Here is a 54763-nt window from a genome sequence, read left to right on the forward strand (position 1 = left end):
CTTCTGGCCGCCAGCGCCGCGGGTGTTGTCGACCTCAAGGTCGATGCGGATGAGTTGCGCGCCCTTCTCAAGGCGCAGGAAGGGCAGTTGCGCATGGCGATCCAGCAATCGGCACTTGCCGGGGCGGCCTTTACCTATCAGGAGTTTTCCGACGCGGAACTGACCGACTATGCCAAGGCGCTGGAACAGCCGTTGATGATGCGCGTTTATGAGCTGCTGAATGCGGTGCAGTATGAAATCATGGCCAACCGGTTCGAAATTCTGGCCACGCGCATGGCTGACCTGCACCCGGGGCAGGACATCTGACATGGTGCTGTTCCCCCGCCGGTTTTTTGCCGTGATCGCCGTCCTGATCGCCGTGTCGGCCCCGGCCGCCATGGCGCAGGCTCCGGCGCAACGATTGGGGCAGGTCTTGCTGCTGGACGAAGTTGCCGCAACGTTGCGCATCGAAGGTCTGACCTATGGCGATGAGCTGGATCGCGATATCCTGGGCGGGTCGGGCGGATCCTATTTCAGGACGCGCGTCAGTCAGATTTACGACCCTTCGGTGATATCGGGCGCGGTGATCAAGGCCATTTCCGACGGAATGACCGCGGCTGAGATCGATCAGACGATACGGTTTTTTGAAACCGACGCGGGCCAGCGGATATTGCAGCTGGAATTGTCCGCACGCCGGGCCATGGCCGATCCGGCCGTGGATGACATGGCGCAAGAGGCATTCGAGGCCGCCGTCAAGGACGCGGATGCCCGGTTGGAGCCGATCCGGCGCTTTGTCGAACTCAACGATCTGGTCGAATATAACGTGGCCGGCGCCCTTGCGTCGAATTACCAGTTCCTCAAGGGGCTGGTCGACGGCGGTGGGGATCGCATGGGCGACGGCGACATTCTGGACGAGGTCTGGAGCCAGGAAGACGACATTCGCGCCAGCACGCGCGACTGGGTGAACCGGTTCCTGTTCCTTGCCTATGGTCCGCTGAGCGCCTCGGAAATGGAGGCCTATCTAGGGTATTGCGAAACACCGGCGGGCCTGTCGTTGAACGCGGCGCTGTTTGCGGGGTTCGACGAGGCCTATCGCGACATCTATTATGACATGGGGCGCGCAGTGGCGCAGGCCATGCAATCCAGCGACCTCTGAGCCTGTCCGGCGGGGCGTGCGGCAACGCGCTTTTTGGTCCTGAAACCGGTTGACAGCCGATGATGATCTGTCCATAAGCGCGCATCCCGGCCCGAAATCTCGTGCCGGGTTTCGTACTCATTACGCCCATAGGGCGCGCTGTTCCAGGTGGCCACAGGCCGAAACACCCATCCGGGGACCACAGAACGCGGCAAAGAAAAGGACAGACGCATGTTTGCGGTCATCAAGACCGGTGGCAAGCAGTACAAGGTTCAGGCGGGCGATATGCTCCGCGTTGAAAAACTGGCTGCGGACGCTGGCGAAACAGTACAATTCAACGACATTCTGATGCTGGGCGGTGACAAGACCGTTGTCGGCGCACCGCTGGTTGCGGGTGCTGGCGTTCAGGCAGAAGTGGTCGATCAGATCAAAGGCGAAAAGGTCATCCATTTCGTCAAGCGCCGTCGTAAGCACAGCTCCAAGCGCACCAAGGGTCACCGTCAGAAGCTGACCCTGGTCAAGGTCACCGACATCCTGGCGTCCGGCGCGGACAAGTCGGGCGTCAAGGCTGCCATCGGTGCTGGCTCTGTTGCTGGTGTGGCGGTTGCCGCAACCGAAGCGAACAAGCCCGCCAAAAAGGCCGCGCCCAAGGCTGAGCCAAAAGCTGAAAAGCCAAAGGCTGCCCCGAAGGCAAAAGCAGCCGCCGGCGCAGACGATCTGACAAAAATCAGCGGCGTTGGTCCGGTGATCGTCAAGAAACTGCACGCACTGGGTGTGACATCGTTCGCCCAAATCGCAGCATGGACGCCAGAAGATGTGGCTGATATGGATGAGAAACTGTCGTTCAAAGGCCGCATCGATCGCGATGACTGGCTGGCGCAAGCCGCTGAACTGGCTAAAGGCTAAGGAGAAACCAGATGGCACATAAAAAAGCAGGTGGTTCATCCCGTAACGGCCGCGACTCCGCGGGTCGTCGTCTTGGCGTGAAACTCTATGGCGGTCAGGCCGTCATCCCCGGCAACATCATCGTGCGTCAGCGCGGCACCAAGTTCTGGCCGGGCGAAGGCGTGGGCATGGGCAAGGATCACACGATCTTCGCAACCGTTGATGGCGCCGTGAAGTTCCACAAGGGTCTCAAGGGCCGTACCTTTATTTCGGTCCTGCCAGCGGCGGAGGCCGCAGAGTAAGCCGTACCCGGAGTGGTTGAAAAATTCAGGGGATCGGCGGAAACGCCGGTCCCTTTTTCTTTTTGCTTGAAGCCCCGACATCAAAGGAGGGGATTATGACGATCGTTATTTCCATCCCCGACAGGATCGTCGGGCACTCCAGACAGTCCCGGGGCGCCTGATATGAGCGTTGCGGTCACGACATTCGCGGTTTTCGCGGCCAGTCAGGTGGGCACACCCGGCCCGGCGAACATGGCGCTGTTGTCGACGGGCGCGCGTTTCGGGTTTCGCGCGGCGCTGCCGTTTGTTCTGGGCGTCGTGCTGGGCAAGCAGCTGATCATCTGGCCCATCGGTTTCGGGTTGATGGAACTGGCCGATCGCGCCCCTTGGGTTTTTGAAACCCTCAGATGGGTTTCGGCGGCCTATATCATGTGGCTGGCGTGGAAGGTGGCCAACCTGCGCCTGTCGCCGGGTCAGGCCACGGGCATTGCGCCGGGGTTCATGGCCGGTCTGGTTGTTCATCCGCTCAACCCCAAGGCCTGGGCGATGATCGTGGCCGGATTCACCGGATTTGTCGGGGCAGACGCATCGCCCTTTATCGCAACGGCAACAATTGCGTCTGTATTGTTGATTTGCCAGTTGGCGCTGCATCCCATTTGGACACTTGCGGGTGATCGCATCGCGCGCACCCTCGCAGGAACGCCAGCTGAACCTTATTTGATGTATACCCTTGCCGGCCTCACGGTCGCATCGGTGCTTTTCGTTTTGTTCGGAGGAGGAGCATGACAATGGAAATGAAGAAAATAACGATCCAGCCGGTCATTGAAACGGAACGGTTCAATCTGCGGCCTCTGCGCAAGTCCGACCTGGGCCTGATCGAGTTGTATGCGGGCGACAAACGCGTTGCGTGCATGACCAGTTCGATTCCGCACCCCTTGCCGCCCGGTTCGATCGAGGCCTTCATTTCCCGGGCGCAGGTCGATGAGCGGGACGAAGATATCTGGGCCATAGACGGCTCACAATCCAATGGCAGCGAAGTCATGGGGTTGATCTCGCTTACAAAGCTGGGCCGCAACCAGTCCGAAGTCGCCTATTGGGTCGCGCCGGTTTACTGGAACACCGGATTGGCATCCGAGGCCGTCAGCGCCATGGTCGGGGCCAACCCGATGAAGAACGACACCATGTTTGCCACTGTGTTTCAGGACAATCCGGCCTCGGCCCAGGTTCTCATTCACTGCGGGTTCGAATATCTGGGCGACGCCGAAAGCTTTTCGGTGGCGCGGGACGCAACCGTGCCCACCTGGACCTATAGCCGAAAACTCTGATTGTGGCCCAAGGGGCCTTTGCGATAGGGAACGCACATGAAATTTCTTGATCTCGCAAAGGTCTACATCCGCTCGGGCGGTGGGGGCGGTGGCTGCGTCAGTTTCCGGCGCGAAAAATACATTGAATACGGTGGCCCCGATGGCGGCGATGGCGGCAATGGCGGGTCTGTCTGGGCCGAGGCGGTCGAGGGGCTGAACACCCTTATCGACTTCCGCTATCAACAGCATTTCTTTGCCAAGAACGGTCAGCCCGGCATGGGCAAGCAGCGCACCGGCAAGGATGGCGACGACATCATCCTGCGCGTGCCCGTGGGCACCGAGATTCTGGACGAGGATGAGGAAACCGTCATTGCCGACCTGACCGAGGTCGGCCAGCGGGTGTTGCTGGCCAAGGGCGGCAACGGCGGGTTCGGAAACCTGCATTTCAAATCCTCGACCAACCAGGCGCCGCGCCGGGCCAATCCGGGGCAGGAGGGGGTCGAGCGCACCCTGTGGCTGCGCCTGAAACTGATTGCCGACGTGGGCCTGCTGGGCCTGCCCAACGCGGGCAAATCGACCTTTCTGGCGGCCACATCCAATGCGCGCCCCAAGATCGCCGATTACCCGTTCACCACGCTGCACCCGAACCTGGGTGTTGTGGGCGTGGATAACGTGGAATTTGTCGTTGCCGACATTCCCGGCCTAATCGCCGGTGCCCACGAAGGGCGTGGGATCGGCGACCGGTTCCTGGGGCATGTGGAACGCTGTGCGGTGCTGCTGCATCTGGTCGACGGCGCCTCTGAAACGATTGCCGAAGATTACCACACCATCATTCACGAACTTGAGGCCTATGGCGGGCATCTGGCCGACAAGCCGCGCATCACCGCGCTGAACAAGGTGGATGCGCTGGATGACGAAGAACGCGACGAAGCGCGCAAGGAACTGGAACAGGCCTGTGGCGGGTCTGTCATGATGATGTCCGGGGTCAGCCGCGAAGGCGTGACCGAGGTGCTGCGCGCCTTGCGGTCGCAGATCGACGCGGACCGGCTGCGCCATAAACCCCAGCAGGAGGAAGAGCCTTGGCGTCCCTGAGCAGCGCGCGCCGCGTCGTCGTCAAGATCGGCTCGGCCTTGTTGGTGGATGGCAAAACCGGGGCGCTTCGGTCCGACTGGCTGCGCTCGCTGGCACAGGATGTGGCGTGGCTGCGCGGGCAGGGGGTGGATGTCATTCTTGTGTCCTCGGGGTCGATCGCGCTTGGGCGCGGCGCTCTTGGGCTTGGGCGCGCCGAACTTGCGTTGGAACAATCACAGGCGGCTGCCGCCGTCGGTCAGATCCGATTGGCCCGCGCCTATGAAGAGGCATTGGCGCCGCATGAGATCGTCACCGGTCAGGTCCTGGTCACGCTTGAGGACAGCGCCGACCGACGCCGCTATCTGAATTCGCGCGCGACGCTGGAAACCCTGCTGGGCCTGGGCGTGGTCCCGATCGTGAATGAGAACGACACCGTCGCCACGGACGAAATCCGCTATGGCGACAACGACCGACTGGCCGCGCAGGTGGCGGTGACGGTCGGGGCGGATCTGTTGATCCTGCTCTCGGACGTCGATGGGTTCTATTCAGCAAACCCCGCGCTGGACCCGGATGCCAGACGATTCGACGTGATCGATGCCATCACGCCCGAGATCGAGGCGATGGCTGGCGATGCGGGATCGGGCCTGTCCAAGGGCGGGATGAAGACCAAACTGATGGCCGCCAAGGTGGCCGTGGCCGCGGGATGCAGCATGGCGATTACCGAAGGATCGCCCGTGAACCCCTTGAAAAACCTTGAAAATGGCGCGCCGGTGACGTGGTTCACGGCTCAGGGCGATCCGCAGGCCGCGCGCAAGCGTTGGATCGCATCGATGAAGCCGCGCGGTGAAATTACCGTGGACGGTGGCGCGTCGCGCGCTCTTGGCAATGGCAAAAGCCTGCTGCCGGCGGGTATCCTGTCGGTCTCGGGTAAATTCGGGCGCGGCGATCCGGTGGCAATCCTCGATATGGATGGGCGCAAGCTGGGCCAGGGGCTCAGCCGCTATACGGCGTCCGAAACCGATAGCATCAAGGGCTGCCAATCGGACCGGATCGAGGAAATCCTCGGGTATCCGGGACGGGCGGCTTTGATCCACAGGGATGATATGGCAATCTGATCCCCCAGAGCAAAAAGGCGGATGGCAATGAAAGATCTGGACAACATTCCCGCGTTGATGGCCGATATCGGGGCCCGCGCAAAAGCAGCAGCACAAGAGCTGGCCTTTGCCCCGGCCGAGGCCAAGCGCGCCGCCCTGCACGCGGCGGCCGATGCGGTCTGGGCCCACCGGAGCGACATTATCGCCGCCAATGCCAGGGACATGGAATTTGGCCGCGACAAGGGTCTGACGGATGCGATGATGGACCGGCTGATGCTGGACGAGACGCGCATTCAGGGCATGGTCGACGGGCTGCGCGCCGTGGCCGATCAGGATGATCCGGTGGGGCAGGTCATCGCCGAATGGGACATGCCCAGCGGGCTGCACATTCAACGGGTACGCACACCCTTGGGCGTCATCGGCGTGATCTATGAAAGCCGCCCCAACGTGACGGCGGATGCCGGTGCGCTCTGCCTGAAATCGGGCAATGCGGTGATCCTGCGCGGCGGATCGGAAAGTTTTCATTCCTCTGGCGCGATCCATGCCTGTCTGGTCGAGGGGCTGCGCGCCGCAGGCCTACCCGAGGATGCGATCCAACTGGTCCCGACACGCGACCGCGCGGCGGTGTCCGAACTTCTGACCATGATCGACACGGTGGACGTGATCGTGCCGCGTGGCGGCAAGGGCCTTGTCGGGTTGGTCCAGCGCGAGGCACGCGTGCCTGTCTTTGCCCACCTGGAAGGGATTGTGCACATCTATCTGGACAAATCCGCCGATCCGAAAAAGGCGATGGACGTGGTCCTGAACGCAAAAACCCGCCGGACCGGGATATGCGGCGCGGCGGAATGCCTGCTGATCCATCAGGATCTTGTCGATACGCTGGGCCGTGACGTGATCGCGGCGCTGGTCGACAAGGGGGTCGAGGTTCACGCAGCGGGGCCGCTGGCCGACATCGACGGCACCGTGCCGGCCACCGATGCGGATTGGGGCAGGGAATACCTCGACATGATCATCGCGGCCAAACCGGTTGCCGATGTGGATGAGGCGATTGCCCATATCCGCACCTTTGGGTCGAACCACACAGATTGCATCATCGCCGAGGATCCGGCCGCCGTTGCCCGGTTCTTTGAACGGCTCGACAGTGCGATCCTGATGCACAACGCCTCGACCCAGTTTGCCGATGGCGGCGAATTCGGCATGGGGGCGGAAATCGGAATTGCCACCGGCAAGATGCACGCGCGCGGCCCGGTGGGGGCGCAGCAATTGACCAGTTTCAAGTATCTGGTCTCCGGCGATGGGACGGTGCGCGCCTAGAACCGGATGGTCACGCGATGGTCATCCCGGTCCACATGGACCGGGCGGCCTTCGTCCTTGGCGACCTGTGGCAGCAAGGCGAACTGCACCTGCGCGGGCGTGATGCCGTCGATGCCGCCCTCGCCGGACAGCCGGGCCCACAGATCGGGGTCGAACAGGATCTTGTCGGCCCCGCCCGACACGGTCCATTGTCCTTCGACCACATTGACCGAAATATCCCCGCCATAGGGCATTGCCGTTTCCAGGCACTGGATCGCGAGAAAGGTCATCCGCACCTGCGACCGCGGTTGCGGGTCGGTGGGAAGCCACTGAATGGTCTGGCGCGTGCCACGGGTGATGTCCTTGAGAACCGAGATCACCTCCAACCGGCCAAGGCCCTGGGACCCGGCCGCGCCATAGGCGATCCGAAAGAACCGGATACGGGCCCCGGCGTTGCCGACGCTGTCCGCGATCAGGTCCAGCTCCGGGCCTTGGACCGACCCGGCCAGATCAAGCAGTTCCAGTCCGTTGTTTATGGCGCCGATCGGGCTGATCAGGTCATGGCAGATACGCGACCCTATCAGAGTGGCCAGATTGACGTTACTGTCTGCCATAACACTTCTCCAGTCCGGACGATCCATTGATGACCGACATGAATTCCATTCTTGCACCAGGAATGCTGGTGCGCCACCCGGGGTGCCCCGAATGGGGTGTCGGACAGGTACAGTCAAACATCTCGGGCAAGATAACGGTAAATTTCCGCGAACAGGGCAAGGTTGTCATTGACGGTACCCAAGTTGAATTGATGCCTGTCTTTGATGCGTGAAACTGGTTGACGAAGTGTTAATGACGTGCGGGATCCCGGTCACAATCGGTTGCCAAGTCGGCCGTGGCTGCGGTATCAGCGCGCCATGTCCGGACACAGATGAATGACGCACACCAATGCCTGATGCAGGCCCCGCTTTTTCCGTGAAAATCGCCCGATCCCAGGACGATCTGCGCGCCGCGCAGCGGTTGCGCTATGACGTGTTCGTGCGCGAACTGGGCGGCGGCGGCGCATTGGTGGATGACCTCAGCGGGCTGGAACGGGATCAGTTCGACCCGTTTGTCGATCACATGCTGTTGACCGACGATACCACGGGCGCGGTTGTCGGTGTCTATCGGCTACTGCGACAGGAGCAGGCACGCCAGGCCGGGCGGTTCTATTCTGAAACCGAATACGACCTTGCGCCGCTGCTCGACAGTGGGCGGCGCCTGCTTGAACTGGGGCGGTCCTGCCTGCATCGCGACTATCGCGGCGGCATGGCCATGTTCCATCTGTGGAATGCGCTGGCGGACTATGTCGATGAACATGACATCGACATCCTGTTCGGTGTAGCCAGTTTTCACGGGACAGACGTGGACGCCCTGGCGCAACCGCTGTCCCTGCTGCACGATCGCCACCTGGCGCCGGCCGAGTTGCGGGTCAGGGCGGTTGAGGGGCATTACCAGCGCATGAACCTGATCGACCCCTCAACGCTGGATCGCAAGGCCGCGATGCTGCAAGTGCCGGCGCTGATCAAGGCCTATCTGCGTCTGGGGGGCTTTGTGGGCGATGGCGCCTATGTCGATCACGCATTCAACACGACCGATATCTGTTTGATTCTGGACACGAAAATGATGAACTCCAAACAGAAACGGCTCTACACGGGCGCGCAGGACGGATGAATCAGACCTGGGGCAATGACGAGGCACCGGACCCGGTGCACATCGGCCCGTTGGGCTGGGGCCTTGTGGTTCTGCGCGGCGGGACGGTCGGCACGCTGGTCTTTGGGTCCTTGGCGATCCTGCTTGCGGTGCGTCTGGTCGAACGCCCCTTATGCGGAGTGAACCGGCCGGTCACGCCGCATATAACCCAATTCGTGTGCCGGAACGCCTTTCGCCTTTTGGGCATCGGATTTTCCAGCACCGGCAGCCTGATGCGGGACCGCGGTGCGGTGGTGGCCAACCATTCCTCTTGGCTAGATATCTTCGCGCTGAACGCCCGCAAGCGGATCTATTTCGTGTCCAAGTCCGAGGTTGCCAACTGGCCCGGCATCGGCTGGCTGGCGCGGGCAACAGGGACCGTATTCATCGAGCGCAACCCGAAAAAGGCGAAAGAGCAGACACAGCTGTTTGAGGGCCGGCTTTTGGCGGGTCACAAGTTGCTGTTCTTTCCCGAAGGAACCTCGACAGATGGATTGCGGGTTCTCCCTTTTAAAACAACGCTTTTTGCGGCGTTTTTTTCGGATCACCTGCGTGATTTCATGCAGGTTCAGCCGGTTTCGGTGGTCTTTGTTCCGCCCAAGGGCGCGCCGGCGCGGTTTTATGGCTGGTGGGGCGATATGGAGTTTGGCCCGCACCTTTTGAAAACCCTGGCCACACCGCGTCAGGGCCGGGTCGAGGTGCATTACCACGACCCTGTGCGGGTGGCCGATTTCCCGGATCGCAAGACGCTGGCCGCCCATGTGGAAGAAGTCATTCGCACGGCACACGCGGGGCGGTTGTCAAAATTACATGGCCCGATCGCGGATCGCGAAAAGACCCCGCAGTGATGCGGTGCCTTCGATTGGCGCCACACGCGGCCAGACATCTCATTCAGCGGCCATGTCTATCGCATCAGCCAAACGGTCGTCGCCCCAGAACAATTCATCCCCGACAACGAAACTCGGCGCGCCGAATATGCCAAGTTCCACGGCGCGTTCGGTGTTGTCCTTCAATCGCGCTTTGATGGCGGGGTTGTCGGCCCTCTCGATAAGATTAGGGTTCAGCCCCGATCCGGACAGCGCGTCCCGCAGAACCTGTGGATCAGAAATTGTCTTGCCCTGTGCAAATTCTGCCCGATAGACGGCCGTGCAAAATGCTTTGCCTTGGGGGTGTTCCAGCGCGGCCAATGCGATGCGGGCGGCCAGAATGGAATTCTGCGGAAAAGGATCGGGCACCCTCAGCGGAAGGCCGCGGGCCCTGGTCAACCGCTCCATATCGCGCCAGACGTACTTGCCCTTGGCGGGATAAATGTTGAACGGGGAACTGTCCCAGCCCTGCGCCCTGAAGATCGGCCCCAGCAAGAACGGGTGCCATTCCACGGTCACGCCCTTGGCGGCAGCCATGTCTTCAATGCGTTCGACAGACAGATAAGAATAGTTGGATGCAAATTCGAACCAGAAGTGCAGGGTGTTGGCTGGCATTTTCCACCTCTTGGCGTATTGGCTAAACTCAAGCGTTGCACCGGCATCAGGTTCTGTCAAACACCGCTTGCACTTTGTTCCGCGCTGACTTATACGCGCGCCATTCAAACCCGCAGGCGGGGTTTGGGCCAATGGGGGAGACATCCCCATATGGTCCGCCGGTTGGAGCATCCGCTCTGAGACCCCCGCCGAGGCGAAACCGGAAAGGATAAAGAAGCATGGCTCTTCCTGAGTTCACCATGCGTCAGCTGCTCGAAGCTGGCGTTCACTTTGGTCACCAGACACAGCGTTGGAACCCCCGCATGTCGCCGTTCATCTACGGCGCGCGCAATGGCATCCACATCATGGACCTGACACAGACTGTTCCGATGCTGGATCAGGCGCTGCAGGCCATCCGCGACACCGTTTCCAAGGGCGGTCGCATCCTGTTCGTGGGCACCAAGCGTCAGGCCGCCGGTCCGGTCGCTGAAGCCGCCGAAAAATCGGCACAGTATTACATGAACCACCGTTGGCTGGGCGGCACGCTCACCAACTGGAAAACCGTTTCGCAGTCGATCAACCGTCTCAAGAAGATCGACGAGCAGATGGAAACCGGGTTCGAAGGCCTGACCAAGAAAGAACGTCTTGGCATGGAGCGCGACCAGGGCAAACTGCAGGCGTCGCTGGGCGGCATCCGTGAAATGGGCGGCACTCCCGACCTGCTGTTCGTCATCGACGTCAAGAAAGAGGCTCTGGCCATCGCAGAAGCCAACAAGCTGGGTATCCCGGTTGTGGCCGTGGTCGACAGCAACTGTTCGCCTGACGGTGTTGATTACATCATCCCCGGCAACGACGACGCGGCCCGCGCCATTTCGCTTTATTGCGATCTGGCATCGCGCGCAGCGCTTGACGGCATGAGCGCCCAGTTGGGTGCGGCCGGTGTTGACCTTGGCGCAATGGAAGAAGCGCCGGTTGAAGAAGCGGTTGCCGAAGAGGCCCCCGCCGAAGCACCCGCTGAAGGCTGATCGCCTGTCACAGGTTTGACATGCGGGGCAGGGCGTACCTGCCCCGATACAGAAGAATTTGAGGAGAGCCAAAAATGGCAATCACAGCATCTATGGTCAAAGAACTGCGCGACAGCACCGGCGCAGGCATGATGGACGCAAAGAAGGCACTGACCGAAACCAATGGCGACATGGAAGCGGCCGTTGATTGGCTGCGCACCAAGGGTCTGTCCAAAGCGGCCAAGAAATCCGGTCGCACCGCTGCCGAAGGTCTGGTGGCCGTGGTCGTCGATGGTGGCAAGGGCGTCGCCGTCGAAGTGAACTCGGAAACCGACTTTGTCGCGAAAAACGCCGATTTCCAGGGCATGGTTGGCAAGATCGCCAATGCCGCCTTGGGTGTTTCCGACATCGACGCGTTGAAAGCGGCCAATCTGGGCGGCAAATCGGTCGAAGATACCCTGACCGACGCCATCGCCACAATCGGTGAGAACATGAGCCTGCGCCGCATGGCGACGATCGAAGGCGGCAGTGTCGTGGCCTATGTCCACAACGCAGCAGCCCCCGGAATGGGCAAGATCGGCGTTCTGGTCGCCATGACCGGCGGTGACGAAGCGTTCGGCAAGCAGGTTGCGATGCACATCGCGGCCACCAACCCCGCGTCGTTGAACGAAGACGATTTGGACCCGGCTGTTGTCGAAAAAGAAAAGCAGGTTCAGATGGACATCGCCCGCGAAAGCGGCAAGCCCGAGGCCGTGATCGAAAAGATGATCGTGGGCCGGATGAAGAAGTACATGGCCGAAGTGACCCTGCTGAATCAGCAGTTTGTCATCAACCCCGACCTGACCGTCGGGGCCGCCGCTGCCGAAGCGGGCGTAACCATCACCGGTTTCGTGCGTCTCGAAGTGGGCGAAGGCATCGAGAAGAAAGAAGAAGATTTCGCAGCCGAGGTGGCCAAGGCCGCTGGCGCATAAACCTTTTTTCGATCGCTACAAAGAGGGGCGGGGCACCATTAGGTGCCTCGCCCTTTTTCAATTGGTGACACGCGCCGCAGCTGGTTCAAGGCGCCGGACCACAACCAGGATGTAGAGCGACAAAAGCGCCGCGAAAAAGCACCAGATCGACGTGAACGCATAGGCGGCAAACCAGAACCCGCCGATGACGGACAGGGTGATCAGGACGCCGAATATCTGCACCTGTCGGTCTGACGACAGCATCATCGGCACACAGATGGCAATCGCATAGACCACGCGCAGAACAGTGCGCGAAACGACCCCATCCCAGATGAGGGTCGGATCGTAAAGTATTGATTGTTTGACTAAACCCACCTGCAGAACTTTCGGTCCTTGAAGCAGGGGCACAAACAGGGACAGCCCCAAAAACACCCCTAAAAGACAAAAGCCCGCAAAGACCCGGCGGCGCATCCTGTCGGGTTCAACCCGCCAGGTCGCATAGGGCACCAGAAAAGGCCAGAGAAAATAGGCGAAGAACAGAAATCCGATGGCTGGAAGATATGTCGCCGTCGGGGTTTGTGACGGGATGGTCAGCCAAAGCCAACCTTCGACCGCCTGCTGTATCCCGAAGAACAGAGGAAAAGACGCAAACGCCAGATACGCGGTATTTGCGGTCCGGGCGGTGTTCAGCGTGTAAATCCCGACAGGAACAAGAATGGCACTGGCGGCAAAGCTGGCCTCGGCTGAGAAACACATGGTCCTGTTCTCCGGATGGGGGTCTGATCACGCCCCAGCCTAGGGCATTCGAGATGCGGACGCACGTATTGCATTGGCCCGTCGCGGCGTGGTCTTTCCGTTCTGATCTGTGAGGCAGTGAGTACGGGGTCGCGCAAGATGCACGACCCCGTGTAAAGACGGCCCATTGCTATGGGGATGGACAGGGCCGGTCTAGGGGTTCCGACCCTTGCGTGGATCAATACACGCTCGGGCCGGACAGGTCAGAGAGCCTTGCAATATCAAGGATCGTTTCCCGATGTTCCCAGGCTAAAGCCACCACTCACGGAACAGTGTCACTTTGCGATTAAAAGTGACGTAACGAAAGTAGGGGATTCCTTACCTCACGTAAACTTGTGAATTGGAGGCAGTATTTAACCAGCGAATTTATATGGTTAATCACGCTTCCAGCACAAACATCTGATTGTGCAAAGCTGCTTTTAGAACGGCCTGGGCCGTTGTTTCGACTGCCAGAGATTCGCGCGCGAGTCGCAAATGTTTCTCCACGGTGGCCGATGTCAGCCCCATCAACAGTGCGATATCCTGCGTGGTTTTCCCATCTCCGACCCATTCCAGCGCCTCGCGCTGTCGTTTGGTCAGGACCCGGTTGGGCGGAGAATAAGGCAGGGTCAGGATCTTGAGATGGGCAATGTTGTTCATCAGGTGGATGTCGCGCCCGTGCAGGGCCCAGATTTCATCCACCTCGTCCTGGGTCATGCCTTCCTTGGCGGCCAACGAAATGGCGCCTTTCGAGCGGGCCGAGATCGATTTAAAGCTGATCGTATAGCCGACCGTCACATTCATCTTGGCATTGAAATCATAGACCCGGCGCTCGTCCTGGGTCATGGTTTCACTTTCCATCATCTGGTTGATCATCCGCCAGCTGCCGGCCCCTTCGTTTTTCAGCGCCCATTGCAACATGGGAGCATGGAAATAAAGACCGCTGTGCAGGAACCCCTCGACGTAATCGGGGTTGTGGTTGGTCAGGATGATGAAATCCTCGGGGTCGCCCAGAGATGTTTGCGTCCGGAACCGGGTGAAACCGTAAAGCAGACGGTCAAAGCCATAGTCGGCCATCTGCTCGGTATGGGCCGACCAGAGGTCTTCCAATGTCTGAACATTGGAAAGGTAGTGAAGATAGTTCCGAAGCCTCATTTCTGCTCAGCCTTGCTGAGGTGCTCATTCAGCGCCTCAATGGCGAGTATATAACCATGGGCGCCAAAGCCGCAAATCTGACCAACCGCCACAGGGGCGATATAGGATTTATGGCGAAATGCTTCCCGGGCGTGGATGTTGGACAGATGCAGTTCGACCAGAGGCAATTCGACCGAGGCGATCGCATCCATCAATGCGATGGAGGTATGTGTCAGCGCCCCGGCATTCAGGATCAGCCCGTCATGTTTGCCTTTGGCTGCGTGGATCGCGTCGATCAGCACGCCTTCGTGGTTCGATTGCAGGCAGGTGACAGACAACCCCAGTGTGTCGCCATGTTTGGCACAGGACTGTTCGATCATGCCAAGTGTGGTCGAGCCATAGACCTCGGGTTGCCGCGTGCCCAACAGGTTCAGGTTGGGACCGTTGAGAACCAGAATGCTTTTCATCTATCACATGTCCATTGCGTTGCCGTCCGCAGACGAAGGGCGTGGGAAAGGGTCGGATTCCCCTTTGCCCTCATGTCGGTTCGGGCACTGTAACGTTTCTGGTCAGGGACTCCATCCAGAATTTTCGATCCCGTGCGATCATGCGTTGTTCTCGTCGGCAAAGATAGCCAGGCCCAGCCACTCGGCGACAAGGGCGGGGATCTCAGCGCCTTCGATTTCGATGGTCAGATTGTTGGTCCGCAGCAATTCGGTGGGTTTGCGTTTCTGCACATCTTTCAGAACGAACCGCCCGCGCACACGCGACCCGGCAAGGACCGGATTCAGAAAGCGCAGCTTGTTGAACCCGTAGTTGATACCCATCACCTGACCGGGCAGCATGTTGAAACAGTCATAGGCAAAGCGGCTGGCCAACGACAGGGTCAGAAACCCGTGCGCGATGGCGCCACCAAACGGCGTTTCCTTGGCCGCGCGTTCCGGATCGACGTGAATCCACTGCGTGTCATGGGTTGTTTCGGCGAAGGTGTCGATCATGGCCTGATCCACGGTGATCCAGTTGGAGACACCGACCTCGGTGCCGATTTTTGCCTGCGCGTTTTCCAGCGCCGTGTCGATTGCGGACATGTGTTTTTCCCCCGATTTCAATTATGTCGGATCGGCGCCGACGCGCACCATCCGCTTGCCCTTGTTTTCACCGGCCAGCAGGCCGATGAGCGCCGATGGGGCATTCTCCAGCCCCTCGACAACATCTTCGAACACCTTGATCTGGCCATTGGCCACCCAGGTCTGCAATGCCCGCAAGGCGGTGGCGTCCTGATCGGCGAAATCCATCACGATGAACCCCTCCATGCGCAGGCGTTTGACCACGACCAGACCGGGCAGGTTGCGCGGTCCGCTGGGCGATGTGGTGTCATACTGGCTGATCGCGCCACAACACACCACGCGTCCCCGGTTGTTCATCACGAACAGCGCTGTTTCCAGGACGCCGCCGCCGACATTGTCGAAATAGACGTCCACACCATCGGGGCAGGCGGCGCGCAGCGCCTTGAACATGCCCGGATCGCGGTAATCGACACAGGCGTCGAACCCAAGTGTATCAACGACCCAGTCACATTTTTCCTGCCCGCCGGCGATGCCGACCACGCGACAGCCCAGCGCTTTGGCGATCTGGCCGACATAGCCGCCGACCGACCCGGCGGCGGCGGATACCAGAACCGTTTCCCCGGCAATCGGGCGACCTACGCCGATCAGCCCATGGAACGCGGTTTTCCCGGCGATTCCATAGACCGACATCAGGTTGGACACCGGGCGGATATCGGGCAGTTTCTGAATCTTGTGCGCCTTGGCCACCGTGTATTGCGACCAGGTGGATTCGGCGGCGACCAGATCGCCCTTGCTCAGGCGCGGGCTGTTGGACTGCATCACTTCGCTGATCGCGTAGGTGGGCATGGCATCCCCGGCCAGAACCGGATCGCGATAAGTCGCGCCCTGCATCCAGGACCGGTTGGCCGCGTCGATCGACATCAGCACGGTGCGCAACAGCACCTCACCGTCGCCGGGCACGGGCATGTCGGTTTCCCGGCTTTCGAAATGGTCCTGCGTCAGCGTGCCCTTGGGCAGTTCGGCAATGATGATCTGTTTGTTTTTCATGTCGGGACGTCCCTGTATCAGCTGCCGTTGAACACGACAGGCTTCTTTTCCAGAAAGGCGCGCGCGGCAGCCTTGTGATCCTCGCTCAGCATGGCGCGGATCATGTGATCGGCCTCCATGTCCAGCGTCGTTTGCAAATTTGCCACCGCGGCTGTGTTGTGGTTCGCCTTCATATAGGCCAGCGCAACAGGCGGCCCGGCGGCGATTTCACCGGCAAAGGCGGCGGTTTCCTGTTCCAGCGCCGCGTCGGTCACGACACGGTTGAACAGACCCAGATCGGTGCCTTCCTGTGCGTCTATGCGGCGGCTGGTGTAATAGACTTCCTTGGCGCGGCCGGGTCCGATCAGGCGCGACAGATACCACGTGCCGCCGAAATCGCCCGACAGTGCGATCTTGCCAAAGGCGGGGGCCAGAAAGGCGCTTTGGCTGGCAATCCGCAGATCACAGGCCAGCGCAATCGACATGCCCGCACCGGCAGCAGGGCCGGGCAGGGCGGCGATGGTTGGCTTGGGAAAGTGATAGAGTTTCAGCGAGATCGCGTTCTGAGCCGCGCGCAGCCGCTCAACCATCGTCGCGATGTCCGGTGCGCCGCCACCTGCAAGCGTGTCGCCCATCCCACCGATGTCGCCACCCGCACAGAACGCCCCGTTCGTTCCGGTCAAGACCAGCACCCGGACATCCGGATCTGCCTCGGTCTCGGCCAGCATCCGTTCCAGACCGGCGGTAATGTCGTTGCTTAGCGCATTGCGCTTGGCCGGGTTGTTCAGGGATATGGTCGCCACGTGATCGGCGACGTGGCACAGCAATTCGTCAGTGCCTGTGTCGAGGTGCCGTGTTGTCATCGGGTGTCCTTTCCCGTTAGGAGCAAGGCCATTGTTTGCAAATGCCAGTCACGAGGAATGCCAGGATGAGCCAGGAATATCATCAGCCGGTCTATGCTCCGCCCGAAGGGGCGGCCGATCTTCTTCTGATCCGCCATGGCCGGACCGAGGCCGCGCGGCCGGGCGAATCCTTTCCGCTGGTCGATGGGCATGGCGATCCGGCGCTGCATCCCGAAGGGGAACGGCAGGCGGTTCTGGTGGGAGAGCGGCTGAAGTCCGACCCGCTGTCGGCGATTTATGTCACCAAACTGCGCCGTACGCACCAGACGGCGGCGCCGCTGGCCGTGCATCTTGGCCTGACGCCGATGATCGACCCGGACCTGCATGAGGTTCATCTGGGCGACTGGGACGGCGGCATGTACCGGATCAAGGCCGCCGAGGGCGCGCCCGAGTTTCAGCGCGCCAACGACCGGCAGGAGTGGGGCGAAATCCCCGGGGCCGAAACCACCGGGATCCTGCATGACCGGGTGCGCACCGGCCTGTTGCGCATCGCCGCCGCGCATCCCGACCAACGGGTTGCCGTCGTGGTACATGGCGGTGTCATTGGCGCGGCCATGGCGATTGCCAGCGGCGCACAGCCGTTTGCCTTCAACGGCGCGGCCAACGGTTCGATCAGCCGGATCGTGATCCGGGGGGATCGCATGTGGCCCAAGGGGTTCAACGACATCGCGCATCTGGACTGACCCGGATCAGTCGATCGTCAGGACAACTTTGCCCATCACCTTGCGGTCTTGCATCATCACCAGCGCATCGGCGGCCTGTTCCAGCGGGAACCGGGCGCTGATCTGTGGCTTGATCTTGCCATCCGCATACATCTTGAACAGCTCGGCCACGTTTTCCTGGTGGCCCTTGGGGTCCTGCATGGTCGAGGCCCCCCAGAACACACCGACGATCTGACAGCCCTTGAGCAGCGGCAGGTTCAGCGGGATTTTCGGAATGCCGGCGGGGAAGCCAACCACCAGGAACCGGCCTTCCCAAGCCAGCGCGCGGATCGCAGGTTCGGCATAGGCGCCGCCAACCGCATCATAGACCACATCGACGCCTTTCGCGCCGACGATCTCCTTGATCTGGGCCGAGAACGCCTTTTGGCCGTCCTTGTCCAGCTCGCGCGGATAGATCAGGGTCTCATCCGCGCCGATGGATTTGCAGAAATCGGCCTTTTCCTGCGATGACACCCCGGCAATCACCCGTGCGCCAGCGGCCTTGCCCAGTTCGATGGCCGCCGCGCCGACACCGCCCGCAGCCCCGAGGATCAAAAGGGATTCACCCGCTTTCAAATGCGCCCGGTCCTTGAGCGCATGATGCGATGTGCCGTAGGTAAAGATGAAACAGGCGGCGTCCTCATAGGGCATGTTGTCGGGGATCTTCACGATCTTGGCCGCGTCCACATTGACCTGTGTCGCAAACCCGCCGAAGCCGGTCAGGCCCAGCACCCGGTCGCCGACCGAAACCCCGGTCACGCCGTCGCCGATGGCATCCACATCGCCAGAAATCTCGCCGCCCGGTGCAAAGGGGCGGGGCGGTTTGACCTGGTACATGTCGCGGATGATCAGCGTGTCGGGGAAATTCACACCCGCCGCGCGCACCCGGATACGGACCTGGCCCTTACCCGGCTCGGGGGCATCCGTTTCCGTCAGTTGCAAGGTTTCCGGACCGCCCGGAGCGGTGCTGAGCATGGCTTTCATAATGGTTCTCCCTGATTTCGCGCTGTGCCGATCCCCCTCGGCACCTTAAAGGTGACTCTTCGTCATGCAAATCGGTGTTGTCAATCGAATTTCGAAATGCAATTCTGCTCTGCGGAACGGGAGACATAAAAGGGGGGAGCTTGATGCAAGACGCTCAAGAGCTTGCCACGTTCAGGGATGACCTGCGCGCGTGGCTTGAAGAAAACTGTCCGACCGAGATGCGCGATGCCAGCACCCAAAGGGATAACATCTGTTGGGGCGGAAGGAACTGGGTTTTTGAGTCCGATGCGCAGAAAACCTGGTTGGAACGCTGTGCGGCCAAGGGGTTCACAGTACCCACATGGCCCAAAGAATACGGCGGTGCGGGGCTAAACCGGGATCAGGAAAAGATATTCCTCGAAGAACTGAACCGCATTGATGGACGGCTTCCCCTGCAAAGCTTTGGCATCTGGATGCTGGGCCCCGCGCTTTTGCATTTCGGCACGCATGAGCAGAAACTGCATTACCTTCCGCCGATCGCGCGCGGTGAAATCCGCTGGTGTCAGGGCTATTCCGAGCCGGGCGCGGGTTCGGATCTCGCCAGTGTTCAGACCAAATGCGAGGATATGGGCGATCATTACCTGATCAACGGTCAGAAAATCTGGACCTCATACGCCGATCAGGCCGATGCGATCTTTGCGCTGGTCCGCTCGGACAGGGAGGCCAAGAAGCACCTCGGAATCACTTTTCTGCTGATCGACATGGAGTGGGAGGGCGTCACCACCCGCCCGATCAAGCTGATCTCGGGGGTATCGCCGTTTTGCGAAACCTTCTTTGACAATGTCAAAGTCCCCAAAACCCATAGTGACGGCATTTCCAGCGTCGTTGGCACGGTCAATCGCGGCTGGGACGTGGCAAAACATCTGCTGACCCATGAACGTACCATGATCAGCGGCGGTGGCACGGGTGTGTCCGGCGGGCGTTCGCCCGGTCAGATCTTGTCCGATGACACCGGCGGGCTGAGCGATGCAACCCTGCGCGCTGCCGCTCTCAAGGCCGAGGTGGACGCATTGGCCATCGGGCTGACCATCGAGCGCTACAAGGACATGGCCGAATCCGGCGGCGGGGTCGGCGATGCGTCGGCCATGCTGAAATATGTCGGAACCGAGCTGAACAAGGACCGTCATGAACTGATGATGGCGGCAGGCGGCAGTGACGCGCTGGAATGGGATGGCCCGCATGGCAGCCGTCCGGCCGACTGGCTGCGCACCAAGGCAAATTCAATCGAAGGCGGCACGTCCGAGGTGATGCTCAGCATCGTTTCGCGGCGCGTTCTGGGGCTTCCGGGGTAAAGACATGAGCACGCTGATGAGAACTGAAGAAGAAACCATGCTGGCCGATGCGGCGCGCGGGTTTCTGGATGATGCCGCACCCGTGTCGCACCTGCGCAAACTGCGCGATGCCGGGCAGACACACGACGCGGCCCTGTGGAAAGACATGGCCGAAATGGGTTGGGCCGGTATCCTTGTACCGGAAGAGGCCGGGGGATCGGACATGGGCCATGCGGCCGCCGGGGTCTTGGCGGCCGAGATGGGCAAGACGCTGGTCACCAGCCCGTTCCTGTCCAGCGCGGTGATTGCCGCAACGGCCCTGCGTCAGGTCTCGGACGCCCGTACAAGGGACGCGCTGTCGCGTATCGCCTCGGGCGAGACGACCTATGCGCTGGCCGTTGACGAGGGGAATAAATTCGCGCCCGAGGCCACGGCGATGGTCGCCACACGCGATGGCAACGGGTTTCGTCTGAACGGCAAGAAAACCTTTGTTGTCGATGGCGGTCTGGCCGACCGGTTGCTGGTTCTGACCCGCACGGACGATGGCATGACCCTGTTTGACATCCCCGTAGACCGCGCCGGGATCGACCGTCAGTCGCAGAACATGATCGACAGCCGCGATTCCGCGCGGGTAAATTTCGATAATGTCGAGGCGACGGGTGAGGATGTTCTCGGCACCGTGGATGATGCCATGTCGGTTCTGAAACCCGCGCTTGAGGCCGGGCAGGCGGCGCTGGCGGCTGAAATGTCGGGCCTTGCGGCGGGGGCGTTTGGCATGACCGTGGGCTATCTGAAGGAACGCAAGCAGTTCGGCGTCACGATCGGCAGTTTCCAGGCGCTGCAACATCGCGCCGCCGATCTCTGGTGCCAGACCGAGGTAACCGCATCGGCCATCGCCCATGCGGGCCGCATGCTCGACGAAGACCCGGCAAACGCCACGCTGGCGGTATCGCTGGCCAAGGCCCGCGCAACCGAAACCGCCAAAGCGGCGGTGATCGAAGGGGTCCAGATGCACGGCGGGATCGGAATGACCGATGCCTTCGACATGGGGTTCTATATGAAACGCGCGCGGGTCAGTGCCGAATGGCTGGGCGATTATGGCTATCACGCCGAGCAGGTCGCGCGCCTGAGGGGGTTCTGATCATGACACCGGAACAATTGTTTTCGCTGCCGGGCAAAACGGCGCTTGTCACGGGCGGGGCCACCGGGATTGGCCGGATGGCGGCCGAGGCGCTGGTGCGCGCCGGGGCGCATGTTCTGATCGCATCGCGCAAGGGGGACGCGTGCGAGGCGGTTGCCGCCGAATTGAACGCGCTGGATGCGCCGGGGTCTGCCGAAGGGTTCGCCGGGGATGTGTCCACCGAGGCGGGTGTGGATGCCCTTGTGGATGAGGTCAAGAAGCGGACTGAAGCCCTTGATATCCTTATGAACAATGCCGGTCGCGCCTGGGGCGGGCCCTTGGGCCAGTTCCCGTTCGAGGCCTGGGAAAAGGTCATGACCCTGAATGTCGCCGGCCTGTTCGATCTGACGCAGAAACTGTTGCCGATGCTTCAGGCCTCGGCCAGCCCGGAGGATCCCGCCCGCGTGGTCAACGTTGGCTCGGTCATGGGCGAGGTGCCGATGGGCGACGGCGCCTATAGTTATTCGGCGTCCAAGGCGGCGGTGCTGCACCTGACCAAGATCCTCGCCAAGGAGATGGCGAACCGACACATCACCGTGAATGCGCTGGCACCAGGGCCCTTTGTTTCGAAAATGACCGCCTGGGCCACGGCAGACAAGGACATGCGCGCCCGTGTGGGCGACGACGTACCCCTGAAACGCGTGGGCAATGAGGATGACATCGCAGGGTGCATGCTGTTCCTCTGTGGGCGCGGCGGGTCCTATGTGACTGGCGCGGTCATCCCGGTCAGCGGCGGGATCAACGTGGTAACGTCGGGGAATATCTTCGACCAGGCAATGCATTAGAATAGGAAGCTAAAGCATGAGCATCAGATTTGACGGACGCGTGGCGATTGTCACCGGAGCAGGAACCGGCCTTGGGCGCAGCCACGCGGTGGAGCTGGCCAAACGCGGGGCAAAGGTTGTCATCAACGACCTTGGCGCCGCTGTTGATGGATCGGGCGCCTCGGACAGCGCGGCACAGGCCGTGGTCGAAGAAATTCGCGCCGCCGGCGGCGAGGCGATGGCCCATGGCGCGGACGTGGCCAATGAAGACCAGGTGACCGACATGGTTGCCCGCACCATGGACGCCTGGGGCCGGATCGACATTCTGGTCAACAACGCGGGCATCCTGCGTGACAAGACATTCGCCAAGATGACGCTGGATGATTTCCGCAAGGTGGTCGATGTGCACTTGATGGGCAGCGCTACGACCGCCCATGCCTGCTGGCCGATCATGCGGGAACAGAAATACGGGCGGATCGTTCTGACCTCGTCCGCATCCGGTCTCTATGGCAACTTCGGTCAGTCCAACTATGGCGCGGCCAAGGCGGCGATGATGGGGCTGATGAATGTGCTCCACCTTGAGGGCGGGCGCGATGATATCCGCGTCAACACGCTGGCGCCCACGGCGGCCACCCGGATGACCGCGGACCTGTTGCCGCCCGATGCGCAGGAATTGCTGGCCCCCGAAACCATCACCCCGGGGCTGCTCTATCTGGTGAGCGAGGATGCGCCATCGCGCGTGATCCTTGGCGCGGGCGCAGGCAGCTTTGCGGTGACCAAGGTTTATGAAACCCAAGGCATCACCCTGACGGGCGATGAAAACACCCCCGAGGCGGTCGCCGCCGCCTTTGACAAGATCGCCGACCCGACGGACCAGCAAGAGCTGACCGACGCGTTTTCTCAAACCCGGAAATATGCACGCAATGCAGCCGAGGCCCGCGGGCTCAAGCTGAATTGGGGCAGCTAAATCAAAAGGAAATCAAACACATGCGTGACGCAGTTATCGTTTCAACCGCCCGCACCCCGATCGGCAAGGCCTATCGCGGCGCGTTCAATGCCACCACCCCCCAGGCGCTGGCCGGACATGCCATTTCCAACGCGGTTCAGCGCGCAGGCGTAGACCCGTCCGAGATCAGCGATTGCGTGTTTGGGGCGGCTCTTCAGCAGGGGTATTCGGGGGGCAACGTTGCCCGCCAGGCCGCGGTGCGCGCCGGTCTTCCGGTGACTGTTGCGGGCATGTCGCTGGACCGCCAGTGCGCCAGCGGCATGATGGCCATCGCCACGGCGGCCAAGCAGGTGGTGATGGACGGCATGGATGTTGTCATCGGCGGCGGCGTCGAAAGCATCTCGATGGTTCAGACCCCCGAAATGCGCGTGAACCGCGACCCGTGGCTGCGCGAACACAAGAACGATATCTACATGACCATGCTGGAGACGGCCGAAACCGTGGCTGAACGCTATGGCGTGAGCCGTGAGGCACAGGATGCCTATGCAGCCCAGTCCCAGGCGCGCACCCACTCGGCCCAGCAGGCGGGCAAGTTCGACGATGAAATCGTGCCTCTGACCACCATCATGAAGATGCAGGACCGCGAGACGAAAGAGATCTCGGAACACGAGGTCACCCTTTCAAAGGACGAAGGCAACCGCCCCAGCACCACCGCCGAAAGCCTTGCCGCGCTGCAGCCGGTGTTCAAGGACGGGCAGGTCATCAAGGAAGGCAAATACATCACCGCCGGGAACGCCAGCCAGTTGTCGGACGGGGCCTCGGCCGCCGTGGTGATGGAGGCAAGTGTCGCCGAGAAGAAAGGTCTGGAACCGCTGGGCCGGTATGTCGGTGTCATGGCTGCCGGGTGTGAGCCCGACGAAATGGGCATTGGCCCCGTGTTCGCCGTGCCGAAACTGCTGGCGGCGCATGGGCTGAAAATGGACGATATCGGCCTGTGGGAGCTGAACGAGGCTTTTGCCTGTCAGGTGCTTTACAGCCGCGACAAGCTGGGCATCCCGGATGAACTGTTGAACGTCGATGGGGGCGCGATCTCGATCGGTCACCCCTATGGCATGTCGGGCGCGCGCATGGTGGGCCACGCGCTGATCGAAGGCAAACGCCGGGGCGCCAAATACGTTGTCTGCACCATGTGCGTGGGCGGCGGCATGGGCGCGGCCGGGTTGTTCGAAGTATTCTGAGACAGGAACCGGCGGCTGCCCTGAGGGTGGCCGCCGCACCAGGAACACAAGGCGCAGCGCATGGCAGAACTCCTCGTTGTCCGGCATGGTCAGGCCTCGTTCGGGGCCGACAATTACGACAAGCTGTCCGATATCGGGCATGAACAGTCGCGCCTGGCGGGCGAGGCCCTGCGCGAGGCTGGCTGGGTGCCGGACCGTCTGGTCACCGGTACGCTTGAACGGCAAAAGGAAACGCTGACCTCAATGGGGTTTGGAGACGCACCCGAAACGCATTCCGGGCTGAACGAATATGATTTTCACGACCTGTTGAATGTGCGGTTCGACGGGCAGGTGCCCGACGATGTGCGCGGGGATCGCAAGACCCATTTCCGCACCCTTCGGGACACGATCTTAGAATGGCAGGATGGCGGGCTTCACGGCGCCGCAGAAAGCTGGACGGACTTTGAAAACCGGGTCGCCGCCGCGCGCGATTTTGCAACCGATACCGACGCGCGCCGCGTTCTGGTCATCAGTTCCGGTGGCCCCATCGGGCAGCTGGTGGCCAACGCGCTCAGCGCCCCGAAGGCGCAGATGATGACCCTGAACCTGCAGGTGAAAAACACGTCGATGACGCGGTTCATCTTTTCAAACAGCGTGTTTTTCCTGCATGAATTCAACGCGACCCCGCATCTGGCACCCGCCGATCGCGCGCAATTGCTGACCTATAGCTGAGGACATGGCCATGGCCGACACACAGACATTGGATACCGCGGCGGTCGCCGCCTATCTGAGCGAACACCTCCCCGGGTTCGAGGGGCCGATCGAGGCCACCAAATTCGACGTCGGGCAATCCAACCCGACCTTCCTGCTGAAGACTCCGACGCACAACTACGTGCTGCGGCGCAAACCGCCGGGGGTTCTGTTGAAATCGGCCCACGCGGTCGATCGGGAGTTTCGTGTTCAAAGCGCGCTTGCCGACACCAAGGTGCCTGTCGCCAAGATGCATCTGCTCTGTGAAGACGACAGCGTGATCGGGTCGGCCTTTTACATCATGGATCACGTGGATGGGCGCAACTTTCGCCAACCCACGCTTGAGGGGCTGACCAATGCCGACCGCGGCGCCGTCATCGACGAAATGAACCGCGTGCTGGCCGAATTGCACATGGTCGATGTCGATGCCGTCGGCCTGTCCGATTACGGCCCGCCGGGAAACTACTATGAACGTCAGGTCGCGCGCTGGTCGAAACAGTATCGCGCTTCGGAAACGGAATCCGTTCCGGCGATGGATCAGCTGATGGAAGAGCTGGTTGCGAACATGCCACCCGATGACGGTCAGCGCACGCTGGTGCATGGCGATTATCGCATCGACAATATGATGTTCGAAAAGAACGGCACCAAATGCCTTGCCGTGCTCGACTGGGAACTGTCGACCATCGGGCACCCTTATGCCGATCTGGCCTCGGTCATCATGCAGTGGCAGATGCCGGCGGGGAACGAAGGGCGCGGGTTGGCCGGGGTGGATCGCAAGGCACTGGGCCTGCCTTCGGACGAGGAATTCATCGCCGCTTATTGCCAGCGTCGCAGCCTGCCCGAAATCGAGAATTTCGGCTTTTACCTGTCTTTCTGTTTCTTCCGCATGGCGGGGATCATTCAGGGCGTGTTGAAACGGGCGCTTGATGGCAATGCGTCAAACCCGGAACGGGCGCTCACGCTGGGCCAGTATGTTCCGGCCTTTGCCCAACGCGGGCTGGATGCGCTGCACGGCTAGGCACAGGCGCGGACCCACGGAGAGCGAATTGCATGACAGATCTGGATTTCACGACCGACGGCGAAGATGCCAAGGACCGGAACTTCGTCACCGCGCTTGCCCGCGGGCTCGAGGTGCTGCGGTGCTTTCGCCCAAATGAAATCGAACTGACCAACACCGACTTTGCCGAACGCACCGGTCTGCCCAAACCGACCGTCTCCCGCCTGACGCACACCTTGTGCAAACTGGACTATCTGGTTGCCGATCCGCGGACAGGCACCTACAGGCTGGGGGCAGGGGTGCTGCAACTGGGGTTCGGGGTGTTGTCTGGGATGGACATCGCCGACCGCGCGGCCGAGGTGATGCGCGCGCTGCGCAATGGTCCCAACTCTTACATCACGGTGGCCCTGGGCGAACGCCATCGTCTGGATGTCGTCTATGTTGCAGTGCAGAGTTCGCGCGAGGATGTCGCGCTGACGATGCGCGTCGGGTCCCGGCTGCCGCTGTTCTTTTCCGCCATCGGACGGGCCATTCTGGTGGGCATGTCCGACGAGGACCGCGAGGCCGTCTTTGATCTTGGTGCCCGGGAACATCCGGACCAGGAACAGGCGCGGCGCGAAAGTTTTGCCTCGGCCAAGGCTGAATACGAGTCCGAGGGTATTTGCCGGGGATATGGTGACTGGCGGCCCGACGTGAATGGCATCGCGGTTCCGGTCTTTTCGCTGAACGGGGCGCGGGTCTATGGCATGAACGTCGGTGGCCCGGCCTTTCATGTAAAGCCCAAGCAGCTTGAAACCTATTACGCCAAGCATCTGATTTCCGCTGCTAAAAGCCTCAGTTTCCGCGGCTGAAACGGCCCGGTCCGGGCGTCAAACCCCCTTTCCGAGAATCACTTCCGTTGTGCGAAAGAAAATTTTGCACCGCGAAATATGAGGATTTCCGGAGACCTGTGGGTAGAGAGAATTATTTCGACATTTAAATTATGGTGGCCCGCTGTGTCTGAGATCAAAGGGCCGATGGAGCCGACCTCTTTTTTCTGCAGCTGCACTGTTTCCGAACCCGGTCACGCCGGGGCAGAAGGGCGTTGTTGAGTATTCCAAATATATAAAAGAAACAATTACCTACGAGGCGAAGTTACATTATTCTCGCGGCGTCAGGATCGCATTGCATTGGGTTGGGCGGTGGAAGCCGGGCGGTGCGCCAGTGGTGGCAGTCCGTGTTCACGGTCCTGTGTCGGCCCGTGAACAGTGAAACGGAATTCCGCAATGCTTGACATTGGGTGGTTATGTGCAACTCTCACGCCAAGCCCGTTGAAAAATGCACCAAAGCATTCCGGGCTATGTGTTAGGGAGGAAATCACATGCGCAAAACATTTAAGTTCGGCGTTGCAGCAGCGCTTGCTCTGTCCGTCAGTGCAACGGCTGTCATGGCTGAAAACATCAAGATCGCCTTTATCGATCCTTTGTCAGGTCCGTTCGCGAGCACCGGGACCAACGGCCTGCACCAGTACGAATTCGCCGCCGAGACGCTGGTGAACGAAAAGGGCGGCGTACTGGACGGAAAGATTTTCGAAATCGTCGGCTTCGACAACAAGATCAGCCCCAAGGAATCGCTGATCCAGTTGCAGGTCGCCATCGACCAGGGCATTCGTTATATCGCGCAGGGCAACAGCTCGGGCGTGGCCAACGCACTGACCGAAGCCATCGACAAGCACAACCGCCGCAACCCCGACAGCCGCGTGTTGTTCCTGAACTATTCGGCTGTTGATCCGGCGCTGACCAACGATAAGTGCAACTTCTGGCACTTCCGTTTCGATGCCAACGCGGACATCAAGATGGACGCGCTGACGGACGTGATCGCGCAGGACGACGGTATCAAGAAGGTCTATATCATCGGGCAGGACTACAGCTTTGGTAAGGCCGTGGCCGCCGCTGCGGTCAAGTTCCTGGGCGAAAAGCGCCCTGACATTGAAATCGTGGGCAACGAACTGCACCCGATCGGCAAGGTGAAGGACTTCACCCCCTACAGCCGCAAGATCGTCGCGTCCGAAGCTGACGCGGTCATAACCGGCAACTGGGGCGCCGACATGCTGGGCCTTGGTAAATCGGTGATCGAGAACGGCTTTGAAGGTCCGATCTACACCTATTACGCTGCCGCCGACGGCATTACTGCCGCCTTTGGCGAAAGCGGAAAGGGTTCGCTGCGTCTCGTGGCCGAAGGTGGCAACAACCCGCCCGCAAAGCCCGAAGCGCAGGAGTATATTCGTGCCTTCAAGGCGAAATACCCGGACGGCAACATCAGCCAGTCGCGTATCACCAACGTGATCCAGATGCTGGCGCAGGCGATCGACGAAGCCGGCACCGCCGATGACGTGGTCGCGGTGGCCAGCAAGCTGGAAGGCATGAAGTTCAGCGATAGCCTGTGGAGCGGTGAGCTCTACATGCGTCCGCAGGATCACCAGCTGATCCAGGACGTGCACATCTATGCGCATACCGACGTCGAAACACCCTTCGACTACGACAACTCGGGATATGGTCTGAAAATCGAGAACACGGTGACCAACGCGTCGGCCGATATCGAGACGACCTGCGAGATGAAGCGCCCATAAGCGACACTTGCCGCGCTCCGTCCCTTTTGGGGTGGGGCGCGCACGCTTTTGTTGCATTCCACGACCAATTAGCCACCGGAGGGGCCCTATGGACCTCATACTCGTCAATTTGATCGACGGGCTGGTGACTGGCCTATTGCTGTTCATGCTCTCGGCCGGTCTCACCCTGATCTTCTCGATGATGGGCGTTCTAAACTTCGCTCATGCCAGTTTTTACATGTTGGGCGCGTATTTTGCCTATCAAATCAGCATCGCCTTGGGCTTCTGGATGGGGCTACTTATTGCTCCGTTGATTGTTGGTGTGATGGGGGCAGGGGTCGAACGATACGGCCTGCGCCGGGTCCATCAATATGGCCACGTGCCGGAACTGATCTTTACCTTCGGGTTGGCGCTTTTGATCGAAGAACTGGTGCAGTTCATCTGGGGCAAGAACCAGATGCCCTACGATATTCCAGATATTCTGAACTTCACGGCCTTCTCCATCGCGGGCAACTCCATTCCGGCCTACAAGATTTTCATGATCTTCATCTCTGTCGGAATCTTCATCGGCCTGCTTTACATTCTGACCAAGACACGTGTCGGCATGATCATTCAGGCGGCTCTCAGCTATCCGCGCACGGTCGAGGCGTTGGGCCATAACGTGCCGCTGATCTTTATGGGCGTCTTTGGCGTCGGCACGGCGCTTGCCGGTGTTGCCGGTGTGATTGCGGGGCCTGTTCTTGGGACATTTCCTGGCATGGCCTTTGTGCTTGGGTCGATCGTGTTCGTGACGATCGTGATCGGGGGCTTGGGGTCACTTTGGGGGGCCCTGGTGGCGTCCCTGCTGATCGGGTGGATCACCACCTTCGCCAAGTCCTACAACATCGCCATGTCAGACATCCTGAACGGTATCGGGATCTCAACGCCCGAGAACCTGGGTGACAGCGTATGGCGTGACCTCTGGACCGTAACCAGCCCCCAGATTGCGGACATCCTCCCGTATATCCTGATGGTGCTGATCCTGATTTTTCGCCCTTACGGCCTTTTCGGAAAGCGTGACGCATGAGCGAGCAAGACCAGATCACTACCGACCCGACCAAGCCTGCGCAGCGTATGCGTGCCGGTTCTCTGAGCATCAGTGCAACGCCGTGGATCATCGCAGCTTTGCTTTTGGTTTTGATGCCATACATCTTCCCGTCGCGGTCTGCTCTGACCATCATGAACCAGATGTCGATCACGATCATCTTCGCCCTGGCCTATAACATGCTTTTGGGGCAGGGCGGGATGCTCAGCTTTGGCCACGCCGTCTATATGGGCGTCGGTGGCTTTATGGCCGTGCATGTCATGAACTGGATCTCAGACACGGGCGCGCCTGTCCCGATGCCGTTCCTGCCGATCGTCGGCGGTCTGTTCGGTATGGGGCTTGCGATGATCGTGGGCAGCTTCTCGACGCGAAGTGCGGGTACCGTTTTCGCGATGATTTCACTCGGGGTGGGTGAGCTGATCGCCGCCTGTTCGGTGATCATCGTGGTCTTCTTCGGTGGTGAAGAAGGTGTCTCGGGCTATCGCGATGAAGGTCTGCCGTTCTTCGGTTTCGATTTCGCGCAGCAGATCGAGGTCTATTATCTGATCGCCGCCTGGCTGATGATTTCGGCGGTGTTGATGTACCTTTATTCGCGCACGCCGGTCGGTCGGATGGCCAACGCTGTGCGGGACAATCCCGAACGTGCCGAGTTCCTTGGGTACTCGGCCCGATGGGTGCGGTTCTACAGCTTCGTGGCGTCTGGCTTTTTTGCCGGCGTGGCGGGGGGGCTCTTTGCCATCAACTATGAAATCCTGACCGAAGAGAACCTCAATACCACATCCTCGGGCGTGATCCTTCTGGTGACCTTCCTGGGCGGCGTCGGCTTCTTCTTCGGGCCGATCATTGGCGCCATCGCCTTTACCCTGCTGCAAACCGTTCTGTCGCTTCACACCGAACTCTGGGCCTTTTATGCCGGTGTTCTGTTCTTGGCCACGGTGATGTTCTTCCCCGGTGGTCTGGCAGGGTTGCTGATGATGCATGTGCCGGTGTTCAGACTGGGCAAAGCCGGTCAATTGGTGATGCCGTATATAAAAACGCTCATACCTGCTGCGATTGCGGTATGTGGCCTGTCCGCATTGGTCGAGATGACGTTCCACTTTCGCCACGCGGCGACCGGCGACAATGAGATGACGGTATTCTGGACCACCTTCGACAGCCATGCGATCTTGCCTTGGGTCATCGCCATCGGTGTGACTGCCGTCGCGATCTATCTGACCCGCCTGACGGCACCTGCGCTGCGCGAAGCGTGGGCCGATGCCAATACCCCGGAAGGAGGTGCAGCATGAGTACTCCCGCACTTCAGATTGAAGGTTTGCGCAAAAGTTTTGGCAAGACCGAGATCATCCGCGGCATCGACCTGAACATCGGAAAAGGCGAACGCCATGCGATCATCGGGCCGAACGGGGCCGGCAAATCGACCCTGTTCAACCTGATTACCGGACGGTTTCCGCCGACCAGCGGCACGGTTCGCCTGCATGGTAAGGATCTCGCCGGCAAGGCGCCGTTCCAAATCAACCGGATGGGCCTGTCGCGGTCGTTTCAGATCACCAACATCTTTCCCAAGATGACAGTGTTCGAGAACGTCCGGTGTTCGCTGCTCTGGTCGCATGGGTACAAATATTCGTTCTGGAACATGGTCAGCCGCTCGCGCGATCTGACCGAAGGGGCGGATGAAATCCTTGATCAAATCAACCTGACGGCGCGCCGTGATCTGCCTGCCGGTGTCCTGTCATACGCTGAACAGCGGGCTCTGGAGATCGGTATCACCATCGCCGGTGGGGCCGACGTGATCATGCTCGACGAACCAACCGCTGGCATGAGCCATTCGGAAACCGATTACATCGTCGACCTGATCCGAAAGGTTACCGAGAACAAGACCCTGATCATGGTGGAACATGACATGGGCGTTGTGTTCGGTCTGGCCGATTATATCTCGGTTCTGGTCTATGGCGAAATCATCGCGACCGGGCGCCCCGAAGAGGTGCGCGCAAATCCAAAAGTACAAGAGGCGTATCTGGGCGCCGCATTGGAGGCAGAGCACTGAGATGTTGGAAGTAACCGACTTGCACGCCTATTACGGCAAATCCCACATTCTTCAGGGCGTGAACATGAACATCAAGGAGGGCGAAATCGTTGCCCTTCTGGGGCGCAACGGTGTTGGCCGCTCGACCACTTGCAAGGCGGTCATGGGCGATGTCACCCCCGAAGGCTCGGTCAAGTTCAAGGGGCAGGAAATCGCGGGCAAAAAGGCCTTTGAAATCGCAAATCTGGGTATCGGATACGTGCCGGAAAACCGCGATATCTTTCCCGGTCTGACCACGCGTCAGAACCTGATCCTGGGCTTGAAACCGGGCCAGAAGGACGGGTCCGGCCGCTGGTCGATGCAGGACATGTTCGACCTGTTTTCGAACCTGAACAACCGTGCCGACGTCGAGGCATCGGTGCTGTCGGGCGGGGAACAGCAGATGCTGACCATGTGCCGTACGCTGATGGGCGATCCCGATTTCATCATGATCGACGAACCGACCGAAGGCCTGTCGCCGCAGATGACCCAGAAGGTCGCCGAACTGCTGCAGGAAATCGCAAGGCGGGGCATTTCGACCCTTTTGGTGGAACAGAAACTGGCCATCGCCATGGACATCGCCCACCGTGTCTATGTCATGGGGCACGGCAAGGTAGTGTTCGAGGGCACGCCCGACGAATTGCGTGAACGCGACGATGTGCGCAAGGAATGGCTTGAAGTCTGAATTCAGACCCCGCGCAGATCAAAAGCCCCGGCCGTTCGGTCGGGGCTTTTTCGTTACAGCTTGCGTGCAACGATGAACCGGCTGGGCGGCTTGGCCGGATAATTCCCGGTCTCGATGATCTTGAACCCCTGCGCAGCAATGCGCTGTTCCAGATCGCTGATCTTGAGGAAGCCGATATGGGGTGCCATCCCCAGCAGGCGCATGGGAACGATCAGCAGCCGGTATTTCCACCCGCCATGCCCCAGGCAGATGGTTTTCGAGATGAACAGGCCGCCGGGTTTCAATTGGCGGTTCGCCGCGCGCAGGACCGGTTCAAGGTCCGGCAGAAGATGCAGCAGGTTGAAGGCCAGAACCGCATCCAGACTGTTGGCCGGGGCATCGTCCGCTGCGGCGGTGGCCTGTTGGAAGGTCACGTTCTGTGCCGTGTCCGCGGTCAGTTTTTCTTGTGCAATGGCGATCATTTCGGACGAAAAATCCGTCGCGGTGATATGACCCACCGCATCGGCCAGCAATAGCGCGGTCGTTCCGGTGCCGCAGCCCAGTTCCAGCACGCTGTCGTCCTGTGACAGGTGGCTGCGCGTGCGCTCGAGCGTTTCTTCATAGGCGGTTTGGTTCCCGACAGGACGCCTGGCGTATTTCGCGGCGATCTTGTCCCAAAATCTTGCGGCTGACTGTGTTTGCATGATCCATCTCCTTTGCCTTGGTGATATCCATGCAGGAGCACGCTGGGAATTGCCTAAATCCGTAGTTCGTTTATGCATAAATGCATGAATTGGCAGTCCGTGACATATGACTGGAACCAGGTCCGTGCGTTCCTTGCGACCGTGGAAGAGGGTTCGCTCTCGGCCGGGGCCAAGGCGCTGGGGGTGACTCAGCCCACGCTGGGCCGTCAGGTCGCCGCACTGGAAGAGGCGCTTGGCGTTGTCCTGTTTGATCGCGTCGGCCGGTCGCTGCGCCTGACGCCCACGGGGGCGGACCTGCTTGAGCATGTGCGCACCATGCGCGACGCCGCCCAGCGCATTTCGCTTGCGGCGTCGGGACAGTCGCAGGCGGTCGCGGGGCATGTGGTGATTTCAGCCAGCGACGTGCTTTCGGCGCATATCCTGCCGCCCATCGTGAAACGGCTGCGCGCCCTTGCGCCGGGCATTACCCTGGAAATTATCGCCTCGAACGAACTCAGTGACCTTGGCCGCCGCGATGCCGACATTGCCATCCGGCACGTGCGCCCCGAACAACCCGACCTGATCGCCCGCCTGGCCCGCGAAAGCGAGGCGCGGCTTTATGCATCGACCGAATGGATCGCCGCAAATGGGCGTCCTGAAACGCGCGGCGATCTTGAGCAGGCCGATTTTGTTGGCTTTGACCGCTCAGGGCGGTTGATCGCATGGTTGAAGGGGCAGGGGATCACCGTGACCGAGGCCAACATGCCGGTCCTGTCGCTGAACGGTGTCACCGGATGGGAACTGATCAAACAGGGGCTGGGCGTCGGCGTCATGCTGGCCGAACTGGGCGATGCGACCCCATCGGTCGAACGTATCCTGCCCGATCTTGCGCCGGTGGTGGTGCCCTTCTGGCTGCTGACCCACCGCGAATTGCACACCAGCCGGCGCATCCGGCTGGTCTATGACACGCTGGCCGAGACATTGTCAGGGCAGCTCTGACGCGCTCAGGCCTGCCCCAGGTACCAGTCCAAATCGTCCAGTGAATCCTTGCCAAAGAACATCTCGTCCCCGACGAACATGGTTGGCGCGCCGAACACGCCCCGCCCGACAGCGGCGGTGGTGGCGTCGATAAGCCCTTGCTTGACCTCGGGTGTTACGGTGGCCGTCATGATCTGTTCGGCGGGCAACCCGGCCTCGGTCAGAACCTCGGCGATCACGGCAGGGTCGTCCATCTTTTTGCCGTCAACCCACATCGCGTCGAACACCGCGTCGGTGTAGGCGGATTCCCAGCTTTGACCCTGCGAATAAATCGCACCGCGCATGACGCCGATGGTCAACACCGGAAAATGCGGGTTCATCGCATAGGCGACGCCATATCGGCGCTTGAATCGTTCGATTTCGGCCAACTGATACGGCAGCTTGCCGGTCACCCCGGCAAAGGCCTCCATCGGGCTTTGGTTATTGGTGGCCTTGAACACGCCCCCCAACAGGATCGGAACATATTTCAATTCCGCCCCGTGGCGTGTGGCGATGTCAGGCAGAACCTTGTGCACCAGATAGGCGTTCGGGCTACCGAAATCATACAGGAACTCGATCGTTTTCATCACCATGTCTCTCCATAAGGGCGCAGGTCCATCTCGAAGGTCCAGGCATCGCGGCTTTGATTGTGCAGGATCCAGTAGGCTTCGCCAACCGAGTCGGGGTTCATCAGCGTGTCCGGGGGCAGGGTGTCAGGGTCTTTGCCCCGCTTGGCCCACAGGTCGCGAACAAAACCCGTATCCACCCCCGCATCAATCACCAGATGCGCTACATGGATGTTCTTTGGGCCCAATTCCTTTGCCATGCTCTGTGCCAGCGCCCGCAAGCCAGATTTCCCGGCAGAGAACGCGGCAAAGCCCGGATTGCCCCGCATGCTGGCCGATGCGCCGGTGAAAAATATGCTGCCGCGCCCGCGTGGCACCATGTATCGCGCCGCCTCGCGCCCTGACAGGAACCCGGCGAAACAGGCCATTTCCCAGACTTTGCGGAACACCCGCGCCGTGGTGTCGAGGATCGGAAAATGCACATTACCGCCAACGTTGAAAATCACCACCTCGATCGGACCGACATCGGTTTCGACCTGTTTGAACACTTCAATGGTGCTGTCTTCGTCGCGGGCATCCATGGTATAACCATGGGCCGTGCCGCCCATGGCCGCAATCTCATCAATCAACGGGGCCAGCTTGTCGCCGTTGCGCCGCCCCAGGCAGACGGTGAACCCGCCGGCGGCAAAGCGTTTGGCGATGGCCGCCCCGATGTAATCGCCTGCGCCGACGATCAGGGCGACAGGGGCGCTCACAGTGCCAGAGCTTTTTGCAGGGCAGGGCGCTCTTTCAGCCGCGCGGCATAGGCGGTCAGATTGGGCTTGTCCGAAAAATCGCCGCCCAGGGTCTGTGACACAATCACCGCATGGCCGGTCACAACATCCGCGCCGCTGAACTCCCCGGCGAGATAGTCCCGCCCTTCCATGTGCCTCTCCACCGCCGCCAACATCTGGTTCAACAGCTTGGTGGCGCGTTTCACGTTCAACTCGGTGCGCCGTTCGGGGGGCAGCAAGATGGTTTCAACGACAATGGTGTTGATCGGCGGCATGATCATGCCCTCGGCGTAATGCAGCCATTGCAGGTACTGGGGAAATTCAGGGCTGTCCGTGGCTGGCACCAACCGTCCGTTGCCATGGCGCGCCAGAATGTATTGCACGATGGCGGTCGATTCAAAAATCGTCACATCGCCATCTTCCAGGGCGGGCACGCGACCCATGGGATGGACCGACAGATATTGTTCGTCGCGCATGGCACGATCGCCCAGATTGAACCGCTCCAATTCATAATCGAGCCCAAGTTCCTCCAGCAGCCACGCAATACGCACGGCACGGCTGTTGGGTGCAAAAAAAAGCTTCATCTGATCCCCGTTCTTGTTTTTGTCGCGCAGGCCGCGCGAAAGATTTGACAACCCGTCGGGTCTGTGAAAACCGTAACTTCAAATTTTGAAGGGAGTCAACGTGAGCCGGTCCGATCTCGCCGATACAACCTGCACAACATCCCGCGCGGTCGAACGGGTTGGCGAGACCTGGCGGTTGATGATCCTGCGCGAAATGTTTCTCGGATCCCGCCGGTTTGACGACTTGCAACGCAATACCGGCGCCTCTCCGCATATCCTCAGCCAGCGGCTCAAAGGCATGGTCGAGGACGGGATCATCCGCACCCATACCTATTCGCATCACCCGCCCCGCAAGGAATATCTGCTGACCGAAAAGGGCCGCGATTTGTGGCCCGTCATCGTCATGTTGCGGGCCTGGGGGAACAAATGGCTTGATAAGTCGCCGGAACGTTCGACCACGCTCACCCATAAGGGATGCGGCGCCGTGAGCGAACCCTACCTGGTGTGCTCGGCCTGCGGGGAGCCGATGGAGGCGCATGATTGCAGCGCGACCATCGGCAAACGCCTTGAAGAAGAACGCCAGAACCGGCGCGGCAGCTAGACGCCGGACGGGCAACGACCGACACGTAACAACAGGGGACACAGCGATGATCGAATGCGAAAGACTTGAGGGTGGGGTCGTCCGGATGACGCTGAGCCGGCCACCGGTGAACGCGCTCAGCGCTGATGGCCTGATGAAGATGGCGACAACCCTTGATGATCTTGCAGGCGACAACACGGTCAAGGCGGTCGTGATCAACAGCACGTACAAGGTGTTTTCCGCCGGTCTCGACCTGAAAGAGGCTCAGCAATTCACGCTGGAACAGCAGCATGCCATCGTCAAAGGCCTGAATGTCGGGTTCCTGCGGTTGTTTGCCTTTCCCAAGCCGACTGTCGCCGCGGTCAATGGCGCGGCCATCGCGGGCGGGCTGTTTTTTGTCCTGGCCAGCGACTACCGGGTGGCCGCCCCCCGGTCCGCCTTTGGACTGGCCGAGATACGCGTCGGTGCGGATTTCCCCGCCGGGCCGCTGGAAATCGCCCGCGCAACACTGGGTCCGAATGCGTTACGGCGCTTGATGTTGACGGGCCAACCAGTCCGGGCCGAACTTGCCGCGCAAATGGGGATCGTCGACGAAATCGTGGACGATGAAACGTTGCAGGATCGGGCCGTGCAGGTGGCGCAGCAAATGGCGGACCTGCCGCCTAAAACCTTTGCCTCCGTGAAAACGCAGATCCGGGGCGAAACAATTGCACGCGTGCAGGCGGCCATGGCGGCAGGCGCAAATGCGCCCGAGTATGGCTGGTTCACGGACGAAACCATCCCGGCAATGCAGAGGATGATTGGCTGACATGACCGATGCCCCAGTTTGCGTGACCCGCCAGGGCGCGGTCGCTGAAATCACGCTGAATCGGCCCAAGTCGCTGAACGCGCTCAACCGGCAATGCATCGACATGCTGACCGAAACGGTGCGCGATCTGTCCGCGGAAGACTGTGTGCGCGCTATCGTTCTGACCGGTGCGGGGCGGGCGTTCAGCTGCGGTGTGGATCTGAAGGAACTGTCCGCGACGCAAACCGTGGCCGACAGCCTGAAATGGCACGGCGGCGAAAGTCTGTTTGACGTGATGCGGGCCTGTCCGCACCCGATCATCTGTGCGGTGAATGGGTTTGCCATCACCGGCGGTCTGGAACTGGCCCTGATGGGCGATTTCCTGATCGCGTCCGACACGGCGCAATTTGCCGACACCCATGCGCGCGTCGGCATCACACCGTCATGGGGCATGACTCAAATCCTGCCGCGGCTGATCGGGATCAACCGCGCCCGCCAGATGAGCCTGACAGGCGAATTCGTTACCGCGCAAACGGCATATGACTGGGGCCTCGTGAACGAGGTGGTGCCCGGCGATACGCTCATGCCACGGGCGCGCGATCTGGCCGGCCAGATAAGCGAAACCGACCGCTCGACAATGACGCGGATCCGCGATCTGATCGCGCTCAGCGCGGAATTTCCGCTGACCGAGTCTTTGGGCCGCGAGGTCGAGATGTTTGTTCGTCATATCCGTCAGGTATCGCCCGAGGCCGTCGCCGAAGGCCGTGCGAAAGTGACCGAACGCGGACGCAAAATGGCCCGGCCCGACAGAGGCCGGACAAAGGGAGAAGACACATGAACACCGTTAACCCGCAGGACCGGGGGCTGGATGCCAATCGCCTGAACCGCATCGACGCCTGGATGCAACGCTATGTGGATGAGCAGAAATTTCCCGGCAGTTCGGTTCTGATCCGGCGTGGCGGGGACGAGGTCTATTTCAACGCTGTTGGCCAGCGTAATATCGAGGCCGGATTGCCTTTTGAACGGGACACGGTCGCGCGCATCTATTCGATGACGAAACCGGTCACATCCGTCGCCATCATGATGCTGGCTGAACTGGGCCTGTTCCATCTGGATGCGCCTGTGTCCGAGTTCATCCCCGCGTTCAAGGACATGACCGCGCTGGTCCCCGGCGCCAGACGTCTGGATCAGGTCGAACCGGCCCCAACGCCAACCCTGCATCACCTGATGACCCATACCAGCGGTCTGAGCTATCCGTTCAATCCCGGCGTCCTGTCGCGCGAGATGGATGAGCAGAACATCATTTTCCGCTCGGATCAGGGATCGCTTGCCGAGATGGCGGATCGCGTTGGGGCGCTGCCCCTCGCGTTCCAGCCGGGCACGCGGTGGGAGTATTCGGTCGGCATCGACATTCTTGGCCGCGTGGTCGAGGTCGTGTCGGGGCAATCCCTGGCTGAGTTCTTTCAGACCCAGATTTTCGAACCGCTTGGGATGACCGAAACCGCGTTTCGCGTGCCCGAGGGGACAGGCGACCGGTTTGCCTCGCTCTATACGCCGCTGGCAGGCGACGGCATGGCGCTGAACGCCGCGAAAGAGGGCGGCGAAACCCTGCGCCTGATCGACCAACACGGCAAATCACCTTTTGAGTCTGCGACCATGTATTCCGGCGGCGGCGGGTTGGTCGGTACCATCGACGATTACATGGCCTTTGTCGAAATGATCCGCCGCGGTGGCGATTACGGCGATGGCCGCCTGCTCAGCCCGTGCACGCTCGACTTCATGATGCGCAACCATCTGCCCGGCGACATCGCCTCGATGGGCCCCAAAAGCTTTGCCGAACAACCCATGGACGGCATGGGCTTTGGTCTTGGTGGCGCGGTGGTGATGGATCCGGGCCGCGTGCGCACCCCCGGCAGCGTCGGTGACTTCAGCTGGGGCGGCATGGCATCGACCATGTTCTGGGTCGATCCGGTTCTGGACCTGTCGGTCATCTTCTTTACCCAGCTCACCCCATCCAGTTCCTACCCCTGTCGGGCCGAACTCAAGGCGCTGGTGCACGGGGCCGTCATCGCATGAGCAGCGACCGCCCCATTCTGTGGACCCCATCGCCGGAACGGGCCGAGGCCAGCACCATGGCGCAGTTTATGCGCTGGCTTGAGGCCGACAAGGGGCTGACCTTCGACAGCTATCAGGACATGTGGACCTGGAGTGTCAGTGATCTTGACGGATTCTGGCGCGCGATCTGGGAGTATTTCGAGTTGGGCGACGGCACGCCGGTCAAAACCGTTCTGGCCGAGCGCAAGATGCCGGGCGCCGTCTGGTTCCCCGGCTTCATGGTCAATTTCGCCGGCGAGGTTCTGAAACAGGCCGAAAAGGCCCCGGACAAAACCGCGATCATCGTGCAGTCGGAAACCTTTGGCCGGTCCGAAATGACATGGGCCGACCTGTCGGCGCAGGTGGCCAGCGTGGCGTCGCGCCTTCGCGCCAAGGGCGTAGGGCAGGGCGACCGCGTCGTCGCCGTGCTGCCCAATACCGAAATCTCGGTCATTTCCTTCCTCGCCACGGCCAGTCTTGGCGCGATCTGGTCGCTTTGCGCGCCGGACATGGGGCATGTGGCCATTCTCGACCGGTTCCGCCAGATCGAACCTAAGGTGCTGATCGCGCAGGATGGCTATGTCCACGCGGGCAAGATGATCGACCGGCGCGAGGTTCTTGCGACCATTGCCGGTGGCCTGCCCACATTGGACCATCTGGTGATGGTGCCGGTGGTCGGGGACCTGCCCGAAAACGCGGTGCCGTGGTCATCGATGGTGACCGATGATGTCTCGTTCGAACCGACGCCGGTGCCGTTCGATCATCCGCTGTGGGTGGTCTATTCCTCGGGCACCACGGGCACGCCCAAACCCATCGTTCAAGGACATGGCGGCATACTTCTGGAGGGCGCAAAACAGTCCCTGCACCAGGATCTGAGCGACAAGGACCGGTTTTCGTGGCTGACCTCGTCAGGCTGGATCATGTGGAATTCGCAATTCACCGCGCTGGCACGGGGCGCGACGGTGGCCCTGTTCGACGGTGCGTCCAATCATCCCGACATGCTGGCGCTGTGGCGCTTTGCCGAGGCGGAAAAGCTGACCTATCTGGGCGCTGGCGCGGCGTTCTTTACGGCCACGATGAAGGCTGGTGTGCGTCCGGGCGACGCGGTGGACCTGTCTAACCTGCGCTCGCTCGGGGCAACTGGCTCGCCGCTGACGGCGGATGCCTATGAATGGATTTACGACGCGATCAAGCCCGATATCTGGCTCGCGCCCATTTCCGGTGGCACTGACTTTGCCGGGGCTTTTGTCGGCGGACATCCGATGCTGCCGGTGCGCGCGGGCGAAATGCAATGCCGGTTCTTGGGCAATGCGGTGCGCGCCTTTGACGATGCCGGCGCCGAATTGATCGGCGAGGTCGGGGAACTGGTCTGTACCGAACCGCTGCCCTCCATGCCGCTGTTCTTTTGGGGGGACAAGGACGGGAGCCGCCTGCATTCCAGCTATTTCGACACCTATCCCGGCATCTGGCGGCATGGTGACTGGATCGAATTCAGCCCCGAGGGCGGGTCGGTGATTTACGGCCGCTCGGATGCGACCATCAACCGGCGTGGTCTGCGTATGGGCAGTTCCGAGATCTACCAGGCGGTCGAGGGGCTGGACGAGGTGATGGATTCCCTCGTTGTTGATCTTGAGTTTCTGGGCCGGGAAAGTTTCATGCCGCTGTTCGTAGTGTTGGCCGAGGGCCTTGAATTAACCGATGCGCTGAAGGACAAGATCAACGGGGCGATCCGGTCTGCCGTGTCGGCCCGGTTCGTGCCCAATGACATCGTCGCGATTGCTGAAATACCGCGCACACTGTCGGGCAAGAAACTGGAAGTACCGGTCAAGAAATTGCTGTTGGGCGGAGATCCTGACAAGGTGGTGACGCGGGATTCCATGTCGAACCCAGACAGTTTCGATGCCTTTGTCGATTATGCCAAAGCGCGCAAGGAAATAAATAAGGAAGGCCCAGTAAATGATTGATCCTGCAGAGGAACTTCTTGACCTTTTGAACATTGAGCAGCTTGAGGTCGATCTGTTCCGCGGTATCGGATCGGGGGGCGAAACCTCGATGCGCATTTTCGGCGGGCATGTCATCGCCCAGGCGCTGGCGGCGGCCTATCACACGGTGCCTGACCGGTTGTGCCATTCCCTGCACGCCTATTTCATTCGCCCGGGCGACCCCAGCATTCCAGTCATCTACGATGTTGACAGGGCCCGCGACGGAGGCAGCTTTACCACCCGCCGCGTCGTCGCCATCCAGCACGGCAAACAGATCCTGAACCTCTCGGCGTCGTTCCACGTTCAGGAAGAAGGGTGGCACCATCAGCATGACATGCCCAAGGTCGTCGGCCCCGAAGGCCTGTTGAACCGGAGCGAATTGCGCCAGACCGTGGCCGATCAGGTTAGTGAAAAGATACGCGGCGATTTTCTGCGGGAACGTCCCATCGAAATCCGCGAAATCGAACCGCAGGATTTCTTCAACCCGGTGCCGGTGGATGATGTGAATCACATGTGGATGCGCATGGAGGCCGCCAAGGGGCAGGGCCCGCGCATGCAACATTGCCTGTTGGCCTATGCCTCGGACATGAACCTGCTGGGATCGTCCCTGCGCCCGCACGGGCTGACATGGTTCAAGGGTGGGGTGATGAGTGCGAGCCTGGACCACGCGATGTGGTTCCACGCGCCGATCCAGTTCGAGAATTGGCATCTTTATACGATGGACAGTCCGTTTACCGGCGGGGCACGCGGGTTCAATCGCGGCGCTATCTATACGCAGGACGGAACCCTTGTGGCCAGTGTCGCGCAAGAGGGGCTGGTGCGGCCTGTCAACAAAGAAAAGGCGAAATCCTGATGTCGGGCGGTGGTCGCTATCCGGGCTGGGCGCCGGGCATCGAGCTGCGCAACGACTGGCTTGCGCGGGTTCACGAGGACATCATCGACCCGGATCGTGAAATCGTCGATCCGCATCATCACCTGTGGGTGCATGGCCATGGCGGCGCGGTCTATGAGATGGAGGCGCTCTGGGCCGATACCGGGTCGGGTCATAACGTCGTACAGACCATGTTCATGGAATGCCGGTCCTACTACAATATGGACGATCCCGAGGAATTGCGCTCGGTCGGTGAGATCGAGACGGTTGTCCGGATGGCGGCCACGGCCAAACCCGGTCAATCCAAGATCGCCGGGATCATTTCCAACGCCGACTTGCGGCTGGACAATCTCGATGACGTTCTGGACGCGCATATCGAGGCCGGGCAGGGCCTGACCAAGGGCATTCGCTTTGCCGGGGCGCGCGATCCCGACCCGGACAGCCTGATGATCCCCGGACGTGGGTACGAAGGACAATACAGCGATCCTGCCTTTCGCCGTGGCGTGGCCCGTCTGGGCGAACGCGGTCTGACCTATGACACTTGGCATTACCATCACCAGAACCGCGATTATATCGCGCTGGCGCGGGCGGTTCCGGAAACGACCATGATCCTTGATCATTTTGGAACGCCACTTGGCGTGGGCCGTTTTGCCGGCAAACGTGAGGAAATTTACGAGGCATGGCAAAAGGATATGGCGGAACTGGCCAAATCCCCGAACGTCATGGCCAAGCTGGGCGGGCTGTGCATGCCTGACAACGGGTGGAACTGGCAGGACCGGGAAGACCCGCCAACCTCGGACGAACTGGTTGCGGCGCAGGGCAAATGGTATCGCCACATGATCGACTGTTTCGGCCCCGAACGATGCATGTTCGAAAGCAATTTTCCGGTCGATCGGGTGTCGGTCAGTTATCCGGTGCTGTGGAATGCGTTCAAAAAGATCGCCGAACCCTATTCCGAGGCCGAGAAGGATATGATGTTCGCCGGCACCGCACGTCAGGTCTATGGCCTTTCCCCGGCCTGAAAAGGTCAACTTTGGTCCCGATGGACCGGTGCGCGTCGCGCCCCTTACGATAAGGGCAGTGCGGGCGTACGACCACGCACAATGGGGGAAAGCGTGCAGAAACTGGCAAAGCTGATTTTCGTTCTGACGGCAATCGTGTGGCAGACAACGTCCGTGTTGGCCGAGGAGCCGACCCTGCGCCTGTCGGTTCTCAAGTTCGGAACCGTCAATTGGGAACTTGATACGATCAGCCACTATGGTCTTGACCGGAAACACGGTTTCAAAATGGTCGTGGACGGCGTTGCTGGCAGTTCTGCCTCGCAGGTGGCGTTTCAGGGTGGACAGGCCGACGTGATGGTCACCGACTGGATCTGGGTGGCGCGGCAGCGCGCGGCGGGCAAGGACTTTGTGCTGCTTCCCTATTCCAAGGCGGTGGGCGGTTTGATGGTCAAGGCGGACAGCGGTATCTCGGGGCTGCCGGGTCTGGCCGGGAAAAAGATAGGGATCGCAGGCGGGCCGCTGGACAAAAGCTGGCTGATCCTGCGCGCCTATGCGGCCCAACAGGGCGGGATCGATCTGGCCAAACAGACCGAACAGGTGTTTGCCGCGCCGCCCCTTGTTTACAAGGCCGCTCTGGACGGGCAGGTCGCGGGGGCCATCAACTTTTGGCATTTCGCGGCCCGGATGGAGGCCGCGGGCATGGTTGAACTGGTCGATGTCGCCGAAGCGGCCCGCGCTCTGGGGCTGGACCCGGAATTGCCGCTGTTGGGATTCGTGTTTCAGGGGGCGTTCCTGCGCGACAACCCTGATGTGGTCCGCGGCTTTGCGCGCGCCTCGCGCGAAGCCAAGGAGATACTGGCCAGCGATGACGCCGCTTGGGAGCGTTTGCGCCCCCGCATGAAAGTAAAGAATGACAATGAGTTCAAGGCGCTGCGCGACGGTTTTCGTGCAGGGATTCCGGCGCGGTCCGGCGTGGATTTGACCAATGCCGCCCGGTTTCTTGAGGTGATGTCCGATCTGGGGGGGCGCGAATTGATCGGGGCTGCGACCTCGTTGCCCGAAGGTGTGTTTATTGACCTCGGCGACTGAAACCAGCAAGGGGCTGGCCGTTCCGGTCCTTTCGGTCGCGGCGATGATCGCGCTGTGGTCCGGGCTTGCCGTTCTCAAGGACGATCCGTCTGTTCTTCCAGGGCCGTGGGTCATCGGGCCGCTGATCCTGCAAGAGCTTCGCTCAGGGGACTTGCTGCACCATATGGGCGCAACGCTGGCGCGGGTTATCGTGGCCTTTGCGATTGCGATGTGCGTCGGGCTGGCGGTTGGGTTGGCCATGGGGCGCCGATCTGGCGTGGATCGCTGGCTGGATCCGTGGCTGATTGCCTTTCTGAACCTTCCGGCACTGGTCACCATCGTCCTGTGTTACCTTTGGATCGGGTTGAACGAGGCGGCGGCGATCGCGGCGGTGGCTCTGAACAAGATCCCGGCCGTGGCCGTCACCATGCGCGAAGGTGCCCGTGCGCTCAGTCCGGCGCTGGATGACATGGCTGGGGTCTACCGTATGTCGTTCCTGTCGCGGCTCAAACACGTGGTCCTGCCGCAGTTGTCGCCTTATATCGCATCGGCGGGCCGGTCGGGCATCGCGCTGATCTGGAAGATCGTCCTGGTGGTTGAATTCCTGGGCCGGGGCGAGGGGATCGGGTTCCAGATCCACCTTTATTTCCAGCTGTTCGATGTGGCGATGGTGATGACCTATGCGCTCAGTTTCGTGGCGGTGATGCTGGTGATTGAAACAGTCCTCCTGCGCCCGTGGGAGACGCGGGCCAACAGGTGGCGCAGCGCATGATCTCGGCCCGCATCACGCAAAAAACCTTCAACGGCGAACCGGTTCTGGGGCAGATCGCGCTGGACGTTGCCCCGGGCGAAACCGTTGCCGTTACGGGGCCCTCGGGCATGGGCAAGACCACGTTGCTGCGCATCCTCGCCGGGCTTGATACCCGGTTTGAGGGGCAGGTGCAGCGCCCCGAGCGTCTGAGTTATGTGTTTCAGGAGCCCAACCTGCTGCCCTGGCGCACGGCGCTGGACAATATCACGCTGGTCACCGGGGCCACGCCCGACGCGGCGCGCAAGGCGATGGAGGATGTCGGCCTTGCCGGGTACGAGACGCGGTTTCCTAACCAGATGTCCTTGGGCCAGCAGCGCCGGTTGTCGCTGGCCCGGGCCTTTGCCGCGCGCCCACAGGTGTTGCTCATGGATGAGCCGTTTGTGTCGCTGGATGCCGACCGGGTTGAAGAGCTTTTGTCGCTGACGGAACGGATGCTGGCCGGGGCAGGGGTTGCCACCGTGATGGTCACGCATACCGTGGCCGAGGCCGACCGTCTTGCCGACCGCATATTGCGCCTTGGGGGTTACCCGGCGGTCCTGTCGGCGGTCTGATGTGGGCCCCGGCATGCACCGGGGCCGCAGGGGTTTAGTCCAGTTTGCCGTACTGCCGGTTCAGTTTGCGCATGCCGCCAATCCAGCGGTCATAATTCTCGGTCTTCTTGCGCATATAGCCCAGCACCTCGGGATGGGGCAGGACCAGGAAGGTTTCATTGCGGATGGTTTCGACACAGGCATCGGCCACGGGTTCGGGTTCAAGCATGCCGTCAAGCGCCGCAACCGACCCTTCGTGGCCGCGGGTCATTTCGCTGCGCACAGCTTGCGGGCAGAGAACCGAAACCTTGATGCCGTCATCCCCGTGGGTCAGCGCCAGCCATTCGGCCAGACCGACAGCGGCATGTTTGGTCACGCCATAGGGGGCCGACCCAACCTGGTTCAGCAGACCGGCCGCCGAGGCGGTGTTGAGAAGATAACCGCCACCGCGCGCTATCATCCGGGGCACCAGATGGCGGGCCGCCCAGACATGGGCCATCACGTTCACGTCCCAGATGCGCTGCCAGTCTTCGTTGGGTACCTCGACCCCGCCGCCCATCAGGATACCGGCGTTCGAGCAAAACAGGTCGATCGGTCCGACCTCGGTTTCAACCCGGTCGATCATCGCGGCGATTTCATCCTCGACGCTAACATTCACACCGATGGACAGGCCATTGATTCCATTGGCAACCTCGGCGGCACCGTCGGCATTCAGATCAACGCAGACCACCTTTTTCGCGCCTTCGGCCGCGAACCGGATGGCCATGGCCTTGCCGATGCCGCTGGCGGCGCCCGTCACAACGACGATTTTGTCTTTCAATTCCATGACGTTCCCCTCAGGTCCACATGTTCGAGCCGCCACAGACGGTCAGCGCCTGACCGGTCATATAGCCGCTTGCATCCGAGGCCAGGTAAACCGCCAGCCCGGCAAAATCCTCGGGCTCGCCCAGACGGCGCAGCGGGATATCCTTTTTGATGCGGTTTTCCACCTCGGGATTGTCCCACAATTCGCGGGCAAAATCGGTTTTCACCAGACCGGGGCAGATCGCGTTAAACCGGATGCCCTGGGGGCCGAATTCCTGCGCCAGATTACGCACCAGACCGATCAGCGCCAGTTTCGACATGCCATAGGTGCCCAGCATGTCCGACGGTTTGAACGCCCCGATGGACGAGGTGAACATCATCGATCCCTTGCCTTTTTCCACCATGTCGGGCGCTGTCATCTGCGCCAGCCACAGATTGGACAGGACGTTGGCCCGCATCGTTTTCTCATAGGCTTCATCCGGGATTTCCGACGTCTTGCCGAAATAGGGGTTCACCCCGGCATTGCCGACGACGATGTCGATCGGACCCGCCTCGGCACGGGCGGTTTCGACCAGCCCCTGGATCTGCTCCTTGTAGCCGACGTTACAGGCGATCCCGATGGCGCGCTCGGCGCCAACGGTCTTGTTGATTTGTGCGGCGGCGTCGTCCAGCTGATCCTGCTTGCGGGACGAAATCACCACCTTGGCGCCGTGCTGGGCAAGGGCCGTGGCCATGGCCAGCCCCATGCCCTTGCTGGCCCCGGTAAGCAGTGCAACCTTTCCTGTCAGATCAAACAGGCTCATCCCATGAACCCCCCGGAACCGCGTTCTTCGGTATGGGCCTTGGCCGCGGCCTGACGGGAATTGCTGTCCTGATAGGTTTTGACCTCGTTCCGGGCGATGACGTGGTGGTGTACCTCGTCCGGGCCATCCGCATAGCGCAGGGTGCGCTGCTGGGCGTACATGCCGGACAGGGGTGACCATTGGCTGATGCCCGTGGCGCCGTGGACCTGCATCGCCTGATCGATGATCTCACAGACCTGTTCGGGCACCTTCGCCTTGATCATGGACACCCAGATGCGGGCCTCCTTGTTGCCGAGCACGTCCATGGCTTTGGCGGCTTTCAGCACCAGAAGGCGCATGGATTCGATTTCGATCTTGGCACGAGAGATGGTTTCCATGTTCTTGCCCAGATCGACGATCTTCTTGCCAAAGGCGACGCGGCTGAGACCCCGTTCGATCATCAGATCAAGCGCCTTTTCCGCCTGGCCGATGGAGCGCATGCAGTGGTGGATACGGCCCGGCCCAAGGCGGACCTGGCTGATTTCAAATCCGCGGCCTTCGCCCCAGAGCATGTTTGTTTCCGGCACACGCACATTGGTAAAGCGGATATGCATGTGCCCGTGCGGCGCGTCGTCGTGGCCAAACACGTGCATCGGTCCCAGGATTTCCACGCCGGGCGTGTCCATCGGCACGAGGATCTGGCTCTGCTGACGATAGGGTTCTGCATCTGGCGAGGTCTTGACCATCACGATCATGATCTTGCAGCGCGGATCGCCCGCGCCGGAGATATAGTATTTCTCGCCATTGATGACCCATTCGCCATTTTCCAGCACGGCCGAGGTCGCGATGTTCTTGGCATCCGATGAGGCCACGCTGGGTTCCGTCATGGCAAAGGCGGAACGGATTTCACCGGCCAGAAGCGGTTTCAGCCATTTGTCTTTCTGTTCCTGCGTGCCGACGCGTTCCAGCACTTCCATGTTGCCGGTATCGGGGGCCGAGCAGTTGAGCGTTTCCGAGGCGAGGGGGTTCTTGCCCAGTTCAGCAGCGATATAGGCATAATCGAGGTTGGACAGGCCTTCGCCGGTTTCGGCGTTGGGGAGGAAGAAGTTCCAGAGACCTGAATCGCGGGCCTTTTGCTTGGCGCCTTCGAGAAGTTCAAGCTGACCCGGCGCATAGGACCAGCGATCGGCGCGGCCTTCGCCCAGGCGGTAGAATTCCTCGCTGATGGGATCGACGTTTTCGCGGATGTGCTTGATGACGGCATTCAGCAGCGGCTTGGCGCCGTCCGACATTTCGAGGTTGTTCATGTTAAGCGGCGTGTTCTGTTCTGGCATCTTGAGCCTCCCGGCTGGTATTGAGTGAATGAAAGTTAACGGTTGACCCAGTTGGGTTTTCTTTTGTCAACAAAGGCTTGAACGCCTTCCTTGAAGTCTTCTGTTCGGGCGAGATCGGTCTGGACCTCGCGCGAATATTGCAGGCTTTCGGGCAGGCCATCGGCCACCGCCATGCTGTTGAGGATGCGTTTGGTCGCCTTGACCGACGACGGCGACACAGTGCAGATTTGTTCGGCCAGTTCCATGGCGCGGGTCATCAGCTGATCGTGGGGCAGAACCTCGTTGCAGCAGCCCAGCTTCAGCGCCTCATGCGCGTCGATGGTGCGCCCGGTGATCATCATTTCCTGCGCAGCCAGACGGCCGATATAGCGCGACAGGCGCTGGACGCCGGAGGCGGACGCGAAAAAGCCGACCTTGACCTCGGGCAGGGCGAACTTGGCGGTTTCGGACGCCAGGATGATGTCGCAGGAGAGGGCGGTTTCAAACCCGCCGCCCATGGCAAACCCGTTCACCGCCGCGATCAGCGGTTTTTCCAGATCGAACCGCGACGACAGCCCGGCGAACCCGGTGTCAGGCAGCCCCTTTTTCTTACCTGCGCCCGATGCGGTGGCCTTGAGGTCATTGCCGGCTGAAAACGCCTTGTCCCCGGCACCGGTCAGCACCGCAACCCACAGGTCCTGATCCGCGGCAAAGCTGTTCCAGAGGTCTTCCATCTCGTGATGCATATCCGCGTTCACAGCGTTGTACACATCAGGGCGGTTCATGGTGACGACCAGAATATGGCCTTTGCGTTCGGTTTTCAGATATTCATAGGTCATATCAGGCCTCCTTGGCGGTCTTAAGGCCGCCGGTTTCAATCTCGGTGAACTTGCCGCCCAAGGCGGCCAGATCGCGCAGGGTCTGCGCCGGTTCAAATGCCGGGTCCTCGGCGGCGAGCTTTTCCATCCGGGCCAGAATGGCAGGGGCCCCCACCATGTCGCCATAGAACATCGGGCCGCCCTTGTCGGCGGGCCAGCCATAGCCGTTCAGCCAGACCACATCGATGTCCGACGGGCGCTGCGCCTTGTTCTCTTCCAGAATTTTCACGGCCTCATTGATCATCGGGTAAATGCAGATTTCGATGATTTCCTCTTGCGACATGGTGATCGGGTCGGCCCCGGTGATGTCGCTGATAATCCCGGCGGTCACGGCCGACGGGATCGGTTTGCGGGCCTCGTCATAATCATAATACCCGGCCTCGGTTTTCTGACCGCGCCGGTCCAGTTCGCACAGCGCATCGCGGATCGGGTTTTCGGTTTTGGCCCCCTTTGACCACCCAATGTCGAGCCCAGCCAGGTCCGACATCTGGAACGGCCCCATGCGAAAGCCAAACGCATTCAGCGCGGCATCCACATCCCAGGGCAGAACCCCCTTGAAGACCAACTTGTTGGCCTGCCGCTGGCGGGCAAACAGGATGCGGTTGCCGACGAAGCCCGGACAGACGCCGACCAGAGCGGCGATCTTGTTGATTGTCTTGGCCAAGTCCATGCTGGTGGCGACAACATCATCCGCAGTGTGTTCCGCGCGCACGATTTCAAGCAATTTCATGACGTTGGCGGGCGAAAAGAAATGCAGCCCAATCACGTCCTGCGGGCGTGAGGTGACACTTGCGATTTCATCGATGTCCAGCGCCGAGGTGTTGGTGGCCAGGATCGCGCCTGGTTTCATGACCTGATCCAGTTCGGCGAATATCTTCTTTTTCAGGTCCATGTCTTCGAACACGGCTTCGATGACCAGATCGCAATCGGCCAGATCGGCAATGGCCAGACGCCCGTCAAAGCGGCTCATCCGGGCCTCGACCTCGTCCTGGGGAAAGCGGCCCTTGTTGGCGCTGCGTTGGTAATTGCCGCGCACAACGGCGAGGCCACGATCCAGCGCTTCCTGTTTGGTTTCAACGATGCGCACGTTGAAACCTGCGGTGGCAAAGTTCATTGCAATGCCGCCGCCCATGGTGCCCGCGCCGATGATCCCGACGGTTTTGATGTCACGCGTCCGCGTGTCCGGGGCCAGGCCGGGCACCTCCCATGCGGCTTTGCCCGAGGTGGCGATATAGTCGGCGATTTGCTCTTGCGTTGGCGCGCTCATGTCATTTCTTTCCGGTCATCCAGGGTTTCAAGGCAGATCGCTCGCAAGGCGCGGCGATCGAGTTTGTCGGTGGCGCCACGGGGCAGGGGCCCACGCTGAAACCACACGTATTGGGGGATTTTGAACTTGGCGATGTGGTCGGCAAGAAAGCTGGTCAGTTCCACTTGCGTCAGGTCCTGACCTGACTTGATCTGGACGCCGGCGCCGACAACTTCGCCCAGACGGGCGTCGGGCACCGAAAAGGCGCAGGCTTCGGCCACGGCCGGATGACGATGAAGCGCACCTTCGACATCGAGGCAGGCGATGTTTTCTCCGCCGCGAATGATGATGTTTTTCTTTCGATCCACGATGGTGACAATACCGTCGTCGTCAATCATGCCCAGATCGCCGGTGCGCAGCCATCCATCCCGGAGCACTTCTGCCGTCGCGTCAGATTTATTCAGGTAGCACCGCATGTTACACGGGCTTTTTACAGTGATTTCCCCAACGGAACCCGGCGGAACGTCCTGTCCATCGTCGTCCAGAAACCTCAGTTCCTGAATCGGCGGGTACAGCCGGCCGGCGACGCCGGGGCGATCCACATAATCCGGCCCGGCCAGCCCGATACCGTTGGCATTGGTTTCCGTCATCCCCCAACCGGTTGCGATGTTCGCATTGGGGAATTTCCGGGCCAGATCGGCAACCTGGGCGGGCGGGCGTTTGGCGCCCCCCGAGCCCAGGAAATCGATTGTCGACAACGAGGCGTTCAGACGATCAGCGGCCACCAAAAGATCTGCAGATTGGGTTGGAACCCCCAGAAAACGCGTCACTTTTTCGGTTTCGATGATGCGGACCGCGTCCTCGGCATCCCATTTGTCCATGACGCACAGCTTGGCGCCCGACGCGATGCTGAGCAGAAAGACCGGATGGGAGGCGGTGACATGGAATAGCGGGGTCACGACCATGAAAACCGGGCGAGGGGGCTCGGGTGCATCCTGTTCGGGCGGGGTGACCAAAGGTGCAAGTTCGCCCTGCATGAGCCATGTGTAAACCGCGTTCATCGCGCCGCGATGGGTTTGCACGACGCCCTTGGGATGCCCGGTTGTGCCCGAGGAATACATGATAGCGAAATCGTCGTCCGGCGCTATGTCGACCGTTGGCCAACTGTCGTCGTCCATGGCGTCGAACAGGTCGGAATATCCAGGTGTCGTCATCGCGTCCGCGTCCCGGACTCCGATCACGGTCAGGTCAAGTGGCTCAACCAGCGGGCTCAGGCGGTGCACGCGTTCTGCGTCGCCAAAGACAACCTTGGCACCGCTGTCCCTCAGGGCATAGTCGAGTTCCTCGGTGGTCCACCAGGCATTTAGAAATACGGCCACACCGCCAATCGCGGTAATCGCCATAAACAGGATCAGCAGTTCGGGACAATTGCGCATCGCAAGGGCCACGGGCTGGCCTTTGGCAACCCCCAGTTCCTTTTCAAGAACATGCGCCATCCGGTTGATACCACGACAGAATTCATCATAGGTCCAGCGCTCGTCACCAAATACGAGGTATTCGGCGGCGCCGTCGTCCTGGTTTTCGCGATTGGCTTGCAGCAAGGCCCGCGTATGGGCCGGAATATTCTGGAAGGCTCGATAGCTGACACCACGTATGTCGACGGGTCCGACCGCGAACAACGGGTTGGTCGAGATCACCGTCTGAACTGCGTCGTCCAAGGTCATGGGTTGCATCACAAGTGATCCACCAACAGCCCGGTGACGGGCGTGCAGCCAAGGTACATCATATTTCCTCCCGTGGTGACGATACCCATCCGTGGTTCGATCCGGAAGGTCCGCCGCGACTCTGTCGCCGGGAAAATGTAGTCTGGTTTTTCAGGGGTGCCAATACCGCTTGTCGAAACAGAGTTTCGCAAATCATGTTTTTTGCTCTGAGAGATGGAAATGTCTGTGGGTGGGCGGTGTCGTCAGATTGTTCGGTTAAGCGGGCATAAAGAAATGAGAATATCCGCGTGCGCGGTCACAATGAGCAATATCAAATATTTACATAATACTGATTATGAGAAAACGTTACGTACGCGCAAAGTTAAAATGTTCCACATCTGCAAAGCAGAAATGCAGCTCTGCCCTAACAAACGGCGTCGGGCCCTAAAGGGTTGCTCAATTTGGGCAGGACTGAATGATCCAAGCAGCCAATCCTAGCGGAAGCAGCAGGGTCACAGCAGTTAAAACCTTGATCGCGGGTGTCCGATCAAATTTCTTCACCCCGATGGCTGCAAGCAATGCTTCCTTCCAGCTAAACCTGTTGTGTTTCGCTACCAATAGCGTGAGTGCAGCAGCCAAGGGCCAAAAGACCAAGTGGACCCAAACAAAGTCTTCGCTACACGGCAAAGGCGGCTCCTCGACACTAAAGCTCCCTACTCGCAATGAACCGACGCCAAATGTCCCACAAGTCTGTTCAGGCCTGCGACATGGGAGGTCTCCGGGCTGCAAAGCAGTTCAGGTTCCGTGATATTTGCGGCGCCCTGTCTTGGGACAGATCAGATTCGAAGATCCTTTACGCCGATCTGCCTCACGTCTTTCCCGCCCCCCGGGCCATGGCATGAGACATCAGTGTCGTGCTGCGCGCACCCGAGCGGCAATATGCCAGTACCGGTTTGGGAAGATCCGCCCAGAGATCGATGATGGTTTCGACCTGGTCCATTGTCACACCGGTTGAGGCCACAGGCACGTAAACTGCCTGCATGTCCGAGATTTTGGCGGCCTGCGCGATCGATGCGAAAAGCGGCTGATCCGCCTCCTCTCCGTCCGGGCGGTTGCAGATCACGCTCTGAAAGCCCAGAGAATGCACCAATGGCAGGTCTGTCGGGTTGATCTGGCCACAGACAGAAAGGTCTTCGTTGATCCGGCGGATATCCATCTTCTCGCCTCCTGAGACACATATGTTTTTTTATATATGAAAAGGCATCATTTTTGAAGCCCCCGCATTTAAGCAGGATCACTCAAAAAACACGCCGCGCAAAGAGACTTCCCTGCGCGGCGTCATGTTTATCGGTTCAAAAGAACGCCTGAAGGCCGGTTTGCGCACGTCCCAGGATAAGGGCGTGCACGTCATGGGTGCCTTCATAGGTGTTGACGGTCTCGAGGTTCATCATGTGGCGGATAACCTGGAATTCCAGGCTGATACCGTTGCCGCCGTGCATGTCGCGTGCCATGCGCGCGATGTCGAGCGCCTTGCCGCAGTTGTTGCGCTTGACGATGCTGATCATTTCCGGGGCGGCGTTTGCCTCGTCCATCAGGCGCCCTACCCGCAGGCTGGCCTGCAGCCCCAGTGAGATTTCGGTCTGCATGTCCGCCAACTTGCGCTGGAACAGCTGGGTTTGGGCCAGCGGGCGGTTGAACTGGTGCCGGTCCAGCCCGTACTGGCGCGCGGCGTGCCAGCAGGTTTCCGCGGCCCCCATCGCGCCCCAGCTGATGCCATAGCGGGCCCGGTTCAGACAGCCAAACGGCCCTTTCAGACCCTGCACATTGGGCAGCAGCGCGTCTTCGCCCACTTCGACGCCGTCCATGACGACCTCGCCCGTGACCGAGGCGCGCAGGCTCATCTTGTTTTGAACCTTGGGCGCGCTCAGACCCTTCATGTCTTTTTCCAGAACAAAGCCGCGGATTTTGCCACCATGTTCCTCGGACTTGGCCCAGATCACGAACACATCCGCGATCGGCGCATTCGAGATCCACATCTTGGACCCGGTCAGCTTGTACCCTGTGGCGGTTTTGACGGCGCGGGTCTTCATGCCTGCGGGATCGCTGCCGGCGTCGGGTTCGGTCAGGCCGAAACAGCCGATCCATTCGCCGCTGGACAGTTTGGGCAGGTATTTCTTGCGCTGCTCCTCGGACCCATAGGCATAGATCGGGTACATCACCAGCGAGCTTTGGACCGACATCATCGACCGGTACCCGCTGTCCACGCGCTCAACCTCGCGCGCGACAAGGCCATAGCTGACGTACCCTGCGCCGATGCCGCCGTATTCTTCGGGGACGGTCACGCCGAGAAGACCCATTTCACCCATTTCACGAAAGATTTC

60 protein-coding genes (2 of these 60 only partly in view) are annotated in these 54763 nt (G+C 60.6%); 39 read left to right on the top strand and 21 right to left on the bottom strand.

All coding sequences use genetic code 11. The features are described from left to right. From ACXYMO_RS01380 to ACXYMO_RS01420, 9 genes are all read left to right on the top strand, one after another. Window positions 1–306 carry the final stretch of a DUF2059 domain-containing protein gene (locus tag ACXYMO_RS01380; protein ID WP_458876851.1) on the top strand. The gene continues 561 nt to the left of window position 1, outside the view, so the window shows 306 of its 867 coding nt (coding positions 562–867); the start codon falls outside the window, past its left edge; its stop codon occupies window positions 304–306. A 1-nt stretch (window position 307) separates the two neighbouring features. Then, the gene (locus ACXYMO_RS01385; protein WP_458876852.1) at window positions 308–1135 is read left to right on the top strand and encodes a DUF2059 domain-containing protein; all 828 of its coding nucleotides are present in this window, start codon (window positions 308–310) and stop codon (window positions 1133–1135) included. Window positions 1136–1345: 210 nt separating this feature from the next. After that, complete coding sequence (locus ACXYMO_RS01390; protein ID WP_458876853.1) at window positions 1346–2020, top strand: 50S ribosomal protein L21; 675 nt, start codon at window positions 1346–1348, stop codon at window positions 2018–2020. Window positions 2021–2031: 11 nt separating this feature from the next. Continuing rightward, window positions 2032–2301, top strand: a complete 270-nt coding sequence (rpmA, locus tag ACXYMO_RS01395) for a 50S ribosomal protein L27 (protein WP_458876854.1) — start codon at window positions 2032–2034, stop codon at window positions 2299–2301. Window positions 2302–2463: 162 nt separating this feature from the next. After that, entirely contained in the window at window positions 2464–3066 is a 603-nt protein-coding gene (locus ACXYMO_RS01400) for a LysE family translocator (RefSeq protein WP_458876855.1), read from the top strand. Between the two features lie 2 nt (window positions 3067–3068). Then, window positions 3069–3605, top strand: a complete 537-nt coding sequence (locus ACXYMO_RS01405) for a GNAT family N-acetyltransferase (protein ID WP_458876856.1) — start codon at window positions 3069–3071, stop codon at window positions 3603–3605. A gap of 36 nt (window positions 3606–3641) precedes the next feature. Beyond that, window positions 3642–4676, top strand: a complete 1035-nt coding sequence (gene obgE / locus ACXYMO_RS01410) for a GTPase ObgE (RefSeq protein WP_458876857.1) — start codon at window positions 3642–3644, stop codon at window positions 4674–4676. After that, the gene (gene proB / locus ACXYMO_RS01415; protein ID WP_458876858.1) at window positions 4664–5770 is read left to right on the top strand and encodes a glutamate 5-kinase; all 1107 of its coding nucleotides are present in this window, start codon (window positions 4664–4666) and stop codon (window positions 5768–5770) included. The genes obgE and proB overlap by 13 nt, the downstream gene beginning before the upstream one ends. 27 nt (window positions 5771–5797) lie before the next feature. Next, window positions 5798–7063 (top strand): glutamate-5-semialdehyde dehydrogenase, encoded by a 1266-nt coding sequence (locus ACXYMO_RS01420; RefSeq protein ID WP_458876859.1) that lies wholly within the window; start codon window positions 5798–5800, stop codon window positions 7061–7063. On the opposite strand, the gene ACXYMO_RS01425 is transcribed toward ACXYMO_RS01420, so the two are convergent. Continuing rightward, window positions 7060–7656 carry a histidine phosphotransferase family protein gene (locus tag ACXYMO_RS01425; RefSeq protein WP_458876860.1) on the bottom strand — a complete coding sequence of 199 codons (597 nt, stop codon included), beginning with the start codon at window positions 7654–7656 and terminating at the stop codon, window positions 7060–7062. The two genes, ACXYMO_RS01420 and ACXYMO_RS01425, sit on opposite strands and share 4 nt — an antisense overlap. A gap of 29 nt (window positions 7657–7685) precedes the next feature. Between ACXYMO_RS01425 and ACXYMO_RS01430 the strand changes: the two genes are divergently transcribed. The 3 genes from ACXYMO_RS01430 (at window position 7686) to olsA (ending at window position 9615) form a co-directional block, all read left to right on the top strand. Then, window positions 7686–7868, top strand: coding sequence for a DUF3553 domain-containing protein (locus tag ACXYMO_RS01430; RefSeq protein WP_458876861.1), 183 nt, complete (start codon window positions 7686–7688; stop codon window positions 7866–7868). 116 nt (window positions 7869–7984) lie between these two features. Further along, window positions 7985–8749 carry an L-ornithine N(alpha)-acyltransferase gene (olsB, locus tag ACXYMO_RS01435; RefSeq protein ID WP_458876862.1) on the top strand — a complete coding sequence of 255 codons (765 nt, stop codon included), beginning with the start codon at window positions 7985–7987 and terminating at the stop codon, window positions 8747–8749. Then, the gene (gene olsA / locus ACXYMO_RS01440; protein ID WP_458876863.1) at window positions 8746–9615 is read left to right on the top strand and encodes a lyso-ornithine lipid O-acyltransferase; all 870 of its coding nucleotides are present in this window, start codon (window positions 8746–8748) and stop codon (window positions 9613–9615) included. The genes olsB and olsA overlap by 4 nt, the downstream gene beginning before the upstream one ends. Before the next feature lie 39 nt (window positions 9616–9654). Here olsA and ACXYMO_RS01445 read toward each other — a convergent pair whose 3' ends face one another. Continuing rightward, window positions 9655–10248, bottom strand: coding sequence for a DsbA family protein (locus ACXYMO_RS01445; protein WP_458876864.1), 594 nt, complete (start codon window positions 10246–10248; stop codon window positions 9655–9657). Between the two features lie 218 nt (window positions 10249–10466). Between ACXYMO_RS01445 and rpsB the strand changes: the two genes are divergently transcribed. Together rpsB and tsf are read left to right on the top strand one after the other, a co-directional pair. Next, the gene (gene rpsB / locus ACXYMO_RS01450) at window positions 10467–11252 is read left to right on the top strand and encodes a 30S ribosomal protein S2 (RefSeq protein ID WP_458876865.1); all 786 of its coding nucleotides are present in this window, start codon (window positions 10467–10469) and stop codon (window positions 11250–11252) included. 74 nt (window positions 11253–11326) lie between these two features. After that, the gene (gene tsf / locus ACXYMO_RS01455; RefSeq protein ID WP_458876866.1) at window positions 11327–12202 is read left to right on the top strand and encodes a translation elongation factor Ts; all 876 of its coding nucleotides are present in this window, start codon (window positions 11327–11329) and stop codon (window positions 12200–12202) included. A 57-nt stretch (window positions 12203–12259) separates the two neighbouring features. Here tsf and ACXYMO_RS01460 read toward each other — a convergent pair whose 3' ends face one another. The 6 genes from ACXYMO_RS01460 to ACXYMO_RS01485 form a co-directional block, all read right to left on the bottom strand. Next, window positions 12260–12937, bottom strand: coding sequence for a DUF6629 family protein (locus ACXYMO_RS01460; protein WP_458876867.1), 678 nt, complete (start codon window positions 12935–12937; stop codon window positions 12260–12262). Window positions 12938–13354: 417 nt separating this feature from the next. Next, on the bottom strand, window positions 13355–14110 hold the full coding sequence (locus ACXYMO_RS01465; protein WP_458876868.1) for a helix-turn-helix transcriptional regulator: 756 nt from the start codon (window positions 14108–14110) through the stop codon (window positions 13355–13357). Next, window positions 14107–14556, bottom strand: coding sequence for a type II 3-dehydroquinate dehydratase (gene aroQ / locus ACXYMO_RS01470; protein WP_458876869.1), 450 nt, complete (start codon window positions 14554–14556; stop codon window positions 14107–14109). Before aroQ ends, ACXYMO_RS01465 begins: the two co-directional genes overlap by 4 nt. A gap of 138 nt (window positions 14557–14694) precedes the next feature. Then, window positions 14695–15177, bottom strand: coding sequence for a MaoC family dehydratase (locus ACXYMO_RS01475; RefSeq protein ID WP_458876870.1), 483 nt, complete (start codon window positions 15175–15177; stop codon window positions 14695–14697). Window positions 15178–15198: 21 nt separating this feature from the next. Continuing rightward, the gene (locus ACXYMO_RS01480) at window positions 15199–16203 is read right to left on the bottom strand and encodes an NADP-dependent oxidoreductase (protein ID WP_458876871.1); all 1005 of its coding nucleotides are present in this window, start codon (window positions 16201–16203) and stop codon (window positions 15199–15201) included. A gap of 17 nt (window positions 16204–16220) precedes the next feature. Then, window positions 16221–17045, bottom strand: a complete 825-nt coding sequence (locus tag ACXYMO_RS01485; protein WP_458876872.1) for an enoyl-CoA hydratase-related protein — start codon at window positions 17043–17045, stop codon at window positions 16221–16223. A gap of 65 nt (window positions 17046–17110) precedes the next feature. Here ACXYMO_RS01485 and ACXYMO_RS01490 point away from each other — a divergent pair, with 65 nt between their 5' ends. After that, complete coding sequence (locus ACXYMO_RS01490; RefSeq protein ID WP_458876873.1) at window positions 17111–17767, top strand: histidine phosphatase family protein; 657 nt, start codon at window positions 17111–17113, stop codon at window positions 17765–17767. A 6-nt stretch (window positions 17768–17773) separates the two neighbouring features. On the opposite strand, the gene ACXYMO_RS01495 is transcribed toward ACXYMO_RS01490, so the two are convergent. Next, window positions 17774–18769, bottom strand: coding sequence for an NADPH:quinone oxidoreductase family protein (locus ACXYMO_RS01495; protein WP_458876874.1), 996 nt, complete (start codon window positions 18767–18769; stop codon window positions 17774–17776). Between the two features lie 143 nt (window positions 18770–18912). Between ACXYMO_RS01495 and ACXYMO_RS01500 the strand changes: the two genes are divergently transcribed. From ACXYMO_RS01500 to ACXYMO_RS01560, 13 genes are all read left to right on the top strand, one after another. Continuing rightward, complete coding sequence (locus tag ACXYMO_RS01500; protein ID WP_458876875.1) at window positions 18913–20100, top strand: acyl-CoA dehydrogenase family protein; 1188 nt, start codon at window positions 18913–18915, stop codon at window positions 20098–20100. 4 nt (window positions 20101–20104) lie between these two features. After that, window positions 20105–21220: an acyl-CoA dehydrogenase family protein gene (locus ACXYMO_RS01505; protein WP_458876876.1), complete on the top strand. Its 1116-nt coding sequence runs from the start codon at window positions 20105–20107 to the stop codon at window positions 21218–21220. Window positions 21221–21222: 2 nt separating this feature from the next. Continuing rightward, a complete protein-coding gene (locus ACXYMO_RS01510; protein ID WP_458876877.1) occupies window positions 21223–22044 on the top strand; it encodes an SDR family oxidoreductase in 822 nt (273 codons plus the stop codon). 16 nt (window positions 22045–22060) lie between these two features. Continuing rightward, on the top strand, window positions 22061–22990 hold the full coding sequence (locus tag ACXYMO_RS01515) for an SDR family NAD(P)-dependent oxidoreductase (RefSeq protein WP_458876878.1): 930 nt from the start codon (window positions 22061–22063) through the stop codon (window positions 22988–22990). A 20-nt stretch (window positions 22991–23010) separates the two neighbouring features. Beyond that, the gene (locus tag ACXYMO_RS01520; protein ID WP_458876879.1) at window positions 23011–24207 is read left to right on the top strand and encodes an acetyl-CoA C-acyltransferase; all 1197 of its coding nucleotides are present in this window, start codon (window positions 23011–23013) and stop codon (window positions 24205–24207) included. Window positions 24208–24267: 60 nt separating this feature from the next. Further along, complete coding sequence (locus ACXYMO_RS01525; protein WP_458876880.1) at window positions 24268–24918, top strand: histidine phosphatase family protein; 651 nt, start codon at window positions 24268–24270, stop codon at window positions 24916–24918. Window positions 24919–24922: 4 nt separating this feature from the next. Further along, window positions 24923–25954, top strand: coding sequence for a phosphotransferase family protein (locus ACXYMO_RS01530; RefSeq protein WP_458876881.1), 1032 nt, complete (start codon window positions 24923–24925; stop codon window positions 25952–25954). 32 nt (window positions 25955–25986) lie between these two features. After that, complete coding sequence (locus ACXYMO_RS01535; RefSeq protein WP_458876882.1) at window positions 25987–26784, top strand: IclR family transcriptional regulator; 798 nt, start codon at window positions 25987–25989, stop codon at window positions 26782–26784. 509 nt (window positions 26785–27293) lie between these two features. Beyond that, window positions 27294–28541, top strand: coding sequence for a branched-chain amino acid ABC transporter substrate-binding protein (locus ACXYMO_RS01540; protein WP_458876883.1), 1248 nt, complete (start codon window positions 27294–27296; stop codon window positions 28539–28541). A gap of 88 nt (window positions 28542–28629) precedes the next feature. Further along, window positions 28630–29586: a branched-chain amino acid ABC transporter permease gene (locus tag ACXYMO_RS01545; protein WP_458876884.1), complete on the top strand. Its 957-nt coding sequence runs from the start codon at window positions 28630–28632 to the stop codon at window positions 29584–29586. Beyond that, entirely contained in the window at window positions 29583–30890 is a 1308-nt protein-coding gene (locus ACXYMO_RS01550) for a branched-chain amino acid ABC transporter permease (RefSeq protein WP_458876885.1), read from the top strand. Before ACXYMO_RS01545 ends, ACXYMO_RS01550 begins: the two co-directional genes overlap by 4 nt. Then, on the top strand, window positions 30887–31648 hold the full coding sequence (locus ACXYMO_RS01555; RefSeq protein ID WP_458876886.1) for an ABC transporter ATP-binding protein: 762 nt from the start codon (window positions 30887–30889) through the stop codon (window positions 31646–31648). The genes ACXYMO_RS01550 and ACXYMO_RS01555 overlap by 4 nt, the downstream gene beginning before the upstream one ends. Before the next feature lies 1 nt (window position 31649). Then, window positions 31650–32351 carry an ABC transporter ATP-binding protein gene (locus ACXYMO_RS01560; protein WP_458876887.1) on the top strand — a complete coding sequence of 234 codons (702 nt, stop codon included), beginning with the start codon at window positions 31650–31652 and terminating at the stop codon, window positions 32349–32351. A 53-nt stretch (window positions 32352–32404) separates the two neighbouring features. On the opposite strand, the gene ACXYMO_RS01565 is transcribed toward ACXYMO_RS01560, so the two are convergent. Continuing rightward, window positions 32405–33034 (bottom strand): class I SAM-dependent methyltransferase, encoded by a 630-nt coding sequence (locus ACXYMO_RS01565; protein ID WP_458876888.1) that lies wholly within the window; start codon window positions 33032–33034, stop codon window positions 32405–32407. An 84-nt stretch (window positions 33035–33118) separates the two neighbouring features. On the opposite strand from ACXYMO_RS01565, the gene ACXYMO_RS01570 reads away from it, so the two are divergent. Next, entirely contained in the window at window positions 33119–34012 is an 894-nt protein-coding gene (locus ACXYMO_RS01570; protein WP_458876889.1) for a LysR family transcriptional regulator, read from the top strand. Window positions 34013–34017: 5 nt separating this feature from the next. Here ACXYMO_RS01570 and ACXYMO_RS01575 read toward each other — a convergent pair whose 3' ends face one another. From ACXYMO_RS01575 to ACXYMO_RS01585, 3 genes are read right to left on the bottom strand one after another with little or no spacing between them, the layout of a single operon-like run. Then, on the bottom strand, window positions 34018–34617 hold the full coding sequence (locus ACXYMO_RS01575; RefSeq protein WP_458876890.1) for a DsbA family protein: 600 nt from the start codon (window positions 34615–34617) through the stop codon (window positions 34018–34020). After that, complete coding sequence (locus ACXYMO_RS01580) at window positions 34617–35351, bottom strand: SDR family oxidoreductase (protein WP_458876891.1); 735 nt, start codon at window positions 35349–35351, stop codon at window positions 34617–34619. The genes ACXYMO_RS01575 and ACXYMO_RS01580 overlap by 1 nt, the downstream gene beginning before the upstream one ends. After that, window positions 35348–35953, bottom strand: coding sequence for a glutathione S-transferase family protein (locus ACXYMO_RS01585; protein WP_458876892.1), 606 nt, complete (start codon window positions 35951–35953; stop codon window positions 35348–35350). The genes ACXYMO_RS01580 and ACXYMO_RS01585 overlap by 4 nt, the downstream gene beginning before the upstream one ends. A 100-nt stretch (window positions 35954–36053) precedes the next feature. Here ACXYMO_RS01585 and ACXYMO_RS01590 point away from each other — a divergent pair, with 100 nt between their 5' ends. The 10 genes from ACXYMO_RS01590 to ACXYMO_RS01635 all read left to right on the top strand — a co-directional run bounded on the left by ACXYMO_RS01590 (window position 36054) and on the right by ACXYMO_RS01635 (window position 45677). Next, window positions 36054–36533, top strand: coding sequence for a winged helix-turn-helix transcriptional regulator (locus ACXYMO_RS01590; RefSeq protein ID WP_458876893.1), 480 nt, complete (start codon window positions 36054–36056; stop codon window positions 36531–36533). Window positions 36534–36579: 46 nt separating this feature from the next. Next, the gene (locus ACXYMO_RS01595; protein ID WP_458876894.1) at window positions 36580–37320 is read left to right on the top strand and encodes an enoyl-CoA hydratase/isomerase family protein; all 741 of its coding nucleotides are present in this window, start codon (window positions 36580–36582) and stop codon (window positions 37318–37320) included. Window position 37321: 1 nt separating this feature from the next. Continuing rightward, entirely contained in the window at window positions 37322–38137 is an 816-nt protein-coding gene (locus ACXYMO_RS01600) for an enoyl-CoA hydratase (RefSeq protein WP_458876895.1), read from the top strand. Continuing rightward, window positions 38134–39375 carry a serine hydrolase domain-containing protein gene (locus ACXYMO_RS01605; RefSeq protein WP_458876896.1) on the top strand — a complete coding sequence of 414 codons (1242 nt, stop codon included), beginning with the start codon at window positions 38134–38136 and terminating at the stop codon, window positions 39373–39375. The genes ACXYMO_RS01600 and ACXYMO_RS01605 overlap by 4 nt, the downstream gene beginning before the upstream one ends. Continuing rightward, window positions 39372–41357, top strand: coding sequence for an acetoacetate--CoA ligase (locus tag ACXYMO_RS01610; protein WP_458876897.1), 1986 nt, complete (start codon window positions 39372–39374; stop codon window positions 41355–41357). The genes ACXYMO_RS01605 and ACXYMO_RS01610 overlap by 4 nt, the downstream gene beginning before the upstream one ends. Beyond that, on the top strand, window positions 41350–42228 hold the full coding sequence (locus ACXYMO_RS01615; RefSeq protein WP_458876898.1) for an acyl-CoA thioesterase: 879 nt from the start codon (window positions 41350–41352) through the stop codon (window positions 42226–42228). Before ACXYMO_RS01610 ends, ACXYMO_RS01615 begins: the two co-directional genes overlap by 8 nt. Then, the gene (locus tag ACXYMO_RS01620) at window positions 42228–43268 is read left to right on the top strand and encodes an amidohydrolase family protein (RefSeq protein ID WP_458876899.1); all 1041 of its coding nucleotides are present in this window, start codon (window positions 42228–42230) and stop codon (window positions 43266–43268) included. Before ACXYMO_RS01615 ends, ACXYMO_RS01620 begins: the two co-directional genes overlap by 1 nt. Before the next feature lie 93 nt (window positions 43269–43361). Next, a complete protein-coding gene (locus ACXYMO_RS01625; protein ID WP_458876900.1) occupies window positions 43362–44336 on the top strand; it encodes an ABC transporter substrate-binding protein in 975 nt (324 codons plus the stop codon). After that, the gene (locus ACXYMO_RS01630; protein WP_458876901.1) at window positions 44311–45087 is read left to right on the top strand and encodes an ABC transporter permease; all 777 of its coding nucleotides are present in this window, start codon (window positions 44311–44313) and stop codon (window positions 45085–45087) included. The genes ACXYMO_RS01625 and ACXYMO_RS01630 overlap by 26 nt, the downstream gene beginning before the upstream one ends. Further along, window positions 45084–45677 carry an ABC transporter ATP-binding protein gene (locus ACXYMO_RS01635; protein ID WP_458876902.1) on the top strand — a complete coding sequence of 198 codons (594 nt, stop codon included), beginning with the start codon at window positions 45084–45086 and terminating at the stop codon, window positions 45675–45677. Before ACXYMO_RS01630 ends, ACXYMO_RS01635 begins: the two co-directional genes overlap by 4 nt. Before the next feature lie 34 nt (window positions 45678–45711). Here the strand turns inward: ACXYMO_RS01635 and ACXYMO_RS01640 are convergent, their stop codons facing one another. The 8 genes from ACXYMO_RS01640 to ACXYMO_RS01675 all read right to left on the bottom strand — a co-directional run. Further along, window positions 45712–46482, bottom strand: coding sequence for an SDR family oxidoreductase (locus ACXYMO_RS01640; protein ID WP_458876903.1), 771 nt, complete (start codon window positions 46480–46482; stop codon window positions 45712–45714). Between the two features lie 10 nt (window positions 46483–46492). Continuing rightward, window positions 46493–47263, bottom strand: coding sequence for an SDR family NAD(P)-dependent oxidoreductase (locus ACXYMO_RS01645; RefSeq protein WP_458876904.1), 771 nt, complete (start codon window positions 47261–47263; stop codon window positions 46493–46495). Further along, window positions 47260–48549, bottom strand: a complete 1290-nt coding sequence (locus ACXYMO_RS01650) for an acyl-CoA dehydrogenase family protein (RefSeq protein ID WP_458877870.1) — start codon at window positions 48547–48549, stop codon at window positions 47260–47262. Before ACXYMO_RS01650 ends, ACXYMO_RS01645 begins: the two co-directional genes overlap by 4 nt. A 62-nt stretch (window positions 48550–48611) precedes the next feature. Next, window positions 48612–49394 carry an enoyl-CoA hydratase-related protein gene (locus ACXYMO_RS01655; protein ID WP_458876905.1) on the bottom strand — a complete coding sequence of 261 codons (783 nt, stop codon included), beginning with the start codon at window positions 49392–49394 and terminating at the stop codon, window positions 48612–48614. A gap of 1 nt (window position 49395) precedes the next feature. After that, on the bottom strand, window positions 49396–50700 hold the full coding sequence (locus tag ACXYMO_RS01660) for a 3-hydroxyacyl-CoA dehydrogenase (protein ID WP_458876906.1): 1305 nt from the start codon (window positions 50698–50700) through the stop codon (window positions 49396–49398). Beyond that, a complete protein-coding gene (locus ACXYMO_RS01665) occupies window positions 50697–52403 on the bottom strand; it encodes a class I adenylate-forming enzyme family protein (RefSeq protein WP_458876907.1) in 1707 nt (568 codons plus the stop codon). Before ACXYMO_RS01665 ends, ACXYMO_RS01660 begins: the two co-directional genes overlap by 4 nt. A gap of 847 nt (window positions 52404–53250) precedes the next feature. Then, entirely contained in the window at window positions 53251–53598 is a 348-nt protein-coding gene (locus ACXYMO_RS01670) for a protein tyrosine phosphatase family protein (RefSeq protein ID WP_458876908.1), read from the bottom strand. 136 nt (window positions 53599–53734) lie between these two features. Next, window positions 53735–54763 carry the 3' portion of an acyl-CoA dehydrogenase gene (locus ACXYMO_RS01675; protein ID WP_458876909.1) on the bottom strand. 198 nt of this gene lie beyond the right edge of the window, so the window shows 1029 of its 1227 coding nt (coding positions 199–1227); its start codon lies off the right edge, out of view; the stop codon is at window positions 53735–53737.

The sequence above is a fragment of the Arenibacterium sp. CAU 1754 genome (genome assembly GCF_054482635.1).

What these genes read in the sequence shown, in the direction of transcription:
- ACXYMO_RS01665 (WP_458876907.1), bottom strand. Translation starts at nt 52,403, where the DNA reads ATGACCTTGGACGACGCAGTTCAGACGGTGATCTCGACCAACCCGTTG.
- rpsB (WP_458876865.1), top strand. Translation starts at nt 10,467, where the DNA reads ATGGCTCTTCCTGAGTTCACCATGCGTCAGCTGCTCGAAGCTGGCGTT.
- ACXYMO_RS01460 (WP_458876867.1), bottom strand. Translation starts at nt 12,937, where the DNA reads ATGTGTTTCTCAGCCGAGGCCAGCTTTGCCGCCAGTGCCATTCTTGTT.
- ACXYMO_RS01520 (WP_458876879.1), top strand. Translation starts at nt 23,011, where the DNA reads ATGCGTGACGCAGTTATCGTTTCAACCGCCCGCACCCCGATCGGCAAG.
- ACXYMO_RS01540 (WP_458876883.1), top strand. Translation starts at nt 27,294, where the DNA reads ATGCGCAAAACATTTAAGTTCGGCGTTGCAGCAGCGCTTGCTCTGTCC.
- rpmA (WP_458876854.1), top strand. Translation starts at nt 2,032, where the DNA reads ATGGCACATAAAAAAGCAGGTGGTTCATCCCGTAACGGCCGCGACTCC.
- ACXYMO_RS01650 (WP_458877870.1), bottom strand. Translation starts at nt 48,549, where the DNA reads ATGAACAACCTCGAAATGTCGGACGGCGCCAAGCCGCTGCTGAATGCC.
- ACXYMO_RS01510 (WP_458876877.1), top strand. Translation starts at nt 21,223, where the DNA reads ATGACACCGGAACAATTGTTTTCGCTGCCGGGCAAAACGGCGCTTGTC.
- ACXYMO_RS01425 (WP_458876860.1), bottom strand. Translation starts at nt 7,656, where the DNA reads ATGGCAGACAGTAACGTCAATCTGGCCACTCTGATAGGGTCGCGTATC.
- ACXYMO_RS01465 (WP_458876868.1), bottom strand. Translation starts at nt 14,110, where the DNA reads ATGAGGCTTCGGAACTATCTTCACTACCTTTCCAATGTTCAGACATTG.
- ACXYMO_RS01670 (WP_458876908.1), bottom strand. Translation starts at nt 53,598, where the DNA reads ATGGATATCCGCCGGATCAACGAAGACCTTTCTGTCTGTGGCCAGATC.
- tsf (WP_458876866.1), top strand. Translation starts at nt 11,327, where the DNA reads ATGGCAATCACAGCATCTATGGTCAAAGAACTGCGCGACAGCACCGGC.
- ACXYMO_RS01640 (WP_458876903.1), bottom strand. Translation starts at nt 46,482, where the DNA reads ATGGAATTGAAAGACAAAATCGTCGTTGTGACGGGCGCCGCCAGCGGC.
- ACXYMO_RS01515 (WP_458876878.1), top strand. Translation starts at nt 22,061, where the DNA reads ATGAGCATCAGATTTGACGGACGCGTGGCGATTGTCACCGGAGCAGGA.
- ACXYMO_RS01535 (WP_458876882.1), top strand. Translation starts at nt 25,987, where the DNA reads ATGACAGATCTGGATTTCACGACCGACGGCGAAGATGCCAAGGACCGG.
- ACXYMO_RS01635 (WP_458876902.1), top strand. Translation starts at nt 45,084, where the DNA reads ATGATCTCGGCCCGCATCACGCAAAAAACCTTCAACGGCGAACCGGTT.
- olsA (WP_458876863.1), top strand. Translation starts at nt 8,746, where the DNA reads ATGAATCAGACCTGGGGCAATGACGAGGCACCGGACCCGGTGCACATC.
- ACXYMO_RS01445 (WP_458876864.1), bottom strand. Translation starts at nt 10,248, where the DNA reads ATGCCAGCCAACACCCTGCACTTCTGGTTCGAATTTGCATCCAACTAT.
- ACXYMO_RS01600 (WP_458876895.1), top strand. Translation starts at nt 37,322, where the DNA reads ATGACCGATGCCCCAGTTTGCGTGACCCGCCAGGGCGCGGTCGCTGAA.
- ACXYMO_RS01480 (WP_458876871.1), bottom strand. Translation starts at nt 16,203, where the DNA reads ATGAAAAACAAACAGATCATCATTGCCGAACTGCCCAAGGGCACGCTG.
- obgE (WP_458876857.1), top strand. Translation starts at nt 3,642, where the DNA reads ATGAAATTTCTTGATCTCGCAAAGGTCTACATCCGCTCGGGCGGTGGG.
- ACXYMO_RS01585 (WP_458876892.1), bottom strand. Translation starts at nt 35,953, where the DNA reads ATGAAGCTTTTTTTTGCACCCAACAGCCGTGCCGTGCGTATTGCGTGG.
- ACXYMO_RS01550 (WP_458876885.1), top strand. Translation starts at nt 29,583, where the DNA reads ATGAGCGAGCAAGACCAGATCACTACCGACCCGACCAAGCCTGCGCAG.
- ACXYMO_RS01660 (WP_458876906.1), bottom strand. Translation starts at nt 50,700, where the DNA reads ATGAGCGCGCCAACGCAAGAGCAAATCGCCGACTATATCGCCACCTCG.
- aroQ (WP_458876869.1), bottom strand. Translation starts at nt 14,556, where the DNA reads ATGAAAAGCATTCTGGTTCTCAACGGTCCCAACCTGAACCTGTTGGGC.
- ACXYMO_RS01390 (WP_458876853.1), top strand. Translation starts at nt 1,346, where the DNA reads ATGTTTGCGGTCATCAAGACCGGTGGCAAGCAGTACAAGGTTCAGGCG.
- ACXYMO_RS01615 (WP_458876898.1), top strand. Translation starts at nt 41,350, where the DNA reads ATGATTGATCCTGCAGAGGAACTTCTTGACCTTTTGAACATTGAGCAG.
- ACXYMO_RS01485 (WP_458876872.1), bottom strand. Translation starts at nt 17,045, where the DNA reads ATGACAACACGGCACCTCGACACAGGCACTGACGAATTGCTGTGCCAC.
- ACXYMO_RS01620 (WP_458876899.1), top strand. Translation starts at nt 42,228, where the DNA reads ATGTCGGGCGGTGGTCGCTATCCGGGCTGGGCGCCGGGCATCGAGCTG.
- ACXYMO_RS01420 (WP_458876859.1), top strand. Translation starts at nt 5,798, where the DNA reads ATGAAAGATCTGGACAACATTCCCGCGTTGATGGCCGATATCGGGGCC.
- ACXYMO_RS01560 (WP_458876887.1), top strand. Translation starts at nt 31,650, where the DNA reads ATGTTGGAAGTAACCGACTTGCACGCCTATTACGGCAAATCCCACATT.
- ACXYMO_RS01490 (WP_458876873.1), top strand. Translation starts at nt 17,111, where the DNA reads ATGAGCCAGGAATATCATCAGCCGGTCTATGCTCCGCCCGAAGGGGCG.
- ACXYMO_RS01595 (WP_458876894.1), top strand. Translation starts at nt 36,580, where the DNA reads ATGATCGAATGCGAAAGACTTGAGGGTGGGGTCGTCCGGATGACGCTG.
- ACXYMO_RS01555 (WP_458876886.1), top strand. Translation starts at nt 30,887, where the DNA reads ATGAGTACTCCCGCACTTCAGATTGAAGGTTTGCGCAAAAGTTTTGGC.
- ACXYMO_RS01570 (WP_458876889.1), top strand. Translation starts at nt 33,119, where the DNA reads ATGAATTGGCAGTCCGTGACATATGACTGGAACCAGGTCCGTGCGTTC.
- olsB (WP_458876862.1), top strand. Translation starts at nt 7,985, where the DNA reads ATGCCTGATGCAGGCCCCGCTTTTTCCGTGAAAATCGCCCGATCCCAG.
- ACXYMO_RS01645 (WP_458876904.1), bottom strand. Translation starts at nt 47,263, where the DNA reads ATGAGCCTGTTTGATCTGACAGGAAAGGTTGCACTGCTTACCGGGGCC.
- ACXYMO_RS01495 (WP_458876874.1), bottom strand. Translation starts at nt 18,769, where the DNA reads ATGAAAGCCATGCTCAGCACCGCTCCGGGCGGTCCGGAAACCTTGCAA.
- ACXYMO_RS01475 (WP_458876870.1), bottom strand. Translation starts at nt 15,177, where the DNA reads ATGTCCGCAATCGACACGGCGCTGGAAAACGCGCAGGCAAAAATCGGC.
- ACXYMO_RS01610 (WP_458876897.1), top strand. Translation starts at nt 39,372, where the DNA reads ATGAGCAGCGACCGCCCCATTCTGTGGACCCCATCGCCGGAACGGGCC.
- ACXYMO_RS01565 (WP_458876888.1), bottom strand. Translation starts at nt 33,034, where the DNA reads ATGCAAACACAGTCAGCCGCAAGATTTTGGGACAAGATCGCCGCGAAA.
- ACXYMO_RS01525 (WP_458876880.1), top strand. Translation starts at nt 24,268, where the DNA reads ATGGCAGAACTCCTCGTTGTCCGGCATGGTCAGGCCTCGTTCGGGGCC.
- ACXYMO_RS01575 (WP_458876890.1), bottom strand. Translation starts at nt 34,617, where the DNA reads ATGAAAACGATCGAGTTCCTGTATGATTTCGGTAGCCCGAACGCCTAT.
- ACXYMO_RS01655 (WP_458876905.1), bottom strand. Translation starts at nt 49,394, where the DNA reads ATGACCTATGAATATCTGAAAACCGAACGCAAAGGCCATATTCTGGTC.
- ACXYMO_RS01430 (WP_458876861.1), top strand. Translation starts at nt 7,686, where the DNA reads ATGACCGACATGAATTCCATTCTTGCACCAGGAATGCTGGTGCGCCAC.
- ACXYMO_RS01405 (WP_458876856.1), top strand. Translation starts at nt 3,069, where the DNA reads ATGGAAATGAAGAAAATAACGATCCAGCCGGTCATTGAAACGGAACGG.
- ACXYMO_RS01605 (WP_458876896.1), top strand. Translation starts at nt 38,134, where the DNA reads ATGAACACCGTTAACCCGCAGGACCGGGGGCTGGATGCCAATCGCCTG.
- ACXYMO_RS01400 (WP_458876855.1), top strand. Translation starts at nt 2,464, where the DNA reads ATGAGCGTTGCGGTCACGACATTCGCGGTTTTCGCGGCCAGTCAGGTG.
- ACXYMO_RS01505 (WP_458876876.1), top strand. Translation starts at nt 20,105, where the DNA reads ATGAGCACGCTGATGAGAACTGAAGAAGAAACCATGCTGGCCGATGCG.
- ACXYMO_RS01530 (WP_458876881.1), top strand. Translation starts at nt 24,923, where the DNA reads ATGGCCATGGCCGACACACAGACATTGGATACCGCGGCGGTCGCCGCC.
- ACXYMO_RS01545 (WP_458876884.1), top strand. Translation starts at nt 28,630, where the DNA reads ATGGACCTCATACTCGTCAATTTGATCGACGGGCTGGTGACTGGCCTA.
- ACXYMO_RS01500 (WP_458876875.1), top strand. Translation starts at nt 18,913, where the DNA reads ATGCAAGACGCTCAAGAGCTTGCCACGTTCAGGGATGACCTGCGCGCG.
- ACXYMO_RS01385 (WP_458876852.1), top strand. Translation starts at nt 308, where the DNA reads ATGGTGCTGTTCCCCCGCCGGTTTTTTGCCGTGATCGCCGTCCTGATC.